Raw genomic sequence first — 57671 nt, 5'->3', positions numbered from 1 at the left:
ACCTTTAACAAAATCGAAAATGCCTATCGTAACTCTCTGACTTCAAATATGAGCCGTAAATGGAGCTTGCTACTGACTATGATTTTGGCTGGTGTTGCCAGCTTTATGCTGTTTCAAAAAGTGCCTTCAGAGCTTACGCCAAAAGAAGACCGCGGTACTTTCTTTATCATGATGAGTGGCCCTGAGGGAGCGAGTTATGAAAATAACGCTGCAAACATGGCTAAAATTGAAGAACGTTTAATGCCTTACTCTGAGTCTGGTGAATTGAGCCGAGTGCTTGTTCGTGTACCAGGCTGGGGCGGCCAAGGTGGTGTTGCTATTATTGGTATGGCCGACTGGGATAAACGTAAGCGCTCTACATGGGAAGTAATGGATGAAATCAGCGGTAAAATGACTGAAGTGACCGATGTGCGTGCGTTTGCCATTATGCGCCGTGGTATTGGTGGCGGTGGTTCATCTCGCCCGATTGAATTTGTACTGCAAGGTAACGATTACGACCAACTAGCCGATTGGCGAGACCGTATTATTGAGCGTGCTGAGAAAAATCCAGGCTTGGTAAGAATCGACCACGATTACAAAGAAACATTCCCGCAGTTTTTAATCAACATTGATAAAAACAAAGCCGCTGATTTAGGGGTTTCTGTATCGGATGTAGGCCGCACGCTAGAAACCATGTTAGGGCAACGCCGCGTAACGACCTTTATCGACCGTGGTGAAGAATACGATGTGATTTTAAAAGGCACCAAAGAAGACTTTGCTAATCCGACTGATATCTCAAATATCTATTTAAAATCACGCAGTGGTGAATTAGTGCCGCTAGATAGCTTAATTAGCTTAAAAGAAGAAGCCACCGCATCGCGTTTAAACCGTTATAACCGTATGCGCGCAATTACTTTAAGTGCGAACTTAGCAGATGGTTATACCCTAGAAGAAGCGCTTAACTTCTTAAATCAAGTGGCAGCAGAAGAAAACGACATCGACGGCGCAATTGACTACAAGGGTGAATCTCAGCTGTTCTATGAAGGCGCATCTGCAATGACCTATGTATTCATTCTGGCACTGACTGTTACCTTCTTAGTACTCGCAGCACAGTTTGAAAGCTTTATTCACCCATTTGTGATCATGCTTACTGTGCCACTTGGTTTAGTGGGTGCACTATTTGGCTTGTGGTACACCGGACTTACTCTGAATATTTACAGCCAAATTGGTATCGTAATGCTGATAGGTTTAAGTGCGAAAAACGGTATCTTGATTGTTGAGTTTGCAAACCAGCTGCGCGATAAAGGCGTTGAGTTTAACGAAGCGATTAGCCAAGCTGCGACACAACGTTTACGCCCAATTATTATGACCTCACTAACCACAGTGATGAGCTCGGTACCGCTAGTTCTTGCAAGTGGCCCAGGTGCAGAAAGTCGCATGGTAATTGGTGTGGTGGTATTTACAGGTGTTATTGTTGCAACCTTACTAACCTTGTTCGTAGTACCTGCAGCATACAGCGCACTTGCCCGAAATACCCAGTCGCCTGAGTACTTACAGAGCAAGTTAGAACAACAAGCAAAAGACAAGCCGTTAGAAGAAATTTAAACGAGCTTGAGCTTTAACAAAACGCCGTCTTTACGGCGTTTTGTTTTTTCGGCTATAGTCAGCAAAACGGTAAGGGAGTGAAATATGGATAACAACATACAAATCGCCACTTTTGGCGGCGGCTGCTTTTGGTGTATTGATGCCGCATTTAGACGCGTAAAAGGCGTGCTTAATGTCAGTTCTGGCTATGCTGGCGGTGAGATTGAAAACCCTAGTTATCAACAAATCTGTACCGGCTTAACGGGTCACGCTGAGGTGGTTCAGCTTGATTTTGATAGCAGTATCGTGAGCTATAACACCCTACTTGAAATGTTCTTCACTTTACACGATGCCACACAATTAAACCGCCAAGGTAATGATGTCGGCACCCAGTATCGAAGTGTTATTTACTATCATGATGAAAAGCAAAAAGCAGAATCTCAAGCCATGATTGATGCCTTACAAAAGCAAATTCGTGAGCCGATTGTCACCGAGCTTAGCCCGCTTACAAACTTTTACCCTGCAGAGCAGTACCATCAAGACTATTACAATGAAAACCCAAATCAAGGTTATTGCAGTATTCTGATTGCCCCTAAGCTTGCAAAGTTCGAACAGTATTACGCAGATAAACTAAAATGAAAAAAGCCCGCTAAGTAGGTAGCGAGCTTTTAGACGCAGAACTAATAATAACGCTGAGCTTGTTTTAACTTAAGACTAATGACATCAACGGGCAAATTAATGTCAACTACTCGCTATAAGTAAACAACTCAGCAGACCTTAGTGGTTATTAGAACTGATAGCGGGCACCTACAAACAGGCGACGCTCGGCCGTGTTGTAGTAATAAAATTCGTCGTTGATGTAATCACCATCTAGATCTGTACCATAGGCATCAACGGCGTTGTACTCTTTATCGAATAGGTTTTCTACACGTAGTGACACAGTTAAGTTGTCAGTTGCTTGGTAGTGACCTACTAAATTCCATAACGTATACGAAGGTAAGTGCGTTAACTTGCCATCACGGTCACCACGGTATTGCATATCGATACCGGCATCAAAATCCCCCCATGCTTTGTTTAATGACCAATTCACACTGTGATTTGACACATAGGTTAGTGACTGACCTGTCTCAGTATCTTCCGCTGAAAGATAGGTAAAGTTAAAGCTGTGATCAAAGCCAAATACTTGGTTTTTAAAGCTAAACTCAACACCCTCGTGGCGAGCTTCGTTTATATTGGTTGGGATCCACTGCCCTGATGCATTTGGTGCCCAAGCGATTTTGTTGTCGATTTCGCTGCGGAAAATCGCAATATCTAAGCTGATATCATTCACATTGAGTGATAAACCAAGCTCTTGGTTATCTGATGTTTCAGGATTTAACTCTGGGTTACCTGAGCCTGGGTAATATAAGTCATTAAATGTTGGAGATTTAAAACCCGTACTTTGACTTACGCGGAATGTAGCGATGTCATTTAAGTGATAGCCAACAGCTGCGGTGTAAGTTGTTTCATCATCAAACTGCTGATCATCATCTTGGCGAACGGTTAGGTTTGCCAGCACTTGTTCGTCGTCATAATAAGCGCCAACAAACGCAGCGAATACTTCACGGCTGTCTTTTAAGTAAGTACCAGAGTTAGTGTTCACTTCATCTTTATACCAATTCAAACCGCCACTAAGAGTCAGAGCTTGATTGAAAAAGTATTGGCCATTGTAATCGATTTGCTCACGCTCAGTTTCAAACTTATCGACCACCGTTGCGCCTGTGTAATCAATACGTGAGTCATCTGAACTATCACTTGATATTGCAATATCAATGGCATGGCTGTGTTTTTCGAAAGCTTTTTTCCAACCTAGTGAAGCTTGGTAATTTTCGAATTCACCTTTTTCTACAGTGCTGTCTGCAGGGCTATAAGCGCTATCGTATTTTGCTTCGCCTTCTGAGTATTGTGCTTGCGCTAAAAACTCACCTAACTGCTCATTTTGATAACCTAGATTAAAGCCAAGGTTTTTGTTCTCGTAGCCGTCTTCATCTGGGGCTAAGCCTTGCAGAACATCAAATCCATCTGTTTTTTCATAACCAGCATTAACTGCAACATCAACACCCGCAAACTGGCCACCTGTCGCTACTTGGTACTCTTGGTAAGAGTCTGAGCCAAAAGTAACATCTAAGGTCGTATTTTGTGCTTTACGCGTAATGATATTAATCACACCAGCTAGCGCATCAGAACCATATACAGCAGCACGTGAGCCTTTAATTACTTCAACACGCTCAATACTGTTTAAAGGAATATTGCTAATACTTTTATAGCCAAGTGTTGCAGAGCCGGTGCGTACACCATCAATTAAAATAAGTGTATGACGAGAACTTGCACCACGTAATGACACACCTGAGCTTTGCCCAAAACCACCATTGGCATTAATTTGAAAGCCTGCTTGGGTGGCCAGTAAGCTTGGTAAGTCACGAACATAGCTTGCTTCAATATCAGCACGGTCAATGACAGTAACGCTGGCTAATACATCATTAATTGATTGTTCGAATTTATTGGCAGTAACTGTGATATGCTCGATTGATTGCTCGTCAGCAGATACAGAAAAAGACAACGCAGCAGCAACCGCTACGCCTAACGCAGATTTATTTAGCATGATATCCCCTAGCCTGTGCCCACCGCACACGCGAATAGTAAGTTACTTCAAGGCCGGTCTCCGGACTCTGTACATGCATGGCATATACATTACCGTTGCGGGGGCAGTGTTGGCATTGTTTTCTCCCTGAAAACGCACCGACTTCCCGATTATCTTGCGACTATTTCACCCTTTGAAATAAAACGTATCTGAAGATACAGCAAGCACCTCGAAAATAGGCCGTTATTGTGATGATTTTGGGGAAGAAAGTCAATGGACGGCTATACTGCTAAAATAAAGTTTTAAGCTTTAAGCTGTAAGCCGAAAGTAAAAAAGCCAATCAGCGAGGCTGATTGGCTTTTATAAAACAATGATTACCAGAAATACTCATGAGGTTTCGAGTTTCCTAACGGAAAAACAATTCCTTCTGGGTCAGCACCATTCAGCACAAGCTTACAAAGAGTTTTATTTAAACGTCTTCTTGGCTTGGTCATCGTCATTTTCACCCACCAGCTTGGTGTTTGTTGGTAAAAATAAGTACTGTGTGGGCCTGTATATTTTCTGTTTATTTTACCGTGTTTATTACGATCTATTGCTTTGTTTTTTACTGACATAAATATCCTCTAGCTGAAAATAGCTAGAAGATATCTTTTTCTCTGTAACCTAATATTTGTCTCAAAATACGCTCCTTGTAAAGTTCAGAAACTTGTAGGCTTATAGCTTAAAACTTACAGCTTAAAGCTAAAAACATAGAGTATTAATCGCGGAAGTTTTTGAACTGGAATGGTTGACCTAAATCAGCAGTACGAACAACTTGCATTGCTTCTTGTAAATCATCACGCTTTTTACCAGTTACACGTAATTCTTCACCTTGAATAGCAGCTTGTACTTTGATCTTTGAGTCTTTGATTAACTTAACGATTTTCTTCGCTACGTCTTTTTCAATACCTTGCTTAAGAGCAACGTCACGCATTACGTATTTACCGCTACGCGACTCATCTTTAAGCTCAAGGCTAGATACATCTAAACCACGCTTTGAAATTTTCGCAGCAAGAATATCAAAAAGCTGCATAACTTGTTGTGGTGCTTCTGCTTTTAACTTAATTACTTTGTCACTTAGTTCGATTGATGCATCAACACCACGAAAATCAAAACGCGTCTCTAGTTCACGCTTTGCATTATCTACTGCATTCTGCGCTTCGTTCATTTCTACTTCAGAAACAATATCAAATGAAGGCATGGGGTTCTCCTAACATAGTCTTTTTTAAATTCATTTATGGTTGGCAATTATAACGCTTATTTATAGATTCTTTCTATTTTTATCCAACTTGTTCAGGTGCGATGCAAAAATTGTTTGATATACTGGCCATTCAATTTCGGCATTTTTAGGGTTTATTGTGACAAGGCGTGTTTACCAAGTTATCTTTTTAGCCAGCATTATTGGCTTTACAATTTTATTTGCCAAAGAAATTAAAGGGGTGAGCAACCTCTTTCCACACGTTGATAAAGTGGCGCATTTTGGTATTTTCTTTGTACTGGCCATGGTGATGGATAAAGCCTTTAAATTGCCACTTATGGTGCAAATTTTACTGTTAGCCGGATATGGTGCAGCCATAGAGTTTATGCAAGATATGCTGCCTTACCGTCAAGCTTCGGTTGGGGATTTTGTCGCTGACTTTATTGGTGCTGTAAGTTACTTTATCATTAAACTTGGTTTTCATTTAGGTAGTAAGCAACGTAATGGCTAACATTTTAATTGTTGGCGACGGTGCGATTGGCTTATTGTTTAGCCATTTTTTATCTGCGCAACATGACATTACATTACTGACCCGTAAGCCGACCCTGACCACGCGTTTTTATCAAGCGAGTAATGGTAAATCACACCCTATCAAAGCCCGTATCATTAATCACAAAGAGCTAAGTCAATCAGCCCCCTTTGACTTGGTGTTAATAACAGTAAAAGCATTTCAGGTGCAAACTGCCTTTGGACAAGTAAAACCTTACCTCAGTAAAGCATGCCAAATCGTTCTTTCTCACAACGGCATGGGGAATGTCGATGAGCTCAATGCCCAGCTTTTAAACACGCAAGGGTTAGCGTTTTTAACAACGCGTTTAGCTGGTTTTAAAACAGCGCCTTATAGTGTGAGCCATACAGGTAATGGCGAAAGCGTGTTAGGTGCATGTAATACAGCTGCAAGCGAAAACCTCGGTGAACTTAAGCAGCAGTTTAGTTACTTACCACACTTTTCAGTGAGCGATGATATTCACTCATTGCGATGGCAAAAACTGTTAGTGAATATTGCTATTAACCCGTTAACAGCGATTCATAACGTAAAAAATGGCCAGCTACGTGCACCGCAATTTAGCACGCGCATAATCAATTTACTTAGTGAAGCGTGCCTGGTAGCTAATAAACAAGGGGTTAAAGTAAAACTCAGCGAGGCGCTGGATCAAGCCTATTCTGTGATGACAGCCACCGCTGAAAACTTTTCTTCTATGCAGCAAGACATCAGCCATAATCGAGAATCAGAAATTGATGCAATTTGTGGTTATGTGTGCGAGCAAGGCGCTAAGTTAGGGGTAAAAACTCCCTATAATCAGGCCATGCTGAGCATGGTAAAAATAAAAAGTTAATTAGCTGCTAGTTACTAGGGGAAAGGAGAAAGAGTAAAGTTACTTGCTTCTCGTTTCTCGTAATTATTTCAGGCATTAAAAAAGCGCGAACATGTCGCGCTTTTATTACCATCCCTTACGGACGATACACTTTTACGTTGCTAAAACCTTCTTCGTGCAAGATCAGCGCTTGTAGCTGGCTCATCACACCTTTAGCACAATATAAGTAATATTCTTTATCTTTTGGTAAGTCACCAAATTTAGTCGCTAAGCGGAAGAAAGGTAAATGCACAACTTCAATACCTTCAAGCTCTAGTGGGTTTGCATCTTCTTCTTCAGGTGAGCGAATATCAACAACAACCGCTCCTTTAGGTAAATCAGATACAGACTCAGCTTCTTTAACTTCTTCTTTTGCTTCGGTGTCAATATCGCGAATATCCATCACACGCGCATTTTCAACAACTGTATTTAGCACGTCGAAGTCAAACTTAGCTTCTTCGGCAAGAATGGTTTTGATTTTAGCTTTAACCGTTGGCTTTTTAGAAATTACGCCACAGTATTCAGGCATGCTTTCTGCCATTTCAGCCGTGCCGATTTGACGCGCAATATTGATTATATCTTGCTTGTCGTGTTGGATTAACGGGCGAATGATTAAAGTTTCTGTCACACGGTCAATCACACTCAAATTAGCCAATGTTTGGCTTGATACCTGACCAATACTTTCGCCTGTTACCAGTGCTTGTACACCTAGTTTTTCTGCAACTTGGCTACCGGCACGCATCATCATACGCTTAAGCACAACACCCATTTGACTGTTTTCAACGTTCTCTAAGATTTCTGCTACAACAGGTTCAAAATCAACAGTAACAAACTTCACTTTATGAGTAGAGCTGAACTGTTTCCAGATATAATAACTCGCCTGCTTAACACCGATTTCGTGCGCAGCACCACCTAAGTTAAAGAACAAGAAGTGAGTACGTGCACCTTTACGGATCATTTGATAGCTTGCAACACCAGAGTCAAAACCGCCCGACATAAGCGATAGTACATCTTCTTGTGTTGGCAACGGGAAGCCCGCCATACCTAAGTGAGTTTGAGTAACAATGTATGCTTTATCATCACGTACTTCTAAGCGAACAGTCACTTCAGGGTGAGATAATTTAACGCGCGCACCTTCAACATGCTGGTTTAAACCACCACCTACGTAGCGCTCTACATCGCTCGATGTGAAATCATGCTTACCAGAACGTTTACAACGCACACAGAATGTTTTGCCCGCAATCGTGTGGCCGATTAGTTCAAGTGCTTTTTGGTAAATATCGTCGATTGAATCGAAGTCTGTTTCTGTTACTTCAATAAACTGTACGATACCTGGAATGCGTTTTAAGCCATCGATAATATCTAAGCGAACTTGCTCAGATTCTAGCAAGCTAACAACAGAGATATTGTCCCAGTTGTTTCTTACCTGAACTTTTTCGTCAACACGACGCAAAACGATCTTAATGTTATTTTCTAATAACTTGGTAAAACGCTTACGAACAGATTTACTCTTGATCGCGATTTCAGGGTGTAATTTGACGATAAATTTAAGCATAGTTCACTCTTAGACTGTGGATTTCACACGCCCTAAGGTATAGCAACCTCAAGGGCGCGCGATTATAACAAAAATTATAGCGTCTAGGAAATAAACTGCTTTGCGGGATTATTGTTCGCTTTGCTCTGTTTCAGCAAGAGCTAAATACTTAGCTCTTAATTGGTTAACTTGCTCTAGGTGTTGCTCGGTGCAATGAGCTTTTAATAGCAGTAATACTTTTAAAATACCGTTATAAATATCAGCTCTGGCAAGTTCACCACTTAAGCGACGAGCTTTGATGTAAGGCGTCCAAAAGCTCACGGTCATTTTAAGCATATGCGCAAGTTCTGTAACATCTTCGTCTTCAATGCAAATAACACCACCTTCACGTAATGCAAACAGCACATCTTTGACTTGCTCTAAAAGCTCAGCTTGAAACGCAATATAGCCTTTTTTCAGCTCTTCATCACGAGATAAAATATCGCCTAAGTTGTCGTAGAAAAACTGAAAACGCCACATTAATTCAAACAGTGAATCTAGATAACCGGCTAGATTCTCTAGCGCATCATCATCAGGCGTCAAAGGCTTAAAGTGTGTGTGTAAGTGGTCGCTATACAAAGCAAATATATGGCGAATAATATCTTCTTTATTTTTAAAGTGATAATACAAGTTACCTGGGCTTATCCCCATATGCGAAGCGATATGATTGGTTGTTATGGCACGCTCACCGTGGCGATTAAATAACTCGATGCTGGTGTGTATGATCTTGTCCTTTGTGCTCATAGCATAATTACTCTGTTTTTATGATTATTACGTTCCCCAGCCGAGCAGTATAAACAAATGCGCGGCAATTAAATACTACCTTGAAAAATATTAACCTCAATCGGTTTAGTACCTTATATAGGTGAAGGTTCCTAATCCGATACGCGTATTTTCTAAGCTGCATAGTCGAGAAAACACTGTTAATATAGCAGGCAAATTTATAAATCGCTGATAGTTATGAACGTTACTGCAATCTATCCGGGCACTTTCGACCCACTTACAAATGGCCATACAGACTTAATTCATCGCGCGGCAAAAATGTTCGATAAAGTAATTGTTGCCATTGCGCATAACCCAAGTAAACAACCCTGCTTTACCCTTGATGAGCGCGTTGAGCTTGCTAATAAAATTTTGGCGCATCTTGATAACGTGAATGTAATTGGTTTTTCAGGCTTATTAGCTGATTTAGCTCGCGACCATAATGCCGAAGTGCTTATTCGTGGTATTCGTGCGGTGTCTGACTTCGACTATGAATTTCAGTTAGCGAATATGAATCGTCGCCTGAACCCAGATCTAGAAAGTGTATTTTTAACACCGGCAGAAAAAAATTCATTTATTTCATCGACTCTCGTCAAAGAAGTCGCACGTCACAATGGCGATGTGAGCGAGTTTGTTGACCCTATTGTAGCCAAAGCCTTACAGGATAAAATTCACGGATGAAATTAAAAAAGTTCATTAGCTTAACTGCATTACTAATGATCTCTGCACCAAGTGCTGCTGGGCCATGGATAGAAAGTGACGACCCTTTACTTCGCGCTTCAATCGAAATGCTATTTAACCAAGGCATTATTAAACAGCCTATTAATAGCTACCCATTAATGTGGCAAGGTATCGCACGCGACCTAGACGTTGCCAATACCAGCCAACTAGATGAACGAAGCTTATTTGCCTACCAGCATGTTAAGCATGCCCTTGATAATGCTAAACAAAAAAGCAGCTCAGGTATTCGCCTAAACTACAACAGCGAACCTCTCGCTCAGCAAGGGTTTGGTAAACGCCACCAGCAAGAAAGCGGTGTAAATAGTTATGGTTCAATCACAGGAAAGCGTGTTAGCGCTAAAGTCAGTGTAAATTATGCCGATGACGCCCTTGGTAAGCAGCATGTTACTTACCAAGATAGCTATTTAGCCGTACTCCTGGGTAATTGGTCACTTAGTGCGGAGCAAGTAAGCCATTGGTGGGGGCCAAGTAACGATAACGCCCTACTACTATCAAATAATGCGGCGCCCATGAAAGGCGTGCGCTTTACCAGGGCGAATACACAATATGTAGGCCCAAGTTGGTTATCATTTATCGGTAACTGGCAGTTAACAGGTATCTACGCCAAACAAAAGCCATATTTAAATAACTCAGATGACGGTGACTTTTGGGCGCTCCGATTTGCAAGCACCCCATTAACAGGCCTTGAAATAGCAATTAACAGTGCAGGCTCTGATTATTTGACTAACCTAGAAATTGATCCTGTTACACTCGAAAGCAATGAATCAACACATCGTTTAACTAGTTTAGATGTTAAGTACTCAACCACTTTAGCGGCTCAACCTATTGCTTTTTATGCTGAGGTAATGGGTCGAAATGAAAGTGGCTTAGCACCGAGCGAGCCATTTTATACGCTGGGTGTTGAAAGCTATTTTGGCTCGAAAGAGAGCCTATTAAAAAGCTATTTTGAATACTCAAATACAGAGCAAACTTGTGAGCAAATTAGCGATTGCGTATATGGCTCTGGTAGCTATACACAACGCTCGCGCTTAATTGGTAGCTCAACACCCCTACAAAGTAAATCGGCTACCCTTGGCACCTATTACCACACTCTAAATGGTTATGGTGGCCATGCTAAGCTTCGTTGGATTGAAAGCGAAACCACACACGCTGAGCTCGCATCAGATATGAGTCAGCTGCAGTTAGAACTCGGTTATCAGCAATCTGTGTTTAACGGCCTGTGGAAAGTGACAGGGCTTATTTCAAAGGATGAAATTGGTGATGAGTCAGAAACAAACACTGCCCTTAGAACCAGTTGGGAATATCGCTTTTAACTAATTGAGGTCAAGCAGGTTCAGCTTGGCCTCGAATTCGCCTATAAAGCTTCACAAGCCCTAAAAAGTCTTTATTACTGAAAAGTGCGATGAGCATCATGATATCCATCAGGTTCACAGTGATACTGTAGACATCCCAAAACCACCAGCTTCCTGTATAGGCGTAGTTAATATCGATATACATGCCTAAAAACAGTGATGAGTTAACTATAAGCCCTGTGTATATATAAAGTTTTGCCGGAACCTGATCAAGATTTCGCTTCCGTGCAATAAACCACACAATGAGTAGTATTGTTAAATCAGATAGCGCCCAAATTACATAAGCAAAGCTTGAGTCTAACATATCATAGCCAAGCGCCACGTTAAGTAATGGGTCGCTCATCATATATGAGATAAACAGTGCAAGTGAAATCCACATCACTGTTTTGTCACCATTTGGCGCTGATGATTTCTTTACCATGTTATAAAGAAACGACATCAAGAAACCCCACATGATAAATGCTGCGAGGTACACTCCAAAATTGTCTTGGATTAGTTTAAGCATTTATCGCTTTCTCAATGCTTTGTTTACTTCTAAAAAAATTAACTAATGCTACTAACTTGAAAAAGTCTTTATTCGTTAGCAAGGCAATTAACATCGATATATCCATTATATTAACAGTGACTGTATATACATCCCAAAGCCACCATCTTTCTTCATTCCCGTAGACACTAACATCTAGATATAAGCCAAAAAACAAGCTGCTATTCGTTAGCAAGCCAATAATCACATACAACTTGGCTGGGAATTTTTCTATCGAGCTATTTCGACTAATAAGCAGAATAATACCCAAACATGTCAAATCAAGAATGCACCAAATAATAAAAATAGAAGCATATCTCAACGACTCTATTTCAAAAGCCATAGATACTAATGGGTCGGTCAGTAAGTAAGAGAGAAAAATCGATAAAGAGATCCACATCAAAGTTTTATCTTTACTTACAATTGAGGAGCGACTAACCATATTGAATAAAAAGGTCATCAAAAAGCCCCACATAATTAATGTGGCTAGATATGTGCCCAGTGTTTGCTGAATAGTTATTATTAAATTACTAATATTCATAATTAGATTAGGACCACAATTAGCAAATAAATGAATGGTAATGAATAGTTAAAACGTGGAGTTTTTATGGATTGCTTTCTGCTATCTAGTAGCCAAGATTGCTTTTTCTATGCTTTTTAAACAAGTAGTTCTTAACTTTACTAACAAATAAAAAGTCTTTATTTGTTATTAAGGCAACAATCATTAGAAAATCAACAACGTTGACACCAATTGAGTAAAAGGTCCAGAACCACCAAACCTCTCGATTCCATAGTACAATTAAATCAATATGAATGAGTGCGTATAGAACACTATTAATTATTAATCCAGCGTATATATACTTAGCTGCAGTAGAAGTTTTAGACAAAAAGCGGTGTGAAATAAGAATAAAGATAAGTGTTACAAGATCATATACGAACCATTCTATATATAGGTTTGTATTGGAGCTTTCTAGTTCAATGAAATGGTTGCTACTAAAATACGAAACAGCCATGAAGAAAGAAGTGATTACCAAAGACTTATCTTGATTAAGCTCACTTACATAAAAAAACAAATTAAGTAAGAACGCCATCAGCATTCCTAAAACTATAATCGTGTCGAAATGTAAACCGAGCGAGCTTAAATCAAAATACATCTAACTTATTTTTTCCAAAAATTATGTCTCTTTTTTATCTGGGAAAACTAGACCACCGCCACCGCGTTGGATTTCAGCACCACCAGATAAAGCCAAGGCTTCACTTGATAAAGTTACTGTATCAGATTGCAGGGTTTTATTACTAGTAGTTTGTTCCAAAGCAGGCTTTGTTTGTTGCATTTGGCTGTAAGCTTGCATTTGCAATTGGCTATTGTTTGAAACTTGCATAAGTTAATTCCTTTAAGTTAATTGTTTTTTCAGTACAGCTTACAATAGCTTGCAAGCTGAGTTAAGCGCTCTCATTTTTTTGACGCTTTTTTATACTTCATCGCGACGTTGCCACCGCGCGGATAATAATAGCAATTAACGATCCAACTTTTATAAATTTTGATCTTTTTGATCATAAAAGTCAGCAAATCTAAATTTCAGGCATAAAAAAACGCACAGGGGTAACCGTGCGTTTTTCTCATCCAGGGAATTTAAGCCACGTGTTTACACGGGATCACCGCGCTATTACTTGGCTTTAAAATATATTCCATTGCCACTTCATCGCAGTTCTCTTTGCGAAGGCAAAGCTCACAATCTTTGATCACTTTTTCTGGCAAACTGCCTTTGCTACAAAAGCTGAAACCTTGGCTTGCAAAAAACTCTGGCACTCTTGTCAGGACAATTACCCGACTAAGCGCCAAGCTTTTGGCTTTTTTTAGCAAATGTTCAACAAGTTGACGCCCCTGCCCGGCAATTCGTGATTCGGGGTCCACCCCGAGCGATCGAATTTCAGCAAGACCAGTGTCGTAAATATACAGCGAGGCACAGCCTGCAACTTGGTTTTCAACTTCTGTAACAGCAAACTCATTAATTGAGTGAATCATGTCGCTTTTAGCTCGTGGTAGGTTTTCACCTACCGTAGCCCAATGCTGAATAAGCTTAGCGATGGACTCAACATCATTTAAGGTTGCATCACGTACCGCTATTTGCTGTTTTTTTTTGCGTATTTGATGGCACTTGTTACTTGCTCAACAGAGGTGCCACCCTGCGCTTGTCTTGCTTTAATACAGGCATCTATTTCTAATACAGGATATACATCTGATTCGAAAATGCTATGCACTGACTTAAATTGCTCTAAACTTAAATCTTCTAAGTTATTCCCTTGTGCAATAGCCATTTGCACAAGCGTACCAACAATATGGTGACCCTCTCTAAATGGAATACCTTTAGCCACTAAATAGTCAGCAAGTTCAGTCGCATTAGAGTGACCACCTTTTGCAGCTGCTAATGTTTTATCTGCATTAACTTTAATACCTTTGATACACGCTTGCGCCATATGAATACATGCCAGCCAAGTTGGCATCGCATCAAATAAGCCCTCTTTGTCCTCTTGCATATCTTTATTGTAAGCAAGTGGTAGGGCTTTTAGTGTCATCATCATGGCACTGAATGCGCCAAAAACACGGCCTGTTTTACCACGGATTAATTCAAGTGCATCTGGGTTTTTCTTTTGCGGCATTAGTGAAGAGCCTGATGTTACCCCATCAGAAAGCTCAATAAAGCCCGCTTCACCCGAGTTATAGAAAATTAAATCTTCAGCCATGCGTGATAAGTGGATCATCGAAATCGATGCACAGCTTAATAGCTCAACTACAAAATCACGGTCAGATACGGCATCAAGGCTATTACGTGTGGCACCGGTAAAACCTAACCCTTCGGCAAGAGTTTGCCTATCAATTGGGTACGCAGTTCCGGCTAATGCACCGCTACCAAGTGGGCAATAATTCATACGGTTTTTCGCATCGCTTAAACGGCTTTCATCACGTTCAAGCATTTCAACATAGGCCATACACCAATGACTAAATAACACAGGTTGTGCGCGCTGTAAGTGTGTGTAACCCGGTAAAATAGTGCCAAGCTCACGCTCAGCTAAGGCAATAAATTCACCTTTAAGCTCTGCGATTGCTTCAAGAATATGCTCAGCTGTATCACGACACCACAAGCGGAAATCTGTTGCAACTTGGTCATTACGACTACGACCAGTGTGTAACTTTTTAGCAAGGTCACCCACTTTATCAATCAGTGCTGATTCAACATAAGAATGAATATCTTCATGCCCAGCTACAGCCACTGCTTGTGGGTTCGCTTTAACCTCATCTAACAGCTTATTAAGTGCTGCAACTAGGTCATCGTATTCTTGCTGGTTTAAAACGTTTACTTGTTTTAACGCTCCAGCCCAAGCAACTGAACCAATAATGTCTTGCTCTGCAAGTTGATAATCAAAAGGAAGTGAATCGTTGAATTGTTTAAACGCTTCATCTGGACCCGTAGAAAAACGTCCGCCCCATAGTGCCATTGAACTGTCTCCAAATTCGGCTATTGCCCTGCAATGCAGGGCAATAATTAAATTACTTTTTCGTTAGTGCTGAGATTCTGCTAGATAGCGAGAATAAACGAATGAAGCCTTCTGCATGTGATTGGTCATATACATCATCTTCGCCGAAGGTTGCGAAATCTTCGCTGTATAAGCTATTCGGTGATTTTTTCTGTACCGCAGTGACTTGGCCTTTATAAAGCTTAAGCACTACTTCACCCGTTGCTAACTTAGACAGTGATTCAGCACCTGCAAGAATCGAGTCTTTTAATGGCGTAAACCAACGACCGTCATAGACTAAGTGAGAGAACTCGCCACCAAGTACTTCTTTCCATTTACGGCTTGATTTATCTAGTACAAGCTCGTCAATCGCTTGAAGAGCAGCCATGATCACAGTGCCCCCTGGTGTTTCATAACAGCCACGCGACTTCATACCCACTAAGCGGTTTTCTACGATATCAACACGACCAACACCATGCGGCGCAGCAATGTCATTTAATTTAACTAAGCAGTCATATGGTTTAAGCGATTCACCATTAACAGCAACCACTTCACCTTCAACAACGTTTAATGTTACATATTCTGCTTCATTGGGTGCTTGCTCTGGCGAGTTAGTCCAAGTCCATACTTGATCACTTGGTTGGCACCATGGATCTTCAAGCTCACCACCTTCGTGAGAAATATGCCAAGCATTCGCATCACGGCTATAAATTTTTGTTGCTGATGCAGAACACGGAATATTACGCTCAGCTAAGTAATCAAGTAATGACTCACGGCTTGATAAATCCCACTCACGCCACGGTGCAATCACTTTTAGATCTGGTGCAAGGGCTGCGAAACATGACTCAAAACGTACTTGGTCGTTACCTTTACCAGTACAACCATGTGAAAGCGCATCAGCACCTACTTTACGGGCAATTTCAACCTGCGCTTTAGCAATGATTGGACGCGCCATAGATGTACCTAGTAAATAAGTGCCTTCGTAAATAGAACCTGTTTTTAAAGTTGGGTAAATATAGTCACTGACCATTTCGTCTTTTAAGTCAACGATATGACATTCCGACGCACCTGAAGCAATCGCTTTTTCTTCAACGCCTTCAAGCTCTTCTGCGCCTTGGCCAACATCAGCAACAAACGCGATTACTTCACAGCCGTAGTTTTCTTTTAACCATGGCACGATTGCCGATGTATCAAGACCACCAGAATAGGCTAATACGACTTTTTTAATTGAACTCATTGGTGTTCCTTAAACAAAATTTGGATTTAATAATGTGACAAGTAGAGCATTTTGCGCATGCATACGATTCTCTGCTTGTTGAATAATTTTTGATGCTGGGCCATCCATTACCTCAGAGGTAATTTCAAACTCACGATGCGCAGGCTGACAATGCAGTACCGTTTGCGCACCCGTTTTCTCTAGTAGGGCTTGGTTAAGCTGATATGGCATATATTTAGCTTTAACCTGCTCAAGCGGTGTTTTATCACCCATTGAAACCCAGGTATCAGCATAGACTGCATTTGCGCCAACTGCCGCCTCAATTCTGTCACTCACCATGACAGAGGCACCATTCATTGCTGCAATTTGCTCTGCTTGCTTAAGAATTTGCGAATCTGGTGAGCTACCTTTAGGACAAACTGCAACAAAATCAGTGCCTAAAGTAGCGGCTAATAACATTAGAGAGTGTGTGACGTTGTTACCTTCACCTAAGTAAGCAAGCTTTAGTTTGCTAACATCGCCATGCACTTCTTGCAGCGTTAAAAAGTCAGCAAGCGCTTGGCACGGGTGATATAAGTCACATAAGCTATTAACAACAGGCACCGATGAATATTCAGCAAGCGTGGTCAGTGTTTTGTGCGCATTCACGCGAGCAACAATGCCATCAGCCCAAGTTGAGATATTAAGAGCGAAGTCTTTAACCGATTCACGAGCGCCCATGGCACCATTTTGTGAATCTAAATAAACTGCGTGACCACCCAGTTTATTAATACCAATATCAAATGATAAACGAGTACGTAAACTTGGCTTTTCAAACAATGTAACCACTGATTTGCCCGCTAATGCTTGGCTGAAGTCTGTTGGGTTTGCTTTAATTTTTTGCGCTAAGTTTAGTAATTTAAGTGCGCCCTTTTGGTCTAATTCAAGACCATTTAAGAAATTCTTTAACATGAAATACCTATGGTGTAATTTTCGTTCCTACATGTTCGCCTTTTAATAAAGCGACTAAGTTCTCTGGCTTCAGCCAGCTTGAGATATACACACCACGTCGTAAATGTTGGGCAGCAAGAAGGCTGGTCTTTACTTTGACCTCCATCCCGCCCTGAATGACTCCTTCAAGGATAAGTGTTTCGATTTGCTGCGTATTAAGTTGATGTAGAGGCTGCTTATTGGCATCAAGCACAGCTTCTACGTCTGTCATAAAAATAAGTTCTGCATTAAGCTCTTTAGCGATAGCCGCTGCGGCTTCATCTGCATTGACGTTGTACCATTGGCCATCTTCCCCAAAACCAATAGAGCTCACTAGGGGTAAACGACCTTGTTCAAGCATGCTAGGTAGCACGCTGTCACAACTACCCGAACACTGACCTACTTGCGCCAATACTTTAAGTTTTTCAGATACCAGTACACCCGCTTCATAAAGGCTTAAACCCACAGGTTTATGGCCAGCGCTGATTGCTTGACTCATCAATTGTTTATTGGCACAACCTGCAAGAGCACCAACAATATAAGGCATTTGCTCATTTGGGCTGATACGTAAACCTTGATGTTTTGCAGTTACAAAGCCGGCGTCTTTAAGCCAAGCATCCACCAAGGCACCACCACCATGAACAATGACAAAGTTATCTTGTTGCTCAGAAGCTAAAACATCAAAAAGCGCTTTTGCGGCATCTGCGCTATTTAATACAGCACCACCGACTTTAATGATCCAAGTTTTCATTACAGCGCTCCTACTAAACCAGTGTGGTGAGGTTCACCCATGGCTAAATTAATGCACTGTAATGCTTGCCCAGCTGCACCTTTTAGGAGGTTATCAATCGCTGACATAACGATGAGTTGCTCACCTTTTTGTTGCCATGCAATATCAACAAATGGTTGTTTAGCTACGCCTTTAATGCTTGGAATTTTATTGCCAAGTAAACGAATTAACGGCTCGTTTGCTAATACTTGATAAGCCGCATTCACTTGCTCTGCAGTTACGCCTGGTTTTAATTGCACATAAATAGTTTCTAAAATTCCACGGGGGAAGTTACCCAAATGTGGCGTGAATAGCACAGAGTGACCAAGGTGCTGCTCAATCTCAGGTGTGTGTCTGTGGTTAAACAAGCCATAAGGAGCAAGTGACACTTCGCAAAAGTGGGTATTAACACTGGCTTTTCTACCAGCGCCTGTAACACCTGACACCGCATTAACAATAATGGCTTGATCAGCTAATAAACCCGCTTCTTTAAGTGGTTTTAAAGAATTAAGTGCTGCTGTTGGGTAACAACCCGCTACAGCAACAAGGTTTGCTTTACTAATCGCATCGCTATTCCATTCAGCTAAACCATATGCTGCTTGCTCTAAAAGCTCAGTGTGTTCATGTGCGAAACCGTAATAAGTTAGGTAATCCTCATTCCCAGCTAAACGGAAACCACCAGATAGGTCGAATACTTTTTTACCCATGGCTAAAAATTGGGGGGCAAGATCAACACTGACCTTGTGATCTGTACACAGGCATACATAGTCAGCATTGCTTTCGATATATTTATACGCTTCAGCAGTTAGAGGCTGTAGTGGATACTCTAACAATCCAAGGTGCTCAGGGTATAAATCGCTTAATAACTTACCTTTATCTAAACTCCCTTCAGACACATAACATGCTTGTAGGGTCAGTTTTGGATGCTTAGCAACTAAACTTGCTAGCTCTGCGCCGCTATAACCACTTGCGCCAATAATCACTACATTCATTGCTTACTTTTACCTATTAAATCTATTTATCGATACGCCTAAAATTACTCGCTCAATTGCGAATAAAAACACTGTCTAAAGTAATGAAATCAGGTTATCGTCGTTTCGTGTTCATCGTACAGCTTTACTAATATTTATGCTTAAAAAGTGAATTGATATTCATCATAAATACTTTTATATTGTTATGCAATTAGATTGAATAATTATTTTTGGATTTTTTTATGTCGCTACCCTCTTTTATATCTATGTATCAGCAGCTAATTGCTGCCCCTTCAATTAGTGCGATTGAAGATTCTTTGTGCATGAGCAATAAAGGGGTTATTACCTTGCTCGCAAACTGGTGCGAAAGCCTTGGTTTTACATGTGAAATCACAGAGCTTGAAAACGGTAAAGGCCGTTACAACTTATTAGCGAAACGTGGTGAAGGAGATGGCGGTTTAATGCTTGCAGGTCATACTGATACTGTGCCATTTGATGATAGCCGCTGGAACTACGATCCGTTCAAACTTAGTGAGCATGACAATAAACTTTATGGTTTAGGTAGTATTGATATGAAGGGCTTTTTTGCCTTTGTATTGCAAGCAATTAGTGAGCTCGATGAAACTAAACAAACAGAGCCACTATTAATTCTAGCCACAGCCGATGAAGAAACCACAATGGCGGGAGCACAACAAATTTGTCGCCATCCAGACTTAAAACCAGCGCGCTGTATTATTGGTGAGCCAACTGATATGACACCAGTATTTACTCATAAAGGCCATATGAGTACAGCGATCCGAGTAATTGGTCGCTCAGGCCATAGCTCTGATCCTGAACGTGGTTTAAACGCCATCGAAGTCATGCATAAAATGATTACAAAATTGTTAATCATCAAAGAAGAATTAAAGAATAAATATTCAGTTGAGCACTTTGAAATCCCGTACCCTACTTTGAACCTCGGCCATATCCATGGTGGCGATAATGCCAACCGCATTTGTGGTTGCTGTGAAATGCACATTGATATGCGGCCTTTACCTGGTTTAAGTGTGCAAGAACTACAAGCGATTTTGCTAACAGCCGCAGAAGAGATTAATGCCCAATACCCAAATGCAGTGAGCGTTATCGACATGCATGAACCTATCCCAGCATTTAGTGGTAGCACTGATACAGCACTAGTAAAGCTGGCCGAAAAAGTCTCAGGTCAACCTGCTGTCGCTGTAAACTATTGTACAGAAGCTCCTTTTATTCAACAGCTTGGCTGTGAAACCATAGTCATGGGGCCCGGCTCAATTAACCAAGCCCACCAGCCAGATGAGTTTTTGGCAATGGAAAAAATAAAACCTTCGCAAGCGATTATCAGTAACATGATCAAAGCAAGCTGCTTTAGTGAATATACCCAAACCACCTCAAGATGCGAGTTTCAGTTGGAATAAAAAGCGATTTAGGCAAGGCATTGATTGCAAATAATAGTGGTTCTATTGTTAAAATCAATAACGCAGTATAAATCGCTTTTAAACCAACCCTCTGGGCGTTTCACAGGCACTTACTCTCATCGTTGTTACTTCTTAAAAGGGACTACCATTCTTGCAAAGTAACGCCTTGATATTAAGCACCTGTGAAACGCTGAATTCTGCATCTTGAGGTGGCTTGGGTATAATAAAAAGGGAGCATCACGCTCCCTTTTCTAATCCATATACTTACTCAAGTACTTTTTAAATACCGGATCAGTTTTCGCTAGTTCTTTTTGCTCCGCTAAAATATCTTTTAGAATTGCTTTAGAGGTTAACGGGTTGGCTAATACAACGCGAAATACCACGGTGGGCTGATGGTCATATTTTGCAGGAGTTAAACGAGTACGCGATACAAAAGAACGACCCGCTTCACGCTGACGTTTTTGCATGCTTGCAGTAAAGCGATTCAACGAAGCGTAAATATCTAATTTCGTTTCTTCGTCAGCATCTTTAAGCTTCGCTTGGATTTCTTTTGGTACGTAACGATAGGTTAATAAGCAAAGCTCAGGCTCTGAGATTAACTCAAAGTCTTCATCCTGCTTGATCATGTCGGCAAAAGTGCGGGCTTTCACGATACTGCGATCAATTAGCATCTCGTAGCCTTTACGGCCAATAACACGTAAGCAAGCATGCACTAACATTGCCATACCAGGGCGGCTGCCCTCAAGGGTATGACTGCCTAAATCTTTTGAGCCTTTACGAAGAATATATTCCGCATGATGCTCAATAGCATCCGTCGCAGCAGGGTCTTTAAATAACACCAGACCAGCCCCCATTGGTACATACATTTGTTTGTGTGCATCAATGGTTATTGAATCAGCGCGTTCGATACCGCTCAATAGGTGGCGGTAATTTGAAGATAATAAGGTTGAACCACCCCATGCAGCATCGACATGAAAATGACAGCCAAGTTCTTCGCTCAAATCAGCCATTTCATTTAGTGGATCTATGCTGCCTGTTTCAGTCGTCCCAGCAACACCCACGAGTGCCATTACCTTAATGCCAGAGGCTTCAAGCTCATGAGCCTTTTTACGCATCGCATCAACATCGACTTTATTATTTTCGCCGGTTGCAATTGCGACAATGTTATCGCGACCAATACCCAGTAAATCAACGGTTTTGCCTAATGAGTAATGGCCTCGCTCAGAAACAAGCACAGCTAAGCCTTTATAACCATAATGCAGCATTCCAGCGATTAAACCCTGTGCAGCAATACCTTTATAGTCACCATCCGCTTTTAATAAACGGTTGCGGGCAATCCATAGTGCAGTAATGTTAGCAACAGTGCCACCTGAACAAAATGCGCCTAATGACGTTTTCGCGCTGTGCATCCATTTACTATAAAAGCTGTCGTCTTCACCATATGCAAGGTGATGCATCATGCCCAAAACTTGTCTTTCAAGAGGCGTAAATGCCTTTGAAGTTTCAATTTTTACTAGGTTTTGGTTAAGACCGACCATTAACTTAGACAGCGGTAACACAAAATGCGGTAATGCTGAGGTCATATGGCCAATAAAGCTCGGCGCAGCGGTATGAACAGAATGAGCAACTAACTGCTCCATTATGTCTTGAGCATAGTCAGATACAAAGGTCGGCTCTTCTGGAATAGTAGCCGTTTGAAAGTCTTTTTCAATTTCGTGCAAAGGCTTTTCGATAGCAGCTATGTTCTCATTTAAGAACCCAGCTAAGTTGCTAGAAATTTCAGATTCGATTTTACTTAATGTCGAGTCTGGTGCTTCTGGCACCGTAAAAATACGAATCAAGCTTTCTTTAGAGGCGACGGCACAACGCTTTTGATCCATCCTAATACCCATAATTAGCAGCTAAAAATGCACCCGATGATGGGACATCTAGGTAAGCACTTTTGCGGCACTGTTTCTACGAAATTGGCTAACTTTACTGGAATATCACGAAAATGTCTCGCATAAAGCAAAAAAGCGCTAATTTCGATGACAAAAAAGTGATCAGTTAATGAAATTTGCAGTCATTTTATACTATCAGACACGCTTTTTTTGAGTATAATCAAACGATAACTGCTAAGGGAACCTCTATGCCCAAAGGAATGCAAAAAACCAGCTGGCTGCTATATGGCTTCGCCGCATTTTTTATTAGCTTATTTGGCTATATCTATTACACCTATGAAACCACGCGTAGTGAGATCATGGAGAATATCGATACCAAACTGCTTAATGCTGCGGTCAGTGTCAAACATATCCTAGGTGATGACTATCACAATATAGTTAATGCGGGCTTACCAATCTCTTCGGCAATATATAAAGACAAAAGCCGAGCCCTATCTGAGTATGCAAAACAAATGCAGCTTGCCTATGTGTACGCAATGGTACTGCGCGACGGCAAAGTCTATTTTAGTGCCTCGAGTTACACGCAAAAAGATCAAAACAATGGCCGCGTAACACAGTTTCTAGATGCCTACCCCGAAGCGACAGAACTTAACAAAGAAGCCTTTTTTTCGACAGAGCCAGTATTTGAGGTATCAAAAGATCAATGGGGCTATTTTAAAAGCATCTTTGTGACTTTTGTCGATGATAATGGTCACACCTATATAACTGGTGCCGACATAACCATTAGTGACTTAAATCAGCAACTGCAGCACAGTGTGACCCGTGCAATGATCACAGGCTGTTTCTTTTTCTTTATTGCAGCGCTAATTGCTGGGCTGTATTTTTTACAACTAAAACGCTCCCTCTCAACAGATGCCCGCACCGGCTTTGCGAACCATGTCGCGCTGGAATACTACATAAAGAAAACCACCAAACACCGTATGGAGCTAGCAGTTATTGCCATTAATGAGTTAGAAGATATTAGCAGTTTTTATGGCACTGAAGTGAGCGACAAAGTAATGGCTAACTTGCTTAGCTATTTTCAATCAAGGATGCCTAGCGAAGGGTTTGTTTATCGATTAGCAACGAATAAAATTGCGCTATTACGAACGCATAGTGATGAGCGTAATATCGATGATGTTATTAATGCTTTTAACTATGCAATTCCTGCGTTGAAAGAACCTTATATCTACGTGAGCTTGTATGCAGGTATTGCTACAGGTAATAAATTAATGCTGATTGAAAATGCCCATGTTGCGCTGCAACAAGCAAAGCTTAATAATCAGCGTATCGTGCGTTATGAAAATGTGTTTAAGCAGGTTGAAGAGAAATTTAGAAGCAATGTTACGCTTGCCAAAGAAGTAAAAGAAGCCTTCGATAACAACCGTATCGTACCTTACTTTCAAGCAGTCTATAATAACCAAAGCAAACAGATTGACCATTATCAATGCCTAGCCAGAATGGCCAGTGCCACGGGTCGTATTCATGCGCCAGATTACTTTATGATGGTGCTAAAGCGCTCACGTATGGACGGTCTTTTAAGACGCACCATGTTTACTCGCTGCATTGAGCAGTTTAGAAAAACCAATGTGCGCTGGAGTATCAACATTACCGCACAAGATATTCTCGACCCAAGCTTAAGCGAGTTTTTAGAGTTACAACTTAGGCGCTATCCGCAGCCTCATAATATTATTTTTCAGTTTTATGAGCGTGATGCTATCGCTTACTTTAGTGAAGTAAAAACCTTTATTAATACCTTAAAAAATAAAGGTGCTCAGGTTATTATCAATGAATTCGGCGCGGGCTTTTCAAACTTACCCCACATTAGGAAGCTCGAAATTGATGGCTTAAAGCTAGATAAAGGGTTGGTGAGCCAAATTCATACCAATACAGATAACTATCTATTTATTGAAAACTTGGTGAAATATGCTCAGCAACTAAAGTTAGATGTAATTGCTGAGCAAGTTGATAACGAACAAATAGCTGACGCGCTTGCTCGAGCGGGTGTTACTTTAATGCAAGGGAGTCATTTTGCACCACCGACTCCCTATATTCATTAAAGGTTGATCACCAAACGGTGACTTTGTTGACCACTGGCCCAATATTTACGCTCGAATGGGGTAATTGCAGTATCGCTTTCATACAGCTCTACATCGCACTTATGCCCAGCAAGCTCTAATGAGCGAGCAAACTCTTTTACGTATATATCCCAGTTGCTTCTCAGCTCTAAGCGGCCGCCTAATTTAACGATATACGGAAAAATTGCAGCACCGTGCCAGCGCCTTTGCAAGTGCTTTGCTTTTGGCCAAGGATTTGGATACAACAGGTAATGATGACTCGGTTGCCAGTTTGCAGCCACCGCTAAGCGCCAAAAATCATTTAAATCAGCTTGTACTAAAATGTACTGCCCTGCATCCGTTTGCTTGTATTCAATATCATGCTTATCTAAGCGATGTGATGACTTATCAATGCCAATCACCAATGCATCAGGGTGACGTTTAGCTAAGTTAGCGGTACTTTCACCTACACCACAACACGAATCAAGAATAATAGGCCCGTTAAATGCCTGCACCTTTTCGTTTACCTGATCAAAAGCCGCTTGCGTATGCTCTGCAATCGGCTTTTTAAATTCAGCACTTAAGTGCTTTAAAACAATTTCGTCTAGCTTTTCATGTAAGCTATGTTGATTCGATACAATACTTCTCGAATTTGCATCCGTCATTAGTGTCTAAGCCCCACACCACGTTTAATAAGGGTCAATGCTAACGTAAATAAACCCACAATAAATAAACCAAGTACACCAAATGCTACCGATAAATCGACATCAGACACACCTAAGAAACCATATCTAAATGCATTCACCATATAAATAATTGGGTTTACTTGCGATACGCCTTGCCAAAATTCTGGCAACAAGGTGATAGAGTAAAACACCCCACCGAGATAAGTCAGCGGCGTTAAAATAAAGGTCGGGATAATACTAATATCATCAAAGCTATTAGCATAAATTGCATTAATAAGTCCGCCTAACGCAAATACAGCCGACGTTAAAATAACCGTAGCCATAATCACAAAAATATTATGAATTTGAATATCAACAAATAGCAAAGAGACACAGGTAACAATTAAACCAACCAGCATACCTCGTGTCATACCACCGCCCATGTAGCCAAGTACAATGATGTAGTTTGGCACTGGTGCAACTAAGAGCTCTTCAATGCTTTTTTGAAATTTAGTGGAATAAAAACTCGAGGCAACATTCGAGTAAGAGTTGGTGATCACCGACATCATAATCAGACCCGGGACAATAAACTCCATATAACTAAAGCCGCCCATATCACCGATACGAGAACCAATCAGATTACCAAAAATCACAAAATACAGGCTCATCGTGATTGCCGGCGGAACTAAGGTTTGCACCCAAATACGTAAAAAGCGAATACACTCTTTGATCCAAATACTTTTTAGCGCTACTCCATATTTAAACATTATTCGCCTCGCCCTTGTTCTAATAACCCTACAAACAGCTCTTCTAAACGGTTTGCTTTATTTCGCATACTCAGCACAGTATTACCTTGTTCAGTCAGCGCACTAAACACCTGGTTTAAGCCCTGAGACTTCGCCACTTCAACTTCTAAAGTGTGATCATCGGTCAGTGTGTATTGGTAACCTTCAATGCTAATTGGCTGCACTGGTTGCTTTAAATCAAGTACGAAAGTTTCTTTATCAAGCTTGGCAAGTAACGCTTTAATGGTGGTGTTTTCAACAATCACACCACTGTCGATAATCGCGATGTTTTTACATAACAGCTCAGCTTCTTCTAGATAATGGGTGGTCAAGATGATGGTCACACCTTGCTTATTAATCTCGCGAAGAAAATCCCACATAGAGCGACGTAGCTCAATATCAACACCGGCTGTTGGTTCATCTAAAATAAGTAATTTAGGTTCATGCATCAGTGCACGAGCAATCATTAAACGGCGTTTCATACCACCTGAAAGGGTGCGCGCTTGTTTATCTTTTTTCTCAAATAAACCTAACTGCTTTAAGTATTTTTCGGCACGCTCATGCGCCAGCTTTCTTGGTACACCGTAATAGCCTGCTTGGTTAACCAAAATTTGATTTAGTGTTTCAAACTGACTGAAATTAAATTCTTGCGGTACTAAGCCTAGTTCAGACTTAGCAGCTTCAAGGTCTGTATCAATATCGTGACCAAACACCTGGACACGACCGGCACTTTTATTCACTAACGATGAGATAACACCAATAGTGGTTGATTTACCAGCACCATTTGGTCCAAGTAAAGCAAAGAAATCGCCCTGCTGAACTTGTAAATCAATGCCTTTTACGGCTTCAACACCATTTTTATAAACCTTTTTTAGGCCTTCAATATTTAATGCGATCGTTTTTTCGCTCACTGTTTGCCCTCTCCATAACCCCAACGTTTCGTTAAAGTATGTTCAATGTTTAAATGATCTAAAATTCGCGCCACCATAAAATCAACCAAATCTGAAATCTGCTCTGGTTGATGATAAAACCCCGGTGCCGCAGGCATAATAGTTACGCCTAGTCGTGCTAGCTTCAACATGTTTTCAAGGTGGATTTCGCTAAATGGCGTTTCACGCGGGACTAAAATCAGTTGCCCACGCTCTTTAATAACCACGTCAGCAGCACGTTCGAGTAAGTTATCTGATGCCCCGACCGCAATTGCAGATACAGAACCTGCACTACACGGGCATACCACCATTTTTTTCGGCGCAGCTGAGCCAGATGCAACAGGACTAAACCAGTTGTCTTTACCAAATACTTTAAGTTGCTCAGGAGCGGCATTAAAAAGCGTACTCAGCTGCTCTGTCGCTTTGTCTTCATTACCCGAAAGTTTGATATTCGATTCTGTATCAAACACAACTCTTGCCGCACTTGAGATCAGTACATACACCTGAAACTGCTGTTCAAGTAATACTTCTAATAACCTTAAGCCATAAGGAGCACCAGAGGCACCGCTAAAAGCTAACGTTATTTTATCTTTAAATTGCATACAGTTAAGCTCCGTATACTGGTTAGTTTTGTTCAAGAGCAGTGATTAAACGCTGATGAATACCTTCAAAACCACCATTACTCATAATTAAAATATGTTGTGAAGGCGCGCTACTGGCAACAACCTGAGTAATGATTTCCTCAGTGCTTTTCATACAATGCATACCTGCTTTGTCTGCATATTCTTTAAGCGACCAGCTTAAATTTTCTGGCTCAAATAAATACACATCATCTGCTGCATCAAGTGAATCAATCAGGGTTTGTTGATGCACGCCCATTTTCATAGTGTTTGAACGAGGCTCTAAAATAGCAATTATCTTCTCAGTGCCTACTTTTGCACGTAGCCCTGCTAAGGTCGTTTTAATTGCCGTTGGATGATGAGCAAAATCGTCATACACTTTTATTGAGTTAACGTCGGCTTTAAGCTCCATACGGCGCTTAGGAGAGATAAACTCGGCTAAGCCTGCAATACTGACTGATACCGCGATGCCTACATGTCTGGCTGCTGCAATAGCCATAATGGCATTTTTGACATTGTGCTCGCCCATAGCTTGCCAACTGACAACACCTTGCACTTGTGAATTTAATAGCACTTCAAACTCACTACCATCAGCTTTAAGTAAGCGGTAATCCCAATCACCCGCCAGTGTTTCGCTCTCGCTCCAAAGGCCGCGTTCAATCACATCTTGTAGTGCTTCGTCTTGGCTTGGCCAAATCACTTTGCCGCTACAGGGTAATGTACGCATCAAGTGGTGAAATTGTTTCTTTATCGCGTTTAAATCTTCAAATATATCGGCATGATCAAATTCAAGATTATTTAGAATTAAGGTGCGTGGTAAGTAATGAACAAATTTACTGCGTTTATCGAAAAACGCCGTGTCGTATTCATCGGCTTCAATAACAAAAAATGGAGTTTCGCCAACACGAGCAGACACACCAAAGTTTTGTACTATACCACCAATTAAAAAGCCCGGTTTCATTCCTGCGTATTCTAGTAACCATGCCAGCATACTGGCTGTAGTCGTTTTGCCGTGTGTTCCGGCCACAGCCAAGACCCAAGAGTTTTGCAGTAAATTATGCTTTAACCATTCTGGACCAGAAGTATAAGGCAAGCCTTTATCAAGAACGTATTCAACACAAGGGTTGCCTCGGCTCATAGCATTACCAATCACCACCATATCTGGCGCGGGTTCTAGTTGGGCAACGTCATAACCTTGGGTGAGTGTAATTCCTAGCTCTTCTAATTGCGTGCTCATCGGCGGGTACACATTTTGATCAGAGCCTGTCACTGTGTGACCTAACGATTTAGCGATTGCGGCAATACCACCCATAAAGGTGCCACAAATTCCAAGAATGTGAATATGCATCTACTGTCCTGAGCAAAATGAATAAGAGATAAGTTAGGCGTTATAATGCCAAATATAAGCTTTACTTACCATTACTACACGGCATTAGAGTATTGCCAAATAGCCAACATAAAAAAACACCTCAACTTGAGGTGTTTTTTAATTAAGTTTAAAGCCTATTTTACAGCATTAAGAATGCAAACAAACCGACACCTAATAGTAAGCGATAAATAACAAATGGCATCATGCCCATGCGCTCAATCACTTTTAAGAAAAAGAAAATACATGCATAAGCCGATACAAATGATAAACCTGCGCCTAATAGAATTGCATGCCAATCAATCGCCTCGCCCGCTGTAGCCAACTGATACACATAATATGAACCTGCTGCAGCAATAACTGGAATTGACATTAAAAACGAAAAACGTGCAGCGCTTTGCTTGTTTAGACCCAGCATTAAGCCCACAGTAATGGTAATACCTGAACGGGATGTACCAGGGAATACCATAGCGAGAACTTGTGAAAAGCCGAGTAATAACGCACTGAAAAAGTTTACTTGGTAAATATTCTTAACTTGCTTTGCTTTTACATCGGCATACCAAAGTAACAAACCAAATACGATGGTTGAGGTGGCAATAACCCAGGCATTACGCGAGTAGCTTTCCACAAAATCTTTAAATAAATAACCAATTAATAATGCAGGAATGGTCGCAACAATAATCCACCAGCCTAAACGACTATCATCGGTTGCGCCTTGTGAGCCAAAGGATTTAAACCAAGCACCGAGAATATCCACCACTTCTTTACGAAAATACAGTACCACAGCACCCAGTGTACCTACGTGTACCGCAACATCAAATGCCAAGCCTTGGTCGTGCCAACCTAAAACTTGTGAGGGTAAAATTAAATGTGCTGAGCTCGAAATAGGTAAAAACTCAGTCAATCCTTGAATTAAGGCTAAAACAATTATCTCAATAATACTCATGGGTTAGAAAACTCCACCTTCCATAGTTTTTGTTGTGGGTTGTTATAATTATTCCATAACTCAGCCAAAGTTAGCTTAGCTACGGGGTGATAAAAATCGGGAGCAATTTCAGCAAGAGGCTGCAATACAAACGCATTTTTAGTGATTTCATCCCGCGGTAATTGCGCAGGCGAATCACAGATAATGTCATCATAAAACAATAAATCAAGGTCTAATGTGCGCGGGCTAAACTTTTTATCCTCACGGGTGCGGCCGTTATCAAGTTCAATTTTTTTCAATAGCTTACATAGTTCAGCTAATGGCATATCGGTTTTTGCTGCAACCACTGAATTATAAAAATTGCTACCAGCAAACCCCACAGCTTCACTTTCATAAACAGACGAATGTATAAAGCCTGGAAAGTGAGGCTTTAAGGCAATAAGCGCTTGTCGAAGATAATGCTCTTTATTGACATTAGAACCTAAGCTTATAAATATTTGCGCCATGTTAGTTTGCCTTACGACGGGTGATCTCAACTCCCACAGTTTGCGCTTGTGGCACTGCGGCTGGTTTACTAACACGTATAGTGACTTGGTTAGTCGCAAACTCAGCTAAAATAATAGCAGCTAATTGCTCAACTAAAGTTTCAAGTAACTCAACGGGTTTTGCCGTTGTATGCTCAATCACTCGTTCACTCACTTTGGCGTAATCAAGTGCTAAATTTATATCATCAGTTGCCGCTGCGGCAGAAATATCACATAACATTTCGATATCAAAATACAGGCTTTGTTTACTTTCTTTTTCAAAATCATACACGCCAATAATGGTGTCTACATGTAGTTGTGATATATATACCTTGTCCATTGATACTCCAAGTGACATGAATATTAAAACAACTCCTCATACTAAACGCTTATTGATAACAATAATGCGCTATATAAGCTGTCATACTGTTTTAATATATAAAAATTACCCCTACAATAACGGATAGATGCATTGCAATAAGGTGCTTACATTCTACTCGATGAGAGCGGCAGATGGTTTTGCCGCCAATGATAGCCCAAAAGTGCAGATTAAAAAATAAGGAAGCGCGTGTTAGAAGTTTTAATGTTAGTTTTAGCTTACATACTGGGATCGGTCTCTTCCGCTATCCTTGTATCACGGCTGTTTAAACTACCAGACCCACGCAGTCATGGATCGAATAACCCGGGTGCTACAAATGTTTATCGCCTTGGTGGAAAAGTCCCCGCTGTTTTAGTTCTTGTCTTTGATATTTTAAAAGGAACCATCCCTGTTTGGGGTGCCTACTTTTTAAAAATAGACCCGCTAATGTTGGGTTTAATTGGTGTGGCAGCCTGTTTAGGGCATATGTATCCGCTGTTTTTTAGCTTCAAAGGTGGTAAGGCCGTTGCGACCGCTTTTGGTACGTTATTACCCATTGGTTTATCCCTAGGTGGGATGCTGATCGCAACCTGGCTCATAATTGTTGCTATCACACGTTATTCATCACTTGCGGCACTGGTTACGGTTTCTTTAGCGCCTCTTTATACATGGTGGATAAAACCTTTGTATACCTTGCCAGTTACCTTTTTAACCGTATTGATAATTTTCCGTCACAGAGCAAATATGACTCGTTTGATGGCTGGGGAAGAACCTAAAGTCGGGGCTAAGAAAAAAGCCCCTGAACAAGAATAGCTAGCAATTATAACGCTTCGAGTGAATCAATAGGCCAGCGCGGCTTAGTTTTCATATCTAGGCTAGCAAACTGGCCTGCTTTCAAACGTTGCATACCAGCATAAGCAATCATAGCGCCGTTATCTGTACAAAACTCTGTGCGCGGGTAATACACGCGCCCTTTCATGCCTTGCATTACTCGTTCAAGTTGCGCACGCAATTGCACGTTTGCACTCACACCACCTGCGATCACTAAACGTTTGATACCTGTTTGCTTTAATGCACGTTTACATTTGATAGTTAATGTATCGATAACCGCGGTTTGGAATGCATGAGCAATATCAGCTTTGGTTTGCTCATCATCATCGCTATCACGAATCGCAAGCGATGCCGCTGTTTTTAAGCCACTAAAGCTAAAATCTAATCCTGGTTTATCAGTCATCGGACGTGGGAATACAAAACGCTCAGGCGTACCTTGCTCCGCAAGTTTTGCTAAACGTGGGCCACCCGGATAATCAAGACCTAATAACTTCGCAGTTTTATCGAATGCTTCACCGGCAGCGTCATCAACAGACTCTCCCAGCACTTCGTATTCACCAATGCCAGATACTTTAACCATCATAGTATGACCGCCAGACACCAGTAGTGCGATAAACGGAAATTCCGGTTTGTCCTCTTCAAGCATTGGCGCAAGTAGGTGGCCTTCCATATGATGAACAGCTACAGCAGGAATATTCCAACCATAGGCCAATGAGCGACCAATAGAAGTTCCCACAAGGAGTGCACCAACAAGTCCAGGGCCTGCGGTGTAAGCAATGCCATCTAAGTCTTCTGGGCCACAACCCGCTTGTGCAAAAGCAGCATCAATCAAAGGTAAGGTTTTACGTACGTGATCGCGTGACGCAAGTTCAGGTACCACACCGCCGTAATCGGCATGCACTTTTACTTGGCTATACAGTTGATGTGCTAATAAGCCTTGTTCATCATCATAAATGGCAATACCCGTTTCATCACATGATGATTCAATACCTAAAATTCGCATCAATTACTCCACCAAGAAAAAACAAACGCGTATTTTACAGTGAAAATACGCATTACTGAATATTAAATTGCAATACCGATGTTGGTTTGGCCGTCAGATACTGCAAGTTGCTTAAGCTCTTTTACGTTCTGGGAGGTAATTCGGCCCATTTGCTCTACAAAATCAATAAGCTCTGCAAGCACATCAATTTCATACTGCATTAAAGGGTGTTCACGAACAGCTTTGTTATCAGCAATTTCACCATCCACTGTTAGTTGATATTCAATGAAACGAGCCACTGAAGCCTGTGAAATTTTACTAATATTTAAAAACTCTTGTTCATCTTTGGCTATCAAACCGTGCAACATGCCAAGCAAAGCGGTTGCTGTATCGATTGCGGGATAAGTCCCGAACATGTCAAAGTCAGTAAGCTCTGGCACATTCGGCTCTATTTTTTCAATTTGCTTTTCAAGGCTGATTTTACTTTTTGGTAGTAAGATTTTTTCCCAGCAGACACTTAATGCGCTACGAAAAACCGCGGCATCACCAAACCCTGTTGCTTCACTAAATAAGCTGTAATTAGGCAGCATACGCTCAAGTAATGCGCCACCTAACACCGCTTTTTGCAAATAGTTTAATTCTCTAATACGTTGAAAATTATTCGCTTTTGTCATTCTTTACAGTCCCACAAGACCAACATATTTCAAATGTTGCTCCGTTAAGCTCATGACACTTAGGGCATACCCAGTCAGGAGCCGATTGTTTTAATTGCCGGTAGTTTAGCAATATTTCTTGCGCCTGGCGCTCTTTTAATGCGTAAACGAGTATATCGACCCCTGTTTGTTCAAATGGGATCTCCCCAAGCGCCCCTTGTAAAAGCTCACCTTGCAGTTGCGATTCGATCCCTTTACTTTTTAAAAGCCCTTTAATAATGTTTGCTTCTAAGCCATTTTCAGCCTGAAACACTTTCACCCAAGCGAATGGGTCCTGCTTAGCAGGTTGATTTAAATTATTGTTTTGCAAATCACTTCCCTTTTACTTTTCTATCTTTAAATCCTAAACTACGCTAGCAACTAACTTCGCTGCAATGCTTATTTCAAGGTAGCCACATGACTTTAACAACACCGGGACTGTTATTCCCAGCAATTTCTTTACTGTTACTTGCTTACACCAACCGTTTTTTGGTGCTGGCTCAGCTTATTCGAGAGCTCAATGCACGTGAAGGGGAAAGTATCCGCCCGTTAGTTGTTGCGCAAATTACCAATTTAAGAAAACGCATTAAACTCATTCGGGTGATGCAGGTTTATGGCGTGGCCTCTTTTCTGATGTGTACATTATCAATGTTTGCTTTATTTATTGAGTTTAATACCACAGGAATCATTTTATTTGGCATCAGCCTCGCTTGCTTAGCCTTGTCACTTCTCACCTCTTTGTATGAGATCCACATTTCTTGTGATGCTATTGAAATCGAATTAAAGAATATCGAAAAAAAACCAGTTTCAGATAAGGCAGAGTAAATTTCTGCCTCTATACTTATTGTATGAGATACAACAATAAGTGGTGTTTTTGTGGATGATTTCTTATTTTCTGAAGAACAGTTAGAAGAAAATAATATAGAAACTGAAGAGCCTGAATACTGGCATATTCTTGTTGTTGATGATGAAGAAGATATCCATCAAGTTACGAAACTAGTATTAGCTGGCTTCACTTTCGAAAATAAAGGTCTGCGCTTTTATGACGCCTACTCTGCGGCCGAAGCAAAAGAGTTTTTAAAAAAAGATATTCCCTTTTCTGTTGCTCTAGTTGATGTGGTAATGGAAACCAACCATGCTGGTCTTGAGCTTATTCAATACATTCGCGATGAAATAGAAAACCACGATATTCGTTTAATTCTGCGCACAGGTCAGCCAGGTGAAGCCCCAGAAGAAGCGATTATCCGCGATTACGACATCAACGATTATAAAAACAAAACTGAGCTCACCGCGATTAAAATTAAAACCCTGCTCTACTCAGCCTTAAGAGCACACCGCGATATTCAAATTATTGATCGCCACAAGCATGGGCTTGAACAGATCATCAACGCGTCTGCTAACTTTTTAAAATGTGACAGTGTTCATGAATTTGCTTCAACAATTTTAAGCCATGTCACTAACGTGATGGGCATTAATGACACGCAAATTTATTGTGCTGCAGCCGTTAATCTACAATCGTCACCAGCAAAAGATTTTCAATTGCTTGCAGCCTCAGGTGTAGGCCCCACACCACAGCAAAACACCATTCCTGATGAAGTAAAAAACTTATTTATAGATGCACATGAGCGAAAATCATCACTAAAAACAAGTAATGATTATATTGGTTACTTTCCTACCAAAGCCGGCCTTGAAACCATGCTTTATGTTCATAAAGGCAGTAAGTTACAGGCCACAGAGCATCAACTGTTAGAGTTTTATGCCAACAATATCGCGCTTGCTTACGATAATTTAAAACTCAGAGAAATGGTAAAAGAATCGCAAAAAGAGCTGTCGTACATTCTTGGAGAAGCAGTAGAAAAGCGTTCTAAAGAAACCGGCTCTCACGTTAAACGTGTTGCTTTATATAGTGAATTACTTGCTCAGCTTTCAGAGCTTAACCCATTTCAATGTGAAATCATTAAGCTTGCTTCACCACTACATGACATTGGTAAAATTAGCATTCCAGACAGCATATTGAATAAACCAGGTAAACTCACTGATGATGAGTGGGAAATAATGAAAACCCATGCAGAAATCGGCTATGAAATATTAAAAAACTCAAGTAACGAGATATTGACATGCGGTGCTTTAATTTCTTACCAGCATCATGAAAAGTGGGATGGTTCAGGGTATCCGCAAGGTTTAATGGCAGACGATATTAATATAGTTGGCCGCATAACCGCCCTCGCCGATGTGTTTGACGCCCTTTGCAGTGACCGTTGTTATAAGAAGGCTTGGCCATTAGAAGAGGCGTTAACTCTCATAAAAGATCAGCGGGCGAAACATTTTGATCCAATTCTAGTCGACTTATTACTTGAAAATTTACCACTTTTCTTAGAGATTAAGGACCGTTATCCTGATTAGATGTAACTTTTCTGTAAAACACTTCCCAAAATAGGTACAATAATTTACTATGCCTACCGTGAAGTATAATAATATTGCCTGGACGTAAAAGGCTTACTTATAACAAGGGACTATTAAAGTGAGATTTGAACAACTTGAACAATTTGTGGCGCTCGGGGTGCTGAGGCATTTCCGACAAGCTGCAGAAAAAACCCAAATCAGCACTTCAGCGTTAACTCGCAGTATTCAGACGCTCGAAGATGAAATTGGCTATGAGCTCGTTACCCGCTCTACACGCTCAGTTAAGTTAACCAAAGAAGGTGAACTTTTCCTTGAGTACGCTAAACAAACCCTCGACAATCTAGAAGAAACCAAAAAGCGTTTATTCGAATCTTTAAACGGTTGCACTAACGAAAAATTAGTTATTGGTTATACCAACAAAGCAAGCACGGTCGTGCCTGTTTCTTGCGGCCAATTTTTAGCGCAGTATCCGCATGTAAAAATAGAGATGCAACTACAAGAGCAAAGTGAACTTGTTCGTAAACTGCAATTAGGTGAAATTGATATTAGCGTATGCTCTCAGGCAATGAACAGCATTGGTAGTGATATACATTTACCTGATCAACTGATTATTTTTGTAGCTAAAAACCACCCACTTGCGCATAAGAGCGACATTAGTAAACGCGACTTTGCAGACTACCCTATGTACAGCTGCTTTTCACAGTCAAAGCAAGTGCAATCTATGCTAAACGATGCTATCGATTCTTTTGATAAAACATCAAGCATCAAGGTAGGTAGCATTGAGCAAGTAATGGATGGCCTTAAAAAGTCAAACCACATCGCAATAGCCAGTATTGAACACACAAATATTGTCTCTTCAGACCCAGATTTACTGTTATTGAAAACTAATAAAGGTATCGCACACGAGCAGCTTGTGATCCAAACAAATCAACAAATCAATGAGAATTCTCACGTTAGTCATTTACTTGACCTCATTGAAAAAACGGCGTTATCAAGCCAAAGCTAAAAGCTATTTTATATACTGCTAGCCTGTAATTAATCAGGCTAGCCAACTCCCTTTATTTCTTCATTTTTTTACTGCATAAAAAGCGTGCATCGCAGAATTTTTCATATACACTTACGCACTTTTTTTGATTGTGCACATGAATGACCGCACCGCTTATTACCGACACATACTTAGATGCTATTGAACGTACAGGATATGCTGTTGTTGAAAACGCGATTGATGAAAGCTTAATTGCTGATTTAATTGCAGATTGCTATCGCATTAATCCGCATTTTCATACCGCAGGTATTGGCCGATTAAACGACCAACAAATAGATAAAACCGTGCGTAAAGATAAAACCTTTTGGTTTGATAGCTCAAGCCAAGCACAAATTACTTACCTTGCGACCATGGAAGCGATAAAGACACAGTTAAACCGTGGCTTCTATTTAGGCTTATTTGACTATGAATGCCATTATGCAAAGTATCAACAAGGTGACTTTTATAAAAAGCACTATGATGCCTTCAAAGGCCGTTCGAATCGCATTTTTACAACGGTTTGTTACTTAAATACGCCAGAGTCTGGCGGTGAATTGGTGATCTACAAACCAAAAAGTAAAGACATTGAAATAGTCATTAAACCTCAAGCGGGCTTATTGGTGATGTTTGAAAGCGAACGCTTTATGCATGAAGTATTACCCGCAAACGATGTACGCTACTCTATTGCGGGCTGGTTCAGAAAAAATGCCTCAATCAGCGGTATTATCGACCCACCTAGGTAATTAAAACGGCAGTGGCAAGGATGCTGCTATACCGATAAAAATCACTAACCCTACATAATGGTTATTCAGAAACGCTTTGAAACAAGGATCTCGCTCTCGTTTATGAATAAGCGTTTGTTGATAAAGTAAAAAACCAACCGCTGCAGCTAAGCCCAGCCAATAAGGCAAGCCAAGGTGATTACTCATACCTATGTAAGCAAGGATCGTAATAAACAAGGCATTGAGTAAAAAGATGATGTGTCTGTCATAGCTGGCAAACAAGATTGCTGTTGATTTAACGCCAATCTTTAAATCATCATCTCTATCAACCATGGCATACATAGTGTCATAAGCCACAGTCCAAACAAGATTCGCGGTAAATAGTAGCCAGGCTTCTAATGGCACTGAGCCAATCGATGCCATGAAGGCCATTGGAATAGCCCAGCTGAATGCGGCACCAAGCACAACTTGCGGTAGTTGCGTGTAGCGCTTCATAAATGGATAACAAAAAGCCAGTGCTAAAGCACCAAACGATAGTAATATCGTTGACCATCCGAGTGTTAACACTAAACCAAAGGCCACCACAATAAGCAGTACAAATAAGCTCAGAGCTTCACCACTTGATACCAAACCTGCTGCCAGCGGTCGCTGAGCTGTGCGCTTAACAGAGCCATCTATTTTACGATCGGCAAAGTCATTAATTACACACCCAGCACTGCGCATCACAAAGACGCCCAAACTAAAAACCACAAAATTTAATAAGCTCGGTGTGCCAAGCTCAGCAAGCCACAGCGCCCAATAAGTTGGCCACAATAGCAACAAGGTGCCAATTGGCTTATCGGTACGCATTAACTGTTTATAGTAAGGTATATGTGCGACCTTAAGTGCAGCTAGCTTCATAGGTAAATATACGCTCCAGGTAAGAATACTTCAGCCACGAGAAAATGAGCATTAGATAAGCTAAAAACACTGCGTCTTCCCCACAATGGTTGTGAAGAGAAGCCAATTTCAGATGTTAAAGCTTGGATAGCGTGCTGCTGTGAAAACTCAGCAACTTCTATTTCTGTGCGCGATAAGCTTGGGTCTTGAAAAATAACATCACCAAGCGGCCTTGTTCCCATACTTAGTAACTGCTGCTTTTTTAATGTATCATCTGCCGGCAACCAGCTTTGTGCATAAACCATTGGTTTACCATCGCATAGAAGTAACACTTCGCGATTTAATGCCTGACTTAGAGAGGTATTGAGTAACGCTTGTTGCTCGGCGGTTAGGTCAAATGGCGCCTCGTTTAAAACTTCAACTGAAAAAGCCTGACAGTGACTTTTAAGCTTGGCTGTTAATGACCCAGCTTCAAGCAACCAACCTTGCTGTTGTTGCGTCAAATCTGGAAATGCTGAAGCAGGCTGCCAATTTGCAGCTAATGAAACTGGGAATGTGATCACAACGACTCATTATTTTTAAATACCGTGCAAATGATATCACTGCTGCACGTTTCGAAAAAGTCATGATTTAATCTCAAGCAGGGTTAAAAAACGCAGAACAGCCTGTATCTTAAGTGAATTTGGGTATAGACTAAAAATCATTGAAAGGGTGGAATATTCTTAACTATGAAAAAATCATTGTTATCAATTTACTTGATAAGCATGCTACTTGTTACTGCAACAAGTTGGTCTGTACGCGCTGAATCAAATGTTGGCTACTTTGGTTTTGAGCCTGACATCATCACAAACTACATAGGTCAAGGTAATAAAAAGCTTGGCTATGTTCGTATAACGGTGGATCTCATGCTCAATGATCTATCTGATATCGCAATCGTAGAACATCACACTCCACTATTGCGTGATGCGATTGTTGAAATACTCTCAAAAGAGCCTGAAGAAAACATTAAATCGCTTACCGGTCGCGAAGAAATCAGAAAGCGCTGCACCGAAAAGCTAAAAGCACTACTAAAACAAGAAACAGGACAAGAGATTGTCCGAGAAGTGTTATTTACTAAGTATTTATATCATTAATTGTAAGATGGCGGCATTAGCCGCCATTTTTATTTACGCGATTATTTACGCGATAACAGCTTATCTGATGCAGCATAAGCCATACCAGCTAGTAACCCCACTAAATGCGCCCAGTTCGCCATACTCACAGGCAACATATCTACAAAGCCCAGAATAAGCCAAACCAGCATAAAACCAACAATGCTATTACTCACTAGTGGCGGCTCTGTTGGCCTCATTACGCTGTAGATCCAACAAAAACCCAGTAAACCATACACAACGCCGCTTAGACCACCAAAGTTAGGCCCAACTACTAAAAACTGTGCCCAGTTACTAATGAATGCCGTCACTAAAAATAAACCCACTAAGGTTAATTTGCCACTGCGTTTTTCTATATCGTTACCCAGCGTCATCCACCAGATCAAATTAAAAATAAGATGAATAGCGCTAAAATGCACAATGGCAGGTGTAAACCAAGTTAGTGGCTGTGCAGGGTTGAACTGCAACAAACTGTAAATAGTTTCAAAACCACCTAATAAGAAGGCAATAAATATAGCTATCGAGACTAAAGTAACCGTACGGTTTAGCCAGCTTAATGCCTTAAAGCGGGCTTTTAAATTAAGGGATTGCCCTTGATATGACAGAGGCGATTGTGTACTGCCTACCTGCCATGAAGCTTGTTGGTATTTTTCGTCATGAGGGTTAGCTGCAAACTCTTGCCAAAGAGGTTGAGCTTGATGAAAGTGCTCTGGAGCAACACAAATAATCACAGTTTGTCCATCTTGCGAGCGCAGCTCTCCATGTAAGCCCTTACTTTTTATGTAATCTATAAAGCCTTGTGCGGCACGAGGATTATTTATGCTACCCAACTCAATCATCGTTCAATGTGCTCCGGAAGTTGTGTTTGCCAAGCTGTAAAGCCACCATCCATGCTGTATACGTCTTCAAACCCCTGCTCTACTAAATAGCTCGCAGCACCTTGAGAACTCACACCATGATAGCAAACGATGATGATTGGCTGATCAAACTCTTTATGCATCATAAATTCGCTGATATTAGCATTTGATAAATGCTCAGCGCCTGGGATATGCCCAGTTTGAAATGAGTTAGGATCGCGAATATCAGCAATCACAACCTCTTCTTTATCTAACAGCGCAAATGTTTCGCTCACTGAAATATGTTTATACGACATAGTACTCTCTAAACTAAAAAGGCGGCCAAAGCCGCCTTATCAAATTACTCGGTGTTAATCCCAGTTGAGGATTACTTTACCTGATTGGCCTGAAATCATTGTATCAAAGCCTGCTTGGAAGTCATCCACGGAGAACTGGTGAGTGATAATTGGTTTCAGATCAAGGCCTGACTGAATTAGACTCGCCATCTTGTACCAAGTTTCAAACATTTCACGGCCATAAATCCCTTTAATGATTAGACCTTTGAAAATAACCTGGTTCCAATCAACCGCCATATCTGAAGGTGGAATACCTAACATGGCAATTTTACCACCGTGATTCATGTTGTTTAGCATGCTGTTAAATGCAACTGGCACACCAGACATTTCAAGACCAATATCAAAGCCTTCGGTCATGCCAAGCTCTTTCATTACATCTTCAAGCTTTTCAGTTGCTACGTTTACAGCACGAGTCGCGCCCATTTTGCGTGCTAAATCTAAGCGGTATTCGTTCACATCAGTGATAACCACATGACGTGCACCAACATGCTTAGCAACAGCAGCAGCCATGATACCAATAGGGCCAGCACCTGTGATTAATACGTCTTCACCGACTAAGTCAAACGACAACGCTGTGTGTACTGCATTACCGAATGGGTCAAAGATTGATGCTAGTTCATCAGGAATGTTATCTGGAATTTTAAATGCGTTGAAAGCTGGGATCACAAGGTATTCAGCAAATGCACCTTCGCGGTTAACACCTACGCCTGTTGTATTACGACATAAATGCACACGACCAGCGCGACAGTTACGACAGTGACCACAGGTAATATGACCTTCGCCAGAAACACGGTCACCCACTTGGAAACCACGTACTTCCTGACCCATATCAACCACTTCACCTACATATTCATGACCAACAACCATTGGCGTAGGAATTGTATTTTGTGCCCACTCATCCCATTTATAAATATGGACATCTGTTCCACAAATTGCTGTTTTGCGGATTTTAATAAGCAGATCGTTATGGCCAACTTCAGGTTTTGGCGCATCAGTCATCCAGATCCCTGGTTCTGCTTTTAATTTAGATAATGCTTTCATGATTTACACTCAATTAAACAAAACCGAAGCAAAAGCTTCGGTTTAGGAAATAAAATTAGATAACGCCCATTTCTTTACCAATACGGGTAAAGGCAGCAATAGCGGTATCTAATTGCTCTTTTGTATGCGCCGCAGAAATTTGCGTACGAATACGTGCTTGGCCTTTTGGTACTACAGGGAATGAGAAACCTGTTACGTAAATACCTTCAGCAAGTAATTTGTCAGCCATGGCTGAGGCAATTTTAGCATCGCCTAACATAACAGGGATAATAGCGTGGTCTTTGCCTGCACAGGTAAATCCTGCTGCTTCCATTTGTTCACGGAAGTACTTTGCGTTATCCCAAAGCTTAGCGCGTAATTCGCCGCCATTGCTTAGCATCTCAAGTACTTTAATTGATGCAGTAACAATTGATGGTGCAAGTGAGTTTGAGAAAAGGTATGGACGAGAGCGTTGGCGTAACCACTCAACAATTTCTTTTTTACCTGAAGTGTAACCACCTGATGCACCACCAAGTGCTTTACCAAGGGTACCTGTGATGATATCAACACGATCAAGTACACCGCAGTACTCTGGCGTACCTTTACCATTTTCACCAACAAAACCAACCGCGTGAGAGTCATCTACCATCACTAATGCATCATATTTATCAGCTAGATCACAAACCGCTTCTAGATTACAAATTACACCGTCCATTGAGAAAACACCGTCAGTGGCGATTAACTTAGTTTTAGCACCCGCTTCATCAGCAGCAATAAGTTGCTTTTCAAGGTCGCTCATGTCGTTATTTGCATAGCGGAAACGCTTTGCTTTACAAAGACGCACACCGTCAATGATCGAAGCGTGGTTTAGCGCGTCAGAGATGATTGCATCATCTGGGCCTAAGATTGTTTCGAATAAACCTGCGTTGGCATCAAAACATGATGAGTAAAGAATAGTGTCTTCGGTTTCTAAGAACTCAGAGATCTTTTGCTCTAAAGTTTTATGAATATCTTGAGTACCACAAATAAAGCGTACAGACGCAACACCAAAACCATGATCATCAAGGCCTTGTTGAGCTGCTTTAATTAACTCTGGGCTATTTGCTAAGCCAAGGTAGTTATTAGCACAAAAGTTAATGACCTTATCACCTGAGGCAACTTCAATTTGAGCCTGTTGCTGTGACGTGATAACACGCTCGCTTTTGTATAAGCCTTCAGCTTTCACTTCATCAATTTGCTGCTGCAACTGATTAAAAAACGCAGATGCTCTCATCTGTAATCTCCACATATTCTTGTATCTAACCAGAAATGATTAGCATGACATTAAATTTTGCGCCTATTGTAAAAGCTTAGCCGAACAATTGCACTGTTTGCAGTTCGTCGCAGACCTTAAGGCTTGCGAAATAAAACTGGTCTTACCTGCTAAGACTGTAAAATTAAAGCAGGTAACTCAGCTAAAGACTCACAGACTACATCGGCGTGTTGCTCTGTTGACTCGGCATAACTTTGCCCTGAGCGGACTAAAACACGGGTAGCGATATTAGCTCTTTCAGCGGCAATCAGGTCGCCAAGCTTATCACCAACCATAATGCTTTGAGATGGATCGATTTGATGCTCATCAATGGCTTGTAAAAGCATACCTGGGGCAGGCTTGCGACAATTACATTCTTGCAAATAGGCAGGTTCTGCTTTGCTTGGATGATGCGGACAAAAATAGACATCAAGAATAGTAACGCCATGGCGTAAAAATTCGCCCTTCATCCACTCAGTGAGGTTGTAAAAATCTTGCTCTGAATAATAACCACGGCCAATACCTGACTGGTTAGTTACCACCACAATTTTATAGCCCGCATCAGTAAAGGCTTTGCACGCCTCAAATACACCGGGTACAAATTCAAACTCTTCTGGTTTGTATACATAGCCATGATCAATATTGACCACACCATCACGGTCTAAAAATAAAACTTTGCTCATTACAATTGCTCTTTATCTACCACGTGGTCAAACATCGAAATCACCTTTTCAACACTTATTTGCGCCATTAAATCAGCCCCTTTAACGCGTGTTCCCCAAGGTAGCTCTTGCGCTGTTTTGCCTGTTTGCTCACGTAAATTTTGGTGATAAACCTCAACAACATAATCTTGGTATAAATAAGGCCCTGTGCGTTTTGGGTTTGAGTGGGCATACAAACCAATAACAGGTGTTCCTACCGTTACAGCCATGTGCGCAGGCCCAGTATCAGGAGCTAACACTAACGCCGCACGTTTCAAAACACATAACAACTCTTTTAGCTGAGTTTTCCCTACTAAGTTAAGCACAGGTGCCGAACTCTGCGCGATAATTTGCTCAGCAAGTTCAATTTCTAAAGGGGTTGGACCACCAGTAATAACCACCGAAAAGCCTTGTTGATGAGCATATTCAGCAAGTGCAGCATAACGCTCAGGTAACCAATTACGCTCTTTTTTACTTGCCGCAGGCGAGATAACAAAAATACGCCCGGCTAAACGCTCATCGCCTAATAGCGCATCGGCTGCTTGTTGGTGCTGCTCGGTAACCGGCATTTGCCATTGAGGTTTGTAATCAGGGGTCCCTATTGCTTGAGCAAAACCTTTAAAGCCTTCTAATACATGCGCCTCTGATTGCGGGGCAATACGCTTATTAATAAACAAGCTATGTAACTCTTTTGAGCGCGACCAATCAAACCCCACTTTGACTTTTGCCGGAATACAACGGGCTGCTAGATTCGCTCTTAGTGCTACTTGCATATGTAATAGCACATCAAATTTACGCCCCTTGAACGTATCTTTTAGTTGCTGATAAGCCTGTTTGCCCTGCTTTTTATCGAACACAACAAACTCAACGCCAGGTAAATCAGCCAGTAACATGGCCTCAACTTTACCAATCACCCAAGTAATTTTTGCCTTCGGATGTGCCTTTTGAATTGCTTGCACTGCTGATACGGCATGACATACATCACCAATAGCCGAAAGCCTTAAAATACAAATATCTGAATAGGAGGTTGATTGAGTCACGTGCGCCCTTAGCTACAGCAAATAATATGCGATCTTAAATTAACTTGATGCTAATGCAAGCACTTATGCGAAAAGCTAAAAATACGGTAAGATAGCGCTAATTTTATTTAATCTTGAAGTTGTTATGTTTGAAACTCAGCATCTGCAGAACACCACCCTTTTGTGTCACCCAGCTTATAAAGATGAGCTCACGCAACAGTGGTTCGATGCCAATTATTGGCAACAACAAGATAAAATCGTTGGTGCAAAAAAAGGTCGCGCAACAGCGTGGTTTTTTAAACATCAACAGCTTACAGGCGTTCTTCGCCACTATTGGCGTGGTGGTTTAATCGGTAAGTTGCTGAGCGATCAGTACTTATATTTTGGTTTAAAGCAAACTCGTGTCTATAAAGAGTTTACACTGATGATGCGCTTAATTGAGCTTGGCCTAAATGTGCCTACACCCATTGCAGCAAAAGTGACCACCCGCGGTTTAATCTATCGCGGCGATATCATCACCGAGGCAGTAACAGGCGCAAAAAGTGTGTTAGATATTTTAATCACTCGCCCACTTAACCAGTCTGAGCTAAAAGCGATAGCAGTGACTCTCAGCGAGTTTCACAATCATGGCGTCTATCACGCAGATTTAAACATCAATAACATACTGTTCGATGACACAGGTAAGGTGTTTATCATCGACTTTGACCGCGGTGAAATCAAACAGCCACATGCTAGCTGGCAAACAGAGAACATTAAGCGCCTTGCCCGCTCGTTTGCAAAAGAGCAAGGCCGTAACGAAGTGATGCATTGGCAGCAAAGTGATTGGCAGTCACTGGTGTGTGACTACCAAGCATTGCTGAACTAATTATCGATTTTGGGCCAATGCTAAATAACTTTCAGCAACTTTTGTTGATGGTATTTTTGATAGTATTTCTGCATCAACAACCTCTGGCTTATCGTTTAACACAGACTCAATAGCTTGAGTTAAAGCCCCAGGGTTACTTGTAGGAACTAAATACTTGGCTAAACTACCCGTTAAGATTTCTTTTGGTCCATGAGTACAATCGGTGCTTACAACTGGCGTACCCAGTATGAGCGCCTCAATGAGAACAGTGGGTAATCCTTCATAATCTGAACTCAGTACCAAAGCATCAGCGCCTTTAATCCAAGCATATGGGTTTTGCTGAAAGCCTGGCAAAATAAGCCTATCTTCAATACCATGCTGGCGACCAAGTTTGGCGGCTTTATTAACTTTATTACATAATAAAACAAGCTTATGGGATGTATTTAAATTAGCAAATGCTGAAAATAAAACATCATGTCTTTTTTGTTTTGCTAAACGACCAACGTGAATAATATAAGGCTCACTTGGCAATCCTAACTCAGCTTCACTCGCTTTTTTGACTATGCTTTGAATATTGAACGGGTTAAAAATTGTTGTGATACTGTGGGGAGTAATCAGCTTTTGCTGTTTAATTTCACTTTCAATACCTTCAGAAACACAAATTAAATTTTGCCCTGACAAGCGCTTTTTACTCTTCAGTAAATAATGATAAGCAAATGGTCCAAGTTTCTTTTGTCTATTTAACTCAGCCGTAATTGAGTTATGAATGACATAGAAAACATGTTTAATAGTACTGCAAATTAGCAAATTATTACTACGATCTAAATTTGATAGAACGAGATCAAATTCCCCGTTTTTAGATTGGTATTGTGCAAACCAGTTTTCGATATGTTGTACGCTTTTCTTTAGTTGCCAGAATCTATCAACTTTTTTTGCCTTATGGTCAAACAAACATTCAACATGCAGCTGTGATGGTAAGGTATATTCAATCGAGTTCGCTAAACTAAGAATGACAACTTCATGTTGTTGAGCCAGAAGCTCGCCAGCCAGCGTCAGCATCACTTTCTCAGCCCCACCGCCAACCAAAGAATCAATAACTATGGCAACCTTCATTTACAAATCCCAAACAATAACTCAGACACGCCTTGCAGCATTTCTTTCTTGGCATTATGCGGTTTTATTTTCGCCAAAACGTTTTTAGTTGCTTGATAAGTTGCTGGTTCCAGTAATCGTGTAACAGCGTCACTTAAACTGTCTAACGTTGGGTCTGCGGCTAAAGTTAAGTTACTGTCCACACAGTTTTGCAAACGTTTCGGTTGGTCCTTGGAAATTGCTGCAGCAACAGTGGGGACTTTGAGTGAAATAGCTTGTAATAAACTGTCCCCCGCTGATAACACTGCAAAATTAGCATGTGCTAATACACCAACAAATTTACTTGCATGTAAACTTTTTAAGATGATCAGGGTATCATCTTTAGGTAGATCGTTTGGGTAGTTAGAACCAAAAACAACGATACCTTTCAAGCCTGTTTCAGCAGCTATTTTCTTGGCTGCTTGATAAAAAATATCAGCAAATAGCTGTGTTTTTTCACCGTGCCCACCTGATCCTGCATTTACTAAAAAATAACCTTCATTAGTAAGGTTAAATTGAGCTAACAATTGATACGTGTCAGTACTTGATGACTGCGAGAAAAAAGGACCCACATTTACCGGAGGTGACAAAGGAAAGAGCTTAAGCTTTAATCGCTCACTGAAGCTTATTTTTTCAATACAATAATCAGGTTGCGCAACCCAATGTTTATCTATTAAATTTAAACGATTTAGCTTTAAGCCTTTCGCTCTTTTTTTATTATGCTGTGAAATAAACACCACTTTAGCCCCTGCACGCTTTGCTGTTTTCATTTGGGCTGCTCTACCGGCACAATCAAAAACAACCAAGTTAGGCTTAAATGTTTCAATTAATTGATTAACCTTACGCGTTTCTTTTGTCGCTGATTGCTCTATGAGTGTTGTATCAAATGGGCAATCAAAAGCGTAATTTGTATATTTATTTAATAAAAAGTGGATGTCTAAACGATCGGGAAAACACTCATTTAAATAATGAGCAAATGATAACGAACGCATGTATTCACCTATTCCTTCAGATGATGACACGGGGATAAATAAAAGGCGTTTTTTTTCCATTACACTTTAAATTATAAAATTTGCCAGATTATACATCAAATTGAGTTCCTTTTACGATACCTAGACGAATTGCTCGTTGTGAATTATTTACTGCAATCATCATGTAGGGTTGGTAGACTTCAAGTCCCAAAAAACAAACCGAGAATTAAGCATTGCCTAAAAAAACACTTTTATTATTCGCTCTTGCTAGCGCATTTAGTCTACCTCTAGCTGCTGAACCTTGGGTTAAACCAGACGACTATGGCTTACGAGCCGACATTCAATTATTAGCGGATACAGGAGTGATTAAAGCACCTGTAACTACATACCCGCTAATGTGGAATAGCTTTATTGATGAATTAAATGACACCACACTAGAGCAATTACCTAGTTTTGTTCAAGATGCTTTGCTTCGTGTACAACACAGATATAAAGCCGAAAATACCGAGCAGCACAATTTCCATACTGAAGTTTTTCTATCAACAGATACATTACCAGCCACGAGTTTTGGCGCCACCAACACACAAAAATCAGAAGCGACCGTCGCTTATAGTTATTTAGGTGAAAGCTTAGCTGGTAAACTAGCAGTTAATTATCGTTCTGATGGTCGAAAATGCTATCTAGAGGGCATGGAACAATCAGACATAGCTGAAGATCATCAAGCTCTTAATGATTGTGATGATATTACTTTTGACCATAGTTACCTTGCCTATAAAATTGGCAATTGGGTCTTTCGTGCAGGTGCAGTTGAACAATTCTGGGGACCAGGTGTTGACAACAGTCTAATTCTCACAGCGAATAGTAAACCTTTACAAGCTTTCAGCATTAGTCGTGAAAAAGCCACCGCTTTTGAATCAGCTTGGTTGAGTTGGATTGGTCCTTGGAGCTTAACAACTCAAATGGCTAAGCTTGAATCTACCCGAGCAGTCCCTGATGCGCTACTTTGGAGTAGCCGAGTGAACTTTAGGCCAATTCAGCAACTTGAAGTTGCTCTAAGCTGGTCTGCACAATGGGGCGGGGATGGTGAACCACAATCTATCTCAGAATTTTTTGATATGGTTTCAGGTAAGAGTACTTGTCCTGATGGGTCGCAAGACTGTACTGAAGCTGAGAAGTCAAAATTAGGCAACCAACTGGCAGGTATTGATTTACGCTGGTCAGATACTCTCTATTCGTACCCGTACGCTATTTATGTAAGTACGATTGGCGAAGATGCTAGTAGCTATTTTAAGCCCGCAGACAGAGCGTATTTGGCGGGTGTAGAGACAACAATTCCATTTGCAGAGCAAAATATCAAAGTAAACATTGAATACATTGATACTGTAGTTTCATGCTCTGGTGATGAATCTGTGCCTGGTGCTGTGATCTCCTATAACTGCTATTACGAGCATGGTAAATATAATTCTGGTTATCGCTACCAAGGAAGAACGATTGGTTCTACATTTGATAACGACACAGAATCCCTCGTATTCACAGTGCTTGGGCAACATAGAAATGGCAACGATTGGCAGGTTAAACTGCGTCAGGTTGATTACAACAAAGATAACGTTGATAGATACCCTAGCAACCCAGATTTAGGGCATACAATCACTAAAAATGCCATTGATAGCACACAACTAGAACTGCGCTACAGAATGTTAGCATTACAAGGAAGAATCTCTTTCGGTGCCCTGGCTGCCAAAAATAAATCAATGGGGGAATCAGACACTGAAACCTCCGCATTTATGAAATATGAGATGAACTTTTAGAATCAAAAAAGCCAACAAATGTTGGCTTTTTTATTAACTTTTGATTTTGCTAATTACGTTTGATGTTGAGCAACCATTAAGAAACTCAAGTACTTCAACTTTGCCGCCATGGCGTAATACATGATCGGCACCGGCAATTTGGTCAACGGTGTAATCGCCGCCTTTTACTAGTACATCAGGGCTAATTTGCTCAATAAGCTTAGCTGGCGTGTCATTTTCTTCAATGCTGCCAAATGGAATAACCCAATCAACTGACGCTAGCGCACTTAATACCATGGCACGTTCATCCAGCGGATTAATCGGTCTTTCTGGACCTTTCAAGCGAGTGATTGATTCATCATTATTTAAGCCAACAACAAGTCTATCGCCACGCGCTTTAGCCTGAGCAAGGTAGCGTACATGGCCTGCATGAAGAATGTCAAAACAGCCATTAGTGAACACTATTTTTTCACCATTTTGTTTAGCAAATTCAATATGCTGAAGCACATCTTCAAACGGCGTTTGGTAATGCTCGCCAGTTTGCTGCAAATATTGGCCAAGCTTACGGCTTAGCTCTTCTGGCGATACGGTTGCGGCACCCAGTTTACTCACCGCAATTCCGGCAGCAAGGTTGGCAATTTCGACCGCATCTTTTGCTTCCATACCCGCACCAAGCATCACTGCAAGCGTCGCGATTACGGTATCGCCTGCGCCAGTAACATCGCTAACTTCTAGCTGCTGGGCTGCAAAATCATGTTTTTCTTCTTGGCTGATTAACGACATACCCTGCTCTGAGCGAGTTAACAACATAGCAGCGATGCCTGCTTCAGTGATTAGCTTACGAGCGCTGTCAGTCAAGTTTTGCTCAGAGTCCGTCAAACCACCAGCAAGCTTAAACTCGTTTAAGTTAGGGGTTATGTAATCAGCACCACGATATAAGCTTAAATCAGATGATTTAGGATCAATAAGTACCGTTTTACCTGCTTTCTTTGCAACCTGAATCATTTGTTGAATTAAGCTCAGAGAGCCTTTGTTGTAGTCAGAAAACAACACAAAATCGTAGTCATCTAAAACCAGCTCTAAACGGTTTAATAACAATTGGCTGTGTTGCTCAGTAAAGCTCTCTTCAAGGTCTAATCGAACAACTTGCTGATGACGGCTGATTACTCGCATTTTAGAAATAGTCGGTAAATCGCAAACACTCACTAATTGCGAATCAATTTTCTCTGAACTTAAAATTGTTTCGAGGGTTTGCCCACTTTCATCTTCACCAACTAAACCTAGTAGGCCCACTTTACCATCTAAACGGGCAATATTTTTTGCTACGTTTGCTGCACCACCAGCTTTGTCTTCAAATTTACTGACTTTAACAACAGGTACCGGGGCTTCAGGCGAAATACGTCCTGAATCGCCATGCCAATATCTATCTAGCATGACATCACCAACGACCAAAATACGTGCCTTTGAAAGGTTTTTTAGTAACGCTAAATCCATTACTTTTGCTCCGCTACAACCATATCGATGGCTTCGCATAGCCAATGTCCGATGAACATATGCGCCTCTTGGATACGCGCTGTTTCATCATTTTTAATGATAATAGGTAGCTTAGCGATATCTTTTACTTTACCGCCATCTCGGCCTGTTAATGCGACTGTAAAGGCGCCGATTTCATTTGCCGCTGCCAGTGCAAGATTGATGTTAGGGCTAGTGCCTGAGGTGGTTAAGCCAATCACCAAATCTTCAGGCTTACATAACGCCTGCACTTGGCGCTCAAATACAGTATCAAAGTGATAGTCGTTACTGTGAGCGGTTAAAATTGAGGTGTCTGTTGTTAATGCGATAGAAGCCAGCGGACCGCGCTCCAATTTGTAACGTACGACAAACTCAGCAGCTAAATGCTGTGCATCAGCCGCACTACCGCCATTACCAAACCAAATTACCTTACCACCTGCTTGCAAAGCGCTGTGACATACTTCAAGTAATTGCATCACTTCTGGGTGATATGTATCCATCGTTTCAAATAACATTTGATGGCGGTTCAAACTTTCTAAGTAGCTTGCTGCTACAGAATCTAATTCAGGCATGAATATCCCTCTTTGGAACAAACTTTGGCAGGAGTAATAATGTTATTATTCCACAGATTTATTTCTTTGTGTTCAGTTTATCGTACTTTTATGAATATCGACTGGATAATTACAGTTATATGTAGACTAACTATTGGCAACAGCTCGATTAGCGTTAAACTACCCTAAAACTCTATATATTAAAAATTATGGCGCGCATTTTATACTCTTTACTTTTATACCTACTAAGCCCACTGGTTATTTTTTACCTGTATGTTTTACGTGGCAAAAAGAATAAGGGTTACCGTGAGCATTTTGCTGAGCGCTTTGGCTTTTCTAACTTATCGCACCACGATGTTGTTTTTCATTGTGCCTCTGTAGGGGAAGTGTTAGCAGCAACGCCTCTTATCAAGGCCGTTCAATCAGAAAATCCAGCGCTTACTATTTTAGTAACCTGCAATACCCCAACGGGTCGCGAGCAAATAAAAAATAACTTTAAAGATGCGGTTAGCTGTAGTTATTTACCGATTGATTTTTTCTTCGCTACCAATCGATTTTTAAAACGTATCAAGCCAAAGGTACTGTGTATTTTAGAAACTGAGCTTTGGCCAAACCTGATGGCGCAAAGCAACAACACCGGCTCAAAAGTACTTGTTTTAAATGCCCGGCTTTCAGCTAAATCACAACAAGGCTACCAAAAGGTAATGCCTTTAACTAAGGTGATCATGCAGTCTATTAGCGACCTTGCCAGTCATAATAAAGATGATGCAAAACGTTTTATTGAACTTGGCTTAAAACCTGAAAAGGCACGCGTATTTGGCTCAATTAAATTTGATATCACGCCTACAGAAGAGCAATTAAATAAAGTCGCAGCACTTAAAAACCAATATAACAACGAACGCTTCATCTGGGTTGCAGGCTCTACTCACCCTATTGAACACGAGCTTATTTTAACTGCTCATGAGAAGCTGTTAAAAGCGTTACCCAACGCACTTTTGATTATTGCTCCACGTCACCCAGAGCAATTTGATAAAGTTGCTGAAGTTTTAAAAAGTTCAAATTTGAGCTTTAGTCGTCGCAGTGAAGATAACTATAACAACCAACAAGTTGTGTTAGCTGATACGTTAGGTGAGTTACAATGCTTATATGGTGTGGCAAACATCAGCTATGTTGGCGGTAGTTTAATCGAGCGAGGCGGCCATAACCCGTTAGAGTCAGCAGCGTTTTCTGTTGGCGTATTAGCAGGCCCTCATACCTATAACTTCGACCATATTTATCCTGAGCTGATTAGTGCTCGGGGAGGTAAAACCGTTACCAATGAAAATCACCTTGCTGACACACTTATCGCTTTGAGCACTGATGTACAAGAGACGATTAAGCTCGGTGAACAAGCTGCGAAATGCGTTGCTAACAATCAAGGCGCCATCAGTAAAACGGTTAATTTAATTGAGCATTACTTAGAAAAGTAAGATAGAAAAGTAAAATAGAATAGAGAAATAATGTGACTTCAAAGCAAGCGATGAATCGCCCAGAAATACAAATGCGCGAATGGGTATCAAGCGTAATCGTAAAATACAATTTCTGCCCGTTTGCCCGTAAAGAAGTTGAAAGCAATTGCATTCATTATCAAATCAGTCAGTCTACTACTCTTGATGATGCAGTAATGGATATGCTTGAGCAATGTAGCGCGTTAGACCAACAAGCAGAGCGCGAAACCACTTTGTTAATGTTTGAGCAAGGCTTTAAGGATTTTGAAGAGTTCTTAGATTTAGTCGATTTAGCCAATGCGCTTTTAGCTGCGCAAGGCTATGAAGGTAAGTATCAAATAGCCAACTTTCATCCTGACTATGTGTTTGCTGATAGCGATGACAGCGATGCTGCAAACTATACGAATCGTGCACCTTACCCAACACTGCATTTGATCCGTGAAGCCAGCATGAGCGAAGCGTTAGACAGCTACGATGAACCCGAATCTATCCCAGAGCACAACATTAAACTAGCAAGACGCAAAGGCATCGACTTTTGGCAGCAGCTGTTGCAAAACTGCATCGATAAGCGCTAACACCTACCGGCGTTCAATAGATAAAAAGCCAGCAATGCTGGCTTTTCATTTTTTATAGCTATTAAATTTAGTGAGTTATTTTTTTACCCACTCACCGTTCACTTCAATGTAGTGACCCGGCTTCGTTTTTTCGATAGTTTTAGCCGCAGCAAGGGCTTCAACTTGCGCTAACGAAAGATTGTTCTTTTTCGCAAGTTTTAAATATTGCTCTTTACGCTTTGCATTAATTTCGTCAACGACTGCTTTTGCTTCGCTGTTATTAACCACTAAACCTAAATAGCCTGAGCTGTCTTCACCTACTAAGCCTTGGCTCTTTGCATCATCAAGACTGATAGCCCAAGCAGAAAAAGATAAACATACAGCACTGATCAAGGTGATCACATTTAGTTTTTTAAGTTGTAATTTACGCATGTGTGCTCCTTAGAATAATTCGCTGTCATCACTGAATAAGGTATCAAGTTCTTTATCCACTTTTACGCGGATCTCATGGTCAACTTTTACATTTAAGTTGATTGTAATCGGCTCTTTTGCTGCCACCTCAACACGGTGGGTACAGGCACTCAGCATGCCTACTGCCGTCAGCATTACTAACCATTTAGCCATCATTGCTTCCTTTTTTTGCATACTCTTTCTCAACTTTTTGAGTAATTTCATCACTTAAACGCAGCGCTCTAAGCAAGGTAAATACATTCTCTTCATGGTTATAATTAAAGTTCACTGCTTGCTGCTGCGCTTCATTATAACCCTCTAAATTAACACCTAAATGCAACCATCCATCCGGTTTGAGGTTAACACTGCTGCGTAGTTTTTTAATATCTAAATTCTCAAGTAAACTCAGCGTGGTGCTCAGCTCTTGTTGCTGCGCTTTTACAGCTTCAAAACCTGCGTTATTGGAAATCAGTAATTTACCATCGCCCTGATTAACTAACTGCCCTTGCTTTACCTCTATGCCCTGTTTGCTTATAACAACAGGTAAAGTGCCTGCTAAGCGCCCGCTTAAGCTAATGCCAGACTCAGCATCAAGGGTGACCAATTTGCTGGCATCAATATTTTCAAATTTAACAGTCGCGGTTTGGTTATCGCTGAGTGGGCAGTATTTATTTACCACAAATGCGCCTCCCATAACCTGACCAGTTAGATTAGCTGCACAAGGCTGATTAGCTGTTACCTGCAACTGACCTTGTATATTTTTGACCACGGCACCTGCGCGCAGTTCATTGAGTGTAAATTTAGTCGCTGCAATATTAAGCTGGCCTGAATTAAACGTGCCGTTCAAATTCACTGCAAAATCATTCGCTAGATAATCATTATAAAGTGCACTAAATTTATCTATCTGCAAATTGCCCTTAGCTTGTTGAAGATTTACATCTCCTTTTATATTGCCCGAAACGAACCCATCAGTGACGGTAGCAAGCGGCTCAAACTGAGCAATTATTGGGTTAAGTTTGGATACGGCTTGCTCTGGTATCACCAGTTCAAATGGGTGCGCAACCTCAGACATATGATGACTAACAAGCGCTTCAAAGCCATCTGCAAATACATGATGCGTTGCCTGCAAGGCGCGGCTTTGAAGAGCCTTTGTAACGACAGACAACTTATTTAAGCTAAGCTCTGGTGTTGATAATTTAGCGGCAGTGGTTTTGGCATCAATATCAGCAAATAATTCTCCCACACTGAGGTCTGTACTAAGGGTTAGCTCATTACTTATTTTTACTGCGCTAATATCATCATAATTTAATGATTTAACCTTGCTATTGGCTTTAACAACAAGGTGCTGCTGGGCATTATACTCAGCGTCAATCGCGCTGGTAAAATCAGCTATCTGTGCACCCGATATTAGCGCATTTTTAGCACTGATATTGGTATTCAGTTTAGCTGTAGGACTAGTAAATAACTCATCGATATCTAGCTTTCCTTTAGCCCCAATACCCTCAACCAGAGCACCGTCAGCCTGAAAATCTAAAAATGCAGGTAATGACTCCATTGAAAGTTGAAAATCAGCGCTAACGCTGCTTTCATGCAAATGCGCATTGAGTTTTAGCTCATCAATATCTTTACTGTTAAAATCAATGCTAACTTGGCTATTAAGTGATACGTTCGGACCAAGCAAAGAAAGGCTCGTATTACTGACTGTCACCTCACTTAGCCCTTCTGTAGCTTGCAGCTTTACGATTGGGGCTGATAGATTTTTATCTTCTACAATAACTGGTTTTTCAATGTGTAACTGCCAAGTAAGCGGTAACTGGGCTTCAATAAATGATTGATGCTGTTGATCTGCTATGGAGTTTAAGCAATCTCGGTTTACGCTAAGCTGATTTTGTAAAGCTGATAAATCCGCGTATAAATGCTGTTGATTTAATTGATACTTAGCACTCAATTGCCCTTCACTGGCAAAACCTAATTCGCATAGCTCTACTACATGCTGATAACTTGCATTGAGTGAGCTCTCAACTGCAACTGTAATTCCATCAAACTTAATCTGTGACTGAGTGGTAAAATGGCTGTTTGTTGGCAATGTTACGAACCGCTCAGCCACTTGCTCATCAAACGTGATGTTGGCTTTGACCTCATAATTAGATATTACAACGTCAGCATTGAGATCCCGCGAAATCGTAAAATGATTTAGGCGTTTTTCTTGTATCGCCAGCCTAACAGGGCTTTTGGTAAACGGTGAGACTACGTCAAGCTGCTGAATGCTTATTAGCGGTCTTTGCTCGGGTAATACCAAGGCAAGCTTTTTAAATTCAGTTTGTGAAGTGTCAGGTTGTTGATTATTAGTCTGATTGCTAATTATAAGATTGGCTCGAGAAACACTAACCTGTTGCTTATTCGCAATAATGCCTGCTAACTCAATTTGCTGCCCTTGGTAGGTTAAGCATAATTTCTCGATATTCAAATCAAGCTGGCGAGTCAATGACCAATCAATGCAGTGAAGCTCAGCGCCATTTTTACTGAGCATAGGCGTTAAGTACCACGATGTCAGTGGTAGCCTGAACAAATACGCCAACAGCACCATGCTTAGCACGATACCAAGTAACCCAACACACGCCCGCTTAAAACTCAAAAAACTCTCCTTGCTTTTGAACTAACACTTACTAGCAACTAGCAACTAGCAACTAGCAACTAGCAACTAGCGTCATTATAAACAAAAAGGCCACACATGATAGTGCAGCCTTTTTAGTTTAAATGGTTCGTATGAACCTAGCTTGTATAGCTAGGCACACAATTAAGTTCTAGCCAACGTTTTTACGTGCGTTGCGGAACATACGCATCCATGGGCTATCCTCTGTCCACTCATCTGGGTGCCATGAGTTAGCAACAGTACGGAATACACGCTCAGGGTGCGGCATCATAACCGTTGCACGGCCATCAGTAGAGGTAATACCTGTGATACCTTCTGGAGAGCCATTCGGGTTAGCTGGGTATTGCGTTGTTGGGTTACCGTAGTTATCAACAAACTTCACTGCCACAGTACCTGATTCAAGCGCTGCTTTAACTGCATCACCGTTTGCGAACTCAGCATGACCTTCACCGTGAGAAACAGCGATAGGCATACGAGAACCAGCCATACCATTAAAGAATACCGATGGGTTTTCTTGCACTTCTACAAGGCTAAAGCGAGCTTCAAAACGCTCCGACTTATTCGTTACGAAACGTGGCCAGTGCTCAGTGCCCGGGATCAATTCTTTCAATGTTGAAAGCATTTGACAGCCATTACATACACCTAAGCTGAATGTATCTTCGCGGTGGAAGAAGCTTTGGAACTGCTCACGCGCCATCTCATTGAATAAGATTGACTTAGCCCAGCCTTCACCTGCACCTAATACGTCACCGTAAGAGAAACCACCACATGCCACTAAGCCTTTAAATTGCTCAAGTGTTAAACGACCTTCAAGAATGTCGCTCATGTGTACGTCAACCGCGGCAAAGCCTGCACGGTTAAATGCCGCAGCCATTTCTAAGTGAGAGTTAACACCTTGCTCACGTAGAATCGCCATTTTCGGCTTCGCACCAGTTGCAATGTAAGGCGCTGCAACATCTTCGTTTAAGTCAAAGTTTAGTTTTACATTAAGACCAGGGTCTTTTGCGTCAAACTTA

At 41.1% G+C, this 57671-nt stretch carries 58 protein-coding genes, 1 pseudogene and 1 riboswitch (2 of these 60 running past the window's edge); of the genes and pseudogenes, 18 read left to right on the top strand and 41 right to left on the bottom strand.

What is annotated here, in order from left to right; all coding sequences use genetic code 11:
* A protein-coding gene (locus MTF66_RS21005; RefSeq protein ID WP_248528463.1) for an efflux RND transporter permease subunit crosses the window boundary here: on the top strand, positions 1-1584 show its 3' portion. Its footprint begins 1515 nt before the window's first position; 1584 of the gene's 3099 nt are visible here — the last part of the coding sequence; the start codon falls outside the window, past its left edge; the stop codon is at positions 1582-1584.
* Between the two features lie 84 nt (positions 1585-1668).
* On the top strand, positions 1669-2202 hold the full coding sequence (msrA, locus tag MTF66_RS21000) for a peptide-methionine (S)-S-oxide reductase MsrA (RefSeq protein ID WP_054560929.1): 534 nt from the start codon (positions 1669-1671) through the stop codon (positions 2200-2202).
* A 148-nt stretch (positions 2203-2350) separates the two neighbouring features.
* Here the strand turns inward: msrA and MTF66_RS20995 are convergent, their stop codons facing one another.
* The 3 genes from MTF66_RS20995 to MTF66_RS20985 form a co-directional block, all read right to left on the bottom strand.
* Positions 2351-4204: a TonB-dependent receptor domain-containing protein gene (locus MTF66_RS20995; RefSeq protein ID WP_248528461.1), complete on the bottom strand. Its 1854-nt coding sequence runs from the start codon at positions 4202-4204 to the stop codon at positions 2351-2353.
* Positions 4205-4237: 33 nt separating this feature from the next.
* Positions 4238-4392, bottom strand: a riboswitch (cobalamin riboswitch).
* A gap of 165 nt (positions 4393-4557) precedes the next feature.
* Positions 4558-4797 carry a hypothetical protein gene (locus MTF66_RS20990; protein WP_248528458.1) on the bottom strand — a complete coding sequence of 80 codons (240 nt, stop codon included), beginning with the start codon at positions 4795-4797 and terminating at the stop codon, positions 4558-4560.
* Positions 4798-4940: 143 nt separating this feature from the next.
* Complete coding sequence (locus tag MTF66_RS20985; RefSeq protein WP_054551104.1) at positions 4941-5423, bottom strand: YajQ family cyclic di-GMP-binding protein; 483 nt, start codon at positions 5421-5423, stop codon at positions 4941-4943.
* Positions 5424-5580: 157 nt separating this feature from the next.
* Between MTF66_RS20985 and MTF66_RS20980 the strand changes: the two genes are divergently transcribed.
* Together MTF66_RS20980 and MTF66_RS20975 are read left to right on the top strand one after the other, a co-directional pair.
* Positions 5581-5931, top strand: coding sequence for a VanZ family protein (locus MTF66_RS20980; protein ID WP_055021578.1), 351 nt, complete (start codon positions 5581-5583; stop codon positions 5929-5931).
* Complete coding sequence (locus tag MTF66_RS20975) at positions 5924-6817, top strand: ketopantoate reductase family protein (protein WP_248528456.1); 894 nt, start codon at positions 5924-5926, stop codon at positions 6815-6817. The genes MTF66_RS20980 and MTF66_RS20975 overlap by 8 nt, the downstream gene beginning before the upstream one ends.
* Positions 6818-6932: 115 nt before the next feature.
* Here MTF66_RS20975 and thiI read toward each other — a convergent pair whose 3' ends face one another.
* Entirely contained in the window at positions 6933-8390 is a 1458-nt protein-coding gene (gene thiI, locus MTF66_RS20970; protein ID WP_248528453.1) for a tRNA uracil 4-sulfurtransferase ThiI, read from the bottom strand.
* Positions 8391-8498: 108 nt separating this feature from the next.
* Entirely contained in the window at positions 8499-9152 is a 654-nt protein-coding gene (locus MTF66_RS20965; RefSeq protein WP_054560933.1) for a TetR/AcrR family transcriptional regulator, read from the bottom strand.
* Between the two features lie 216 nt (positions 9153-9368).
* On the opposite strand from MTF66_RS20965, the gene coaD reads away from it, so the two are divergent.
* Together coaD and MTF66_RS20955 are read left to right on the top strand one after the other, a co-directional pair.
* Positions 9369-9851, top strand: a complete 483-nt coding sequence (gene coaD, locus MTF66_RS20960) for a pantetheine-phosphate adenylyltransferase (protein WP_058585805.1) — start codon at positions 9369-9371, stop codon at positions 9849-9851.
* Positions 9848-11224 (top strand): capsule assembly Wzi family protein, encoded by a 1377-nt coding sequence (locus MTF66_RS20955; protein WP_248528450.1) that lies wholly within the window; start codon positions 9848-9850, stop codon positions 11222-11224. The genes coaD and MTF66_RS20955 overlap by 4 nt, the downstream gene beginning before the upstream one ends.
* A gap of 10 nt (positions 11225-11234) precedes the next feature.
* Here MTF66_RS20955 and MTF66_RS20950 read toward each other — a convergent pair whose 3' ends face one another.
* From MTF66_RS20950 to argC, 8 genes and pseudogenes are all read right to left on the bottom strand, one after another.
* Positions 11235-11768, bottom strand: coding sequence for a hypothetical protein (locus MTF66_RS20950; RefSeq protein ID WP_248528449.1), 534 nt, complete (start codon positions 11766-11768; stop codon positions 11235-11237).
* The gene (locus MTF66_RS20945; RefSeq protein ID WP_152966927.1) at positions 11761-12327 is read right to left on the bottom strand and encodes a hypothetical protein; all 567 of its coding nucleotides are present in this window, start codon (positions 12325-12327) and stop codon (positions 11761-11763) included. The genes MTF66_RS20950 and MTF66_RS20945 overlap by 8 nt, the downstream gene beginning before the upstream one ends.
* A gap of 634 nt (positions 12328-12961) precedes the next feature.
* On the bottom strand, positions 12962-13168 hold the full coding sequence (locus tag MTF66_RS20940; protein WP_054560938.1) for a hypothetical protein: 207 nt from the start codon (positions 13166-13168) through the stop codon (positions 12962-12964).
* A gap of 251 nt (positions 13169-13419) precedes the next feature.
* Positions 13420-15284, bottom strand: a pseudogene (argH, locus tag MTF66_RS20935) (argininosuccinate lyase).
* Positions 15285-15336: 52 nt separating this feature from the next.
* Positions 15337-16539, bottom strand: coding sequence for an argininosuccinate synthase (locus MTF66_RS20930; RefSeq protein WP_054551091.1), 1203 nt, complete (start codon positions 16537-16539; stop codon positions 15337-15339).
* Positions 16540-16548: 9 nt separating this feature from the next.
* Positions 16549-17469, bottom strand: coding sequence for an ornithine carbamoyltransferase (locus MTF66_RS20925; protein ID WP_054560941.1), 921 nt, complete (start codon positions 17467-17469; stop codon positions 16549-16551).
* Between the two features lie 7 nt (positions 17470-17476).
* Positions 17477-18238 carry an acetylglutamate kinase gene (gene argB, locus MTF66_RS20920; RefSeq protein WP_054560942.1) on the bottom strand — a complete coding sequence of 254 codons (762 nt, stop codon included), beginning with the start codon at positions 18236-18238 and terminating at the stop codon, positions 17477-17479.
* Complete coding sequence (gene argC / locus MTF66_RS20915) at positions 18238-19248, bottom strand: N-acetyl-gamma-glutamyl-phosphate reductase (RefSeq protein WP_248528446.1); 1011 nt, start codon at positions 19246-19248, stop codon at positions 18238-18240. Before argC ends, argB begins: the two co-directional genes overlap by 1 nt.
* 221 nt (positions 19249-19469) lie before the next feature.
* On the opposite strand from argC, the gene argE reads away from it, so the two are divergent.
* On the top strand, positions 19470-20660 hold the full coding sequence (argE, locus tag MTF66_RS20910) for an acetylornithine deacetylase (protein WP_248528444.1): 1191 nt from the start codon (positions 19470-19472) through the stop codon (positions 20658-20660).
* Positions 20661-20911: 251 nt separating this feature from the next.
* Here the strand turns inward: argE and panP are convergent, their stop codons facing one another.
* On the bottom strand, positions 20912-22540 hold the full coding sequence (gene panP, locus MTF66_RS20905; RefSeq protein ID WP_054560945.1) for a pyridoxal-dependent aspartate 1-decarboxylase PanP: 1629 nt from the start codon (positions 22538-22540) through the stop codon (positions 20912-20914).
* 248 nt (positions 22541-22788) lie between these two features.
* On the opposite strand from panP, the gene MTF66_RS20900 reads away from it, so the two are divergent.
* Complete coding sequence (locus tag MTF66_RS20900) at positions 22789-24639, top strand: GGDEF domain-containing protein (protein ID WP_175082438.1); 1851 nt, start codon at positions 22789-22791, stop codon at positions 24637-24639.
* Here the strand turns inward: MTF66_RS20900 and MTF66_RS20895 are convergent.
* The 8 genes from MTF66_RS20895 to folB all read right to left on the bottom strand — a co-directional run bounded on the left by MTF66_RS20895 (position 24636) and on the right by folB (position 30790).
* Positions 24636-25301 (bottom strand): tRNA (guanosine(46)-N(7))-methyltransferase TrmB, encoded by a 666-nt coding sequence (locus MTF66_RS20895; protein WP_248528441.1) that lies wholly within the window; start codon positions 25299-25301, stop codon positions 24636-24638. The two genes, MTF66_RS20900 and MTF66_RS20895, sit on opposite strands and share 4 nt — an antisense overlap.
* A complete protein-coding gene (locus MTF66_RS20890; protein WP_036970898.1) occupies positions 25301-26068 on the bottom strand; it encodes an ABC transporter permease in 768 nt (255 codons plus the stop codon). The genes MTF66_RS20895 and MTF66_RS20890 overlap by 1 nt, the downstream gene beginning before the upstream one ends.
* On the bottom strand, positions 26068-26997 hold the full coding sequence (locus MTF66_RS20885) for an ABC transporter ATP-binding protein (RefSeq protein WP_055021568.1): 930 nt from the start codon (positions 26995-26997) through the stop codon (positions 26068-26070). The genes MTF66_RS20890 and MTF66_RS20885 overlap by 1 nt, the downstream gene beginning before the upstream one ends.
* Positions 26994-27617 carry a flavin prenyltransferase UbiX gene (locus MTF66_RS20880; RefSeq protein ID WP_054551081.1) on the bottom strand — a complete coding sequence of 208 codons (624 nt, stop codon included), beginning with the start codon at positions 27615-27617 and terminating at the stop codon, positions 26994-26996. The genes MTF66_RS20885 and MTF66_RS20880 overlap by 4 nt, the downstream gene beginning before the upstream one ends.
* Positions 27618-27639: 22 nt before the next feature.
* Complete coding sequence (mpl, locus tag MTF66_RS20875; protein WP_248528438.1) at positions 27640-28983, bottom strand: UDP-N-acetylmuramate:L-alanyl-gamma-D-glutamyl-meso-diaminopimelate ligase; 1344 nt, start codon at positions 28981-28983, stop codon at positions 27640-27642.
* Positions 28984-29143: 160 nt separating this feature from the next.
* Entirely contained in the window at positions 29144-29947 is an 804-nt protein-coding gene (locus MTF66_RS20870; RefSeq protein WP_054560951.1) for an undecaprenyl-diphosphate phosphatase, read from the bottom strand.
* Entirely contained in the window at positions 29944-30432 is a 489-nt protein-coding gene (gene folK / locus MTF66_RS20865) for a 2-amino-4-hydroxy-6-hydroxymethyldihydropteridine diphosphokinase (RefSeq protein WP_058585819.1), read from the bottom strand. The genes MTF66_RS20870 and folK overlap by 4 nt, the downstream gene beginning before the upstream one ends.
* Position 30433: 1 nt before the next feature.
* Positions 30434-30790, bottom strand: a complete 357-nt coding sequence (folB, locus tag MTF66_RS20860; protein WP_055021570.1) for a dihydroneopterin aldolase — start codon at positions 30788-30790, stop codon at positions 30434-30436.
* A 228-nt stretch (positions 30791-31018) separates the two neighbouring features.
* On the opposite strand from folB, the gene plsY reads away from it, so the two are divergent.
* A complete protein-coding gene (gene plsY, locus MTF66_RS20855) occupies positions 31019-31621 on the top strand; it encodes a glycerol-3-phosphate 1-O-acyltransferase PlsY (RefSeq protein ID WP_248528435.1) in 603 nt (200 codons plus the stop codon).
* Between the two features lie 7 nt (positions 31622-31628).
* Here plsY and tsaD read toward each other — a convergent pair whose 3' ends face one another.
* The 3 genes from tsaD to MTF66_RS20840 all read right to left on the bottom strand — a co-directional run bounded on the left by tsaD (position 31629) and on the right by MTF66_RS20840 (position 33644).
* Positions 31629-32642, bottom strand: coding sequence for a tRNA (adenosine(37)-N6)-threonylcarbamoyltransferase complex transferase subunit TsaD (gene tsaD, locus MTF66_RS20850; protein WP_058585821.1), 1014 nt, complete (start codon positions 32640-32642; stop codon positions 31629-31631).
* Positions 32643-32704: 62 nt separating this feature from the next.
* Positions 32705-33295: a YjaG family protein gene (locus MTF66_RS20845; RefSeq protein ID WP_058585822.1), complete on the bottom strand. Its 591-nt coding sequence runs from the start codon at positions 33293-33295 to the stop codon at positions 32705-32707.
* A complete protein-coding gene (locus MTF66_RS20840) occupies positions 33279-33644 on the bottom strand; it encodes a DUF2007 domain-containing protein (RefSeq protein WP_055198283.1) in 366 nt (121 codons plus the stop codon). Before MTF66_RS20840 ends, MTF66_RS20845 begins: the two co-directional genes overlap by 17 nt.
* Positions 33645-33730: 86 nt before the next feature.
* On the opposite strand from MTF66_RS20840, the gene MTF66_RS20835 reads away from it, so the two are divergent.
* The 4 genes from MTF66_RS20835 (at position 33731) to MTF66_RS20820 (ending at position 37483) form a co-directional block, all read left to right on the top strand.
* Positions 33731-34138, top strand: coding sequence for a DUF2721 domain-containing protein (locus tag MTF66_RS20835; protein WP_054560956.1), 408 nt, complete (start codon positions 33731-33733; stop codon positions 34136-34138).
* A 51-nt stretch (positions 34139-34189) separates the two neighbouring features.
* Entirely contained in the window at positions 34190-35716 is a 1527-nt protein-coding gene (locus tag MTF66_RS20830; RefSeq protein WP_058585823.1) for a response regulator, read from the top strand.
* Between the two features lie 118 nt (positions 35717-35834).
* The gene (locus MTF66_RS20825; RefSeq protein ID WP_248528432.1) at positions 35835-36722 is read left to right on the top strand and encodes a LysR family transcriptional regulator; all 888 of its coding nucleotides are present in this window, start codon (positions 35835-35837) and stop codon (positions 36720-36722) included.
* A gap of 140 nt (positions 36723-36862) precedes the next feature.
* The gene (locus tag MTF66_RS20820) at positions 36863-37483 is read left to right on the top strand and encodes a 2OG-Fe(II) oxygenase (RefSeq protein WP_217875792.1); all 621 of its coding nucleotides are present in this window, start codon (positions 36863-36865) and stop codon (positions 37481-37483) included.
* On the opposite strand, the gene ubiA is transcribed toward MTF66_RS20820, so the two are convergent.
* Entirely contained in the window at positions 37484-38362 is an 879-nt protein-coding gene (gene ubiA, locus MTF66_RS20815; protein ID WP_248528429.1) for a 4-hydroxybenzoate octaprenyltransferase, read from the bottom strand.
* Positions 38359-38904 (bottom strand): chorismate lyase, encoded by a 546-nt coding sequence (locus tag MTF66_RS20810; protein WP_054560961.1) that lies wholly within the window; start codon positions 38902-38904, stop codon positions 38359-38361. The genes ubiA and MTF66_RS20810 overlap by 4 nt, the downstream gene beginning before the upstream one ends.
* A 201-nt stretch (positions 38905-39105) precedes the next feature.
* Between MTF66_RS20810 and MTF66_RS20805 the strand changes: the two genes are divergently transcribed.
* Complete coding sequence (locus MTF66_RS20805) at positions 39106-39474, top strand: flagellar basal body-associated protein FliL (RefSeq protein WP_371351978.1); 369 nt, start codon at positions 39106-39108, stop codon at positions 39472-39474.
* A 41-nt stretch (positions 39475-39515) separates the two neighbouring features.
* On the opposite strand, the gene glpG is transcribed toward MTF66_RS20805, so the two are convergent.
* The 6 genes from glpG to MTF66_RS20775 all read right to left on the bottom strand — a co-directional run bounded on the left by glpG (position 39516) and on the right by MTF66_RS20775 (position 44736).
* Entirely contained in the window at positions 39516-40331 is an 816-nt protein-coding gene (glpG, locus tag MTF66_RS20800) for a rhomboid family intramembrane serine protease GlpG (RefSeq protein ID WP_248528426.1), read from the bottom strand.
* The gene (gene glpE, locus MTF66_RS20795; RefSeq protein WP_054560963.1) at positions 40328-40645 is read right to left on the bottom strand and encodes a thiosulfate sulfurtransferase GlpE; all 318 of its coding nucleotides are present in this window, start codon (positions 40643-40645) and stop codon (positions 40328-40330) included. The genes glpG and glpE overlap by 4 nt, the downstream gene beginning before the upstream one ends.
* Before the next feature lie 54 nt (positions 40646-40699).
* Complete coding sequence (tdh, locus tag MTF66_RS20790; protein WP_054551064.1) at positions 40700-41725, bottom strand: L-threonine 3-dehydrogenase; 1026 nt, start codon at positions 41723-41725, stop codon at positions 40700-40702.
* 55 nt (positions 41726-41780) lie between these two features.
* The gene (locus MTF66_RS20785; protein WP_058585828.1) at positions 41781-42977 is read right to left on the bottom strand and encodes a glycine C-acetyltransferase; all 1197 of its coding nucleotides are present in this window, start codon (positions 42975-42977) and stop codon (positions 41781-41783) included.
* A 149-nt stretch (positions 42978-43126) separates the two neighbouring features.
* Positions 43127-43678: a D-glycero-beta-D-manno-heptose 1,7-bisphosphate 7-phosphatase gene (gene gmhB, locus MTF66_RS20780; protein WP_248528423.1), complete on the bottom strand. Its 552-nt coding sequence runs from the start codon at positions 43676-43678 to the stop codon at positions 43127-43129.
* Positions 43678-44736, bottom strand: coding sequence for a glycosyltransferase family 9 protein (locus tag MTF66_RS20775; RefSeq protein WP_248528420.1), 1059 nt, complete (start codon positions 44734-44736; stop codon positions 43678-43680). The genes gmhB and MTF66_RS20775 overlap by 1 nt, the downstream gene beginning before the upstream one ends.
* Before the next feature lie 124 nt (positions 44737-44860).
* On the opposite strand from MTF66_RS20775, the gene MTF66_RS20770 reads away from it, so the two are divergent.
* Positions 44861-45580 carry a 3-deoxy-D-manno-octulosonic acid kinase gene (locus MTF66_RS20770; protein ID WP_248528418.1) on the top strand — a complete coding sequence of 240 codons (720 nt, stop codon included), beginning with the start codon at positions 44861-44863 and terminating at the stop codon, positions 45578-45580.
* On the opposite strand, the gene MTF66_RS20765 is transcribed toward MTF66_RS20770, so the two are convergent.
* Together MTF66_RS20765 and MTF66_RS20760 are read right to left on the bottom strand one after the other, a co-directional pair.
* The gene (locus tag MTF66_RS20765; protein WP_248528416.1) at positions 45581-46672 is read right to left on the bottom strand and encodes a glycosyltransferase; all 1092 of its coding nucleotides are present in this window, start codon (positions 46670-46672) and stop codon (positions 45581-45583) included. It lies immediately after the preceding gene.
* Positions 46669-47682 carry a glycosyltransferase family 1 protein gene (locus MTF66_RS20760; protein ID WP_248528414.1) on the bottom strand — a complete coding sequence of 338 codons (1014 nt, stop codon included), beginning with the start codon at positions 47680-47682 and terminating at the stop codon, positions 46669-46671. Before MTF66_RS20760 ends, MTF66_RS20765 begins: the two co-directional genes overlap by 4 nt.
* Positions 47683-47894: 212 nt before the next feature.
* Here MTF66_RS20760 and MTF66_RS20755 point away from each other — a divergent pair, with 212 nt between their 5' ends.
* Positions 47895-49469, top strand: a complete 1575-nt coding sequence (locus tag MTF66_RS20755; RefSeq protein WP_248528412.1) for a capsule assembly Wzi family protein — start codon at positions 47895-47897, stop codon at positions 49467-49469.
* A 33-nt stretch (positions 49470-49502) separates the two neighbouring features.
* On the opposite strand, the gene hldE is transcribed toward MTF66_RS20755, so the two are convergent.
* Together hldE and MTF66_RS20745 are read right to left on the bottom strand one after the other, a co-directional pair.
* Complete coding sequence (gene hldE, locus MTF66_RS20750) at positions 49503-50942, bottom strand: bifunctional D-glycero-beta-D-manno-heptose-7-phosphate kinase/D-glycero-beta-D-manno-heptose 1-phosphate adenylyltransferase HldE (RefSeq protein ID WP_248528408.1); 1440 nt, start codon at positions 50940-50942, stop codon at positions 49503-49505.
* Entirely contained in the window at positions 50942-51532 is a 591-nt protein-coding gene (locus MTF66_RS20745) for an SIS domain-containing protein (RefSeq protein ID WP_058585836.1), read from the bottom strand. Before MTF66_RS20745 ends, hldE begins: the two co-directional genes overlap by 1 nt.
* Before the next feature lie 188 nt (positions 51533-51720).
* On the opposite strand from MTF66_RS20745, the gene waaA reads away from it, so the two are divergent.
* Both waaA and MTF66_RS20735 read left to right on the top strand, forming a co-directional pair.
* On the top strand, positions 51721-52980 hold the full coding sequence (gene waaA / locus MTF66_RS20740) for a lipid IV(A) 3-deoxy-D-manno-octulosonic acid transferase (protein ID WP_248528405.1): 1260 nt from the start codon (positions 51721-51723) through the stop codon (positions 52978-52980).
* 50 nt (positions 52981-53030) lie between these two features.
* Positions 53031-53573, top strand: coding sequence for a DUF1415 domain-containing protein (locus tag MTF66_RS20735; RefSeq protein ID WP_063529699.1), 543 nt, complete (start codon positions 53031-53033; stop codon positions 53571-53573).
* A 75-nt stretch (positions 53574-53648) separates the two neighbouring features.
* Here MTF66_RS20735 and MTF66_RS20730 read toward each other — a convergent pair whose 3' ends face one another.
* The 4 genes from MTF66_RS20730 to purL form a co-directional block, all read right to left on the bottom strand.
* Positions 53649-53984, bottom strand: a complete 336-nt coding sequence (locus tag MTF66_RS20730; protein ID WP_054551056.1) for a YdbL family protein — start codon at positions 53982-53984, stop codon at positions 53649-53651.
* 9 nt (positions 53985-53993) lie between these two features.
* Positions 53994-54176: a YnbE family lipoprotein gene (locus MTF66_RS20725; RefSeq protein ID WP_054551055.1), complete on the bottom strand. Its 183-nt coding sequence runs from the start codon at positions 54174-54176 to the stop codon at positions 53994-53996.
* Positions 54169-56637 (bottom strand): YdbH domain-containing protein, encoded by a 2469-nt coding sequence (locus MTF66_RS20720; RefSeq protein WP_248528402.1) that lies wholly within the window; start codon positions 56635-56637, stop codon positions 54169-54171. The genes MTF66_RS20725 and MTF66_RS20720 overlap by 8 nt, the downstream gene beginning before the upstream one ends.
* A gap of 169 nt (positions 56638-56806) precedes the next feature.
* Positions 56807-57671: the 3' portion of a phosphoribosylformylglycinamidine synthase gene (purL, locus tag MTF66_RS20715; RefSeq protein ID WP_248528400.1), read on the bottom strand. Its footprint extends 3020 nt past the window's final position; only the last 865 of its 3885 coding nucleotides appear in the window; its start codon lies off the right edge, out of view; the stop codon is at positions 56807-56809.

This window comes from Pseudoalteromonas sp. 2CM39R, from assembly GCF_023161845.1.
The sequence above is the reverse complement of the archived record's forward strand: the minus strand, read 5'-3'. Positions and strand labels throughout refer to the sequence as shown.

What these genes read in the sequence shown, in the direction of transcription:
- msrA (WP_054560929.1), top strand. Translation starts at nt 1,669, where the DNA reads ATGGATAACAACATACAAATCGCCACTTTTGGCGGCGGCTGCTTTTGG.
- MTF66_RS20995 (WP_248528461.1), bottom strand. Translation starts at nt 4,204, where the DNA reads ATGCTAAATAAATCTGCGTTAGGCGTAGCGGTTGCTGCTGCGTTGTCT.
- MTF66_RS20990 (WP_248528458.1), bottom strand. Translation starts at nt 4,797, where the DNA reads ATGTCAGTAAAAAACAAAGCAATAGATCGTAATAAACACGGTAAAATA.
- MTF66_RS20985 (WP_054551104.1), bottom strand. Translation starts at nt 5,423, where the DNA reads ATGCCTTCATTTGATATTGTTTCTGAAGTAGAAATGAACGAAGCGCAG.
- MTF66_RS20975 (WP_248528456.1), top strand. Translation starts at nt 5,924, where the DNA reads ATGGCTAACATTTTAATTGTTGGCGACGGTGCGATTGGCTTATTGTTT.
- thiI (WP_248528453.1), bottom strand. Translation starts at nt 8,390, where the DNA reads ATGCTTAAATTTATCGTCAAATTACACCCTGAAATCGCGATCAAGAGT.
- MTF66_RS20965 (WP_054560933.1), bottom strand. Translation starts at nt 9,152, where the DNA reads ATGAGCACAAAGGACAAGATCATACACACCAGCATCGAGTTATTTAAT.
- coaD (WP_058585805.1), top strand. Translation starts at nt 9,369, where the DNA reads ATGAACGTTACTGCAATCTATCCGGGCACTTTCGACCCACTTACAAAT.
- MTF66_RS20955 (WP_248528450.1), top strand. Translation starts at nt 9,848, where the DNA reads ATGAAATTAAAAAAGTTCATTAGCTTAACTGCATTACTAATGATCTCT.
- MTF66_RS20950 (WP_248528449.1), bottom strand. Translation starts at nt 11,768, where the DNA reads ATGCTTAAACTAATCCAAGACAATTTTGGAGTGTACCTCGCAGCATTT.
- MTF66_RS20945 (WP_152966927.1), bottom strand. Translation starts at nt 12,327, where the DNA reads ATGAATATTAGTAATTTAATAATAACTATTCAGCAAACACTGGGCACA.
- MTF66_RS20940 (WP_054560938.1), bottom strand. Translation starts at nt 13,168, where the DNA reads ATGCAAGTTTCAAACAATAGCCAATTGCAAATGCAAGCTTACAGCCAA.
- MTF66_RS20930 (WP_054551091.1), bottom strand. Translation starts at nt 16,539, where the DNA reads ATGAGTTCAATTAAAAAAGTCGTATTAGCCTATTCTGGTGGTCTTGAT.
- MTF66_RS20925 (WP_054560941.1), bottom strand. Translation starts at nt 17,469, where the DNA reads ATGTTAAAGAATTTCTTAAATGGTCTTGAATTAGACCAAAAGGGCGCA.
- argB (WP_054560942.1), bottom strand. Translation starts at nt 18,238, where the DNA reads ATGAAAACTTGGATCATTAAAGTCGGTGGTGCTGTATTAAATAGCGCA.
- argC (WP_248528446.1), bottom strand. Translation starts at nt 19,248, where the DNA reads ATGAATGTAGTGATTATTGGCGCAAGTGGTTATAGCGGCGCAGAGCTA.
- argE (WP_248528444.1), top strand. Translation starts at nt 19,470, where the DNA reads ATGTCGCTACCCTCTTTTATATCTATGTATCAGCAGCTAATTGCTGCC.
- panP (WP_054560945.1), bottom strand. Translation starts at nt 22,540, where the DNA reads ATGGATCAAAAGCGTTGTGCCGTCGCCTCTAAAGAAAGCTTGATTCGT.
- MTF66_RS20900 (WP_175082438.1), top strand. Translation starts at nt 22,789, where the DNA reads ATGCCCAAAGGAATGCAAAAAACCAGCTGGCTGCTATATGGCTTCGCC.
- MTF66_RS20895 (WP_248528441.1), bottom strand. Translation starts at nt 25,301, where the DNA reads ATGACGGATGCAAATTCGAGAAGTATTGTATCGAATCAACATAGCTTA.
- MTF66_RS20890 (WP_036970898.1), bottom strand. Translation starts at nt 26,068, where the DNA reads ATGTTTAAATATGGAGTAGCGCTAAAAAGTATTTGGATCAAAGAGTGT.
- MTF66_RS20880 (WP_054551081.1), bottom strand. Translation starts at nt 27,617, where the DNA reads ATGCAATTTAAAGATAAAATAACGTTAGCTTTTAGCGGTGCCTCTGGT.
- mpl (WP_248528438.1), bottom strand. Translation starts at nt 28,983, where the DNA reads ATGCATATTCACATTCTTGGAATTTGTGGCACCTTTATGGGTGGTATT.
- MTF66_RS20870 (WP_054560951.1), bottom strand. Translation starts at nt 29,947, where the DNA reads ATGAGTATTATTGAGATAATTGTTTTAGCCTTAATTCAAGGATTGACT.
- folK (WP_058585819.1), bottom strand. Translation starts at nt 30,432, where the DNA reads ATGGCGCAAATATTTATAAGCTTAGGTTCTAATGTCAATAAAGAGCAT.
- folB (WP_055021570.1), bottom strand. Translation starts at nt 30,790, where the DNA reads ATGGACAAGGTATATATATCACAACTACATGTAGACACCATTATTGGC.
- tsaD (WP_058585821.1), bottom strand. Translation starts at nt 32,642, where the DNA reads ATGCGAATTTTAGGTATTGAATCATCATGTGATGAAACGGGTATTGCC.
- MTF66_RS20845 (WP_058585822.1), bottom strand. Translation starts at nt 33,295, where the DNA reads ATGACAAAAGCGAATAATTTTCAACGTATTAGAGAATTAAACTATTTG.
- MTF66_RS20835 (WP_054560956.1), top strand. Translation starts at nt 33,731, where the DNA reads ATGACTTTAACAACACCGGGACTGTTATTCCCAGCAATTTCTTTACTG.
- MTF66_RS20820 (WP_217875792.1), top strand. Translation starts at nt 36,863, where the DNA reads ATGACCGCACCGCTTATTACCGACACATACTTAGATGCTATTGAACGT.
- ubiA (WP_248528429.1), bottom strand. Translation starts at nt 38,362, where the DNA reads ATGAAGCTAGCTGCACTTAAGGTCGCACATATACCTTACTATAAACAG.
- MTF66_RS20805 (WP_371351978.1), top strand. Translation starts at nt 39,106, where the DNA reads ATGCTACTTGTTACTGCAACAAGTTGGTCTGTACGCGCTGAATCAAAT.
- glpG (WP_248528426.1), bottom strand. Translation starts at nt 40,331, where the DNA reads ATGATTGAGTTGGGTAGCATAAATAATCCTCGTGCCGCACAAGGCTTT.
- glpE (WP_054560963.1), bottom strand. Translation starts at nt 40,645, where the DNA reads ATGTCGTATAAACATATTTCAGTGAGCGAAACATTTGCGCTGTTAGAT.
- tdh (WP_054551064.1), bottom strand. Translation starts at nt 41,725, where the DNA reads ATGAAAGCATTATCTAAATTAAAAGCAGAACCAGGGATCTGGATGACT.
- MTF66_RS20785 (WP_058585828.1), bottom strand. Translation starts at nt 42,977, where the DNA reads ATGAGAGCATCTGCGTTTTTTAATCAGTTGCAGCAGCAAATTGATGAA.
- gmhB (WP_248528423.1), bottom strand. Translation starts at nt 43,678, where the DNA reads ATGAGCAAAGTTTTATTTTTAGACCGTGATGGTGTGGTCAATATTGAT.
- MTF66_RS20770 (WP_248528418.1), top strand. Translation starts at nt 44,861, where the DNA reads ATGTTTGAAACTCAGCATCTGCAGAACACCACCCTTTTGTGTCACCCA.
- MTF66_RS20765 (WP_248528416.1), bottom strand. Translation starts at nt 46,672, where the DNA reads ATGAAGGTTGCCATAGTTATTGATTCTTTGGTTGGCGGTGGGGCTGAG.
- MTF66_RS20760 (WP_248528414.1), bottom strand. Translation starts at nt 47,682, where the DNA reads ATGCGTTCGTTATCATTTGCTCATTATTTAAATGAGTGTTTTCCCGAT.
- hldE (WP_248528408.1), bottom strand. Translation starts at nt 50,942, where the DNA reads ATGGATTTAGCGTTACTAAAAAACCTTTCAAAGGCACGTATTTTGGTC.
- MTF66_RS20745 (WP_058585836.1), bottom strand. Translation starts at nt 51,532, where the DNA reads ATGCCTGAATTAGATTCTGTAGCAGCAAGCTACTTAGAAAGTTTGAAC.
- waaA (WP_248528405.1), top strand. Translation starts at nt 51,721, where the DNA reads ATGGCGCGCATTTTATACTCTTTACTTTTATACCTACTAAGCCCACTG.
- MTF66_RS20735 (WP_063529699.1), top strand. Translation starts at nt 53,031, where the DNA reads ATGAATCGCCCAGAAATACAAATGCGCGAATGGGTATCAAGCGTAATC.
- MTF66_RS20730 (WP_054551056.1), bottom strand. Translation starts at nt 53,984, where the DNA reads ATGCGTAAATTACAACTTAAAAAACTAAATGTGATCACCTTGATCAGT.
- MTF66_RS20725 (WP_054551055.1), bottom strand. Translation starts at nt 54,176, where the DNA reads ATGGCTAAATGGTTAGTAATGCTGACGGCAGTAGGCATGCTGAGTGCC.